This window comes from Shewanella sp. HL-SH2 (assembly GCF_051164935.1).
Lineage (GTDB): Bacteria > Pseudomonadota > Gammaproteobacteria > Enterobacterales > Shewanellaceae > Shewanella > Shewanella glacialimarina.
The window spans coordinates 173,014-215,000 of record NZ_CP195035.1; the positions used below are offsets into that span (position 1 = coordinate 173,014).

A 41,987-nucleotide genomic window follows, 5' to 3' on the forward strand; every position below is an offset into this window, starting at 1 on the left:
CTGGTTGGAATGGTACTGCGTGGCGTGCATCTAAGTTACTTAAACGCCATGACATTGCAGGTAAAACGGGAACAACCAACGAATCTCGTGACACTTGGTTTAGTGGATTTAACCCTACGTTAACTTCGACATTTTGGGTAGGATTTGATGACCACGGCCGTCAACTAGGGCGTGCCAGTTGGATGGCTAGCGGTGCTCCTGATCAAATATCAGGCGGAGAAGCCGGCGCAAAAACCGCTGGCCCTGGCTGGAATGACTTTATGAATAAAGCATTAAAAGGCACAACCGAAGTATCGGCTGAACCACCAAAAGGCATTGTCTCTGTTCGTATTGATTTAGAAACAGGTAAGCTCACAAGAAAGACTGATCACACAACCGCATTTGAATATTTTGTTGCTGGCACTGAGCCCAAAGAATATGCGATAGAAACTCAAAGCTCTGGTGAGACATTTATTGATAGCGTTGCGGAAGATTTATTCCAATAGCTAATTATGAAAATGATAAAGCCGTATTCAGTTAAAACTTAATACGGCTTTTTTATGTTCGTTTGAATATGAGAATCGATTAATTATGGCAATAGTCGTTGATGTAATTCGGTTAATGAGCCAACTTGGTAGTGAGGTGTAATATTACTATCAGCCATTACACCCGCAGAGTTTAACCAGCAAGTGTCAATTCCGGCATTAATACCGCCCAAAATATCTGACTGTAATGTGTCCCCAACCATTAACACTTGATGCTTTTCAGGATGGCCCATTCGTTCAAAAGCATGATCAAATATCGCTTTATCGGGTTTCGCTTTTCCCACTTGCTCAGAAATAATCACTTGAGAAAATGCCGTCTCCATACCGGTTTTTTGCAGGCGTATTTGTTGAAGCTGAGTAAAGCCATTGGTAATAATACCTAAATTAACTTTACCCACTAAAGCATCAATAAGCGTCCTAGCACCAGGTAAAGGTTCGCAAATGTCGGCCATTGCCGCCAAAAAACCATGATTTAACTGCTCAGGCTGAACGGTTAGCTTTATTCCCCACTCAACAAATCGCTGCGTCTGTAACGTTTTGGCGTCAATAACGCCATTTTGGTATTCAACCCAAAGAGGTTTATTTACCTTTTGATAATGGTCAAAATCTGCATGACTAAATTCAACATCATATTTTGAAAATAATAACTTCAGTCCAGCAAAAGCATCAAAATGAAACAAGGTTTCATCGGCATCAAATAAAATCCACTGATATTTTGAAATATGCATTAATTACATTCACCCATTAATTGATATGTTGAGTTAACTGATAATTACTCGAAAAGTGGTTTTAATTTGGCTTCTTGCCCCAGCAAACTTTTAAAAATCGTTAACTGGTTAGCTGCACGATCTAAATTATGATTAGGTCTGTGAATACTAAAATAAGCATCGCCATTGATATGATCGGCTAAAAAACGACTGCCCAACATCAATGCCATAACTTTTATACCTAGCCATAAACTCCGTTTTTCTATTGGAGTAATGATCCCTTCTAATGCTTTGATGTAGCTTTCACTGGCCGCAGCAATAATCTCTGGTCGTGCAATTACCTTATCTAATGCAGTGGAATCTTCTTCCTCTGGCGAACAAAAAGCACGCACCATGTCACCAAAGTCATACATCAAATACCCTTTCATGCAGGTATCCAAATCAATAATGGCCATACTTGACATATCACGCTCATCAAACAACATGTTGTTGATTTTGGTATCATTATGACAAACACGCAAAGGTAATAGCGATTCAACCTGCTCAAGCTCATCAAATAACGCATGTTGACTAAAAACCAAATCAACCCAATATTGGCATTCTGACAAACGTTGGCATTTATCATCACCTACCGCTTGCTGTAGCTGTTGTAGTCTAAAAGGAAAATTCAAAAAATCTTTAATAACATCATTAATGCAATCTGGGTTGAGTGAACTCAATGCCGCGACAAAATGACCAAAGGCTCCGGCAGCCATTTTTGCTTGTTCGGTGTTAGTAACCACTTCAATAGTATGACTATTTGGCAAGTAAGTTATCGCCCGCCAATAGCCGTCATCGCCAAGATTAATAGCATATTGTTTATCTTGCGCGCTAACAGGCTTAACAACTTGTAATTGATAATGGCCTTGTTCAACTTGCTGTTGAAGATGTTCACTGACATGTAATGCATTTTCAATCAGTAAATTTGGCTGAGTAAATACATCAGTATTTATTCTTTGTAAAACAAATTCGCCCTTGGGCCAACGTACTAAATATGTCTGATTAATGTGTCCATTTCCAAGCGTTGAGATGGTGACTTTATCTAAACCAATACCAAAATGAGGCAGCACTTGCTGCCTAATAAAATCACTCACTCATACGCTCCATATTCTTTTTAAGTTATATCGTATTAATTATATTCAGTTAATCTGTCGGTAGATAATCAGCAAACTCTTGATGCTGCATTAACGTAGCTTGACTGCCCTTTAAGCTAAAGTCATAGCCACAAAGCTTAAAACTACCACGCATTGCAATATGATTAATAATAGATTTGTTATCTAAAGGTGAAAAACGCGCTTCAGTGGCCTCATCGCTCATTAAATCAACACTAATAGGCCTATATTCACTGCCATCGTTAAAAACGAGCTCACTACAGGTTTTATCGCCTTGGGCGGTATCGAGTCGCCAGAGGTTTTTTGCCGTATCTGTATCACCGAGCCAGCGCACAATAAATATGCTGTCTTGCATGACTATCCAGAAACCATCAGGCAACTTAGCGCTGACTCTGTCGATTTTTTCTGATTGGGTAACGTTAACCTTGGCAATATCTTTTTCATCACTGTCACCGCTATTAGTAAGACTGACTAGCAACCATACGATTAAGCCCGATACCAGTAATACACCTAACACCTTAGCGCCCAGAATCACTGGAATATGATGCTCCTTTAAGCGATTTAACCAAGATTTGATTAACTCAGTCACCGAGCCGGTATCAAGCGCATCACGATCAACATCAAAACGATGAGATGCCTGCCAAGATTGCTTAAAAGCTGACATTGACTCGGGTGCTTGATCAATTGCAGAAAAACGCATTGATGCAACTAAAGGTTCGTCGGTAGTATCAATGTCGATATGTTTGCTGTTTGTATGTTCGGTTTCATTAACCTCAACTTCTGCATGATCAAATGAGGCATGATGCGCACCTATATATGAGACTTCATTTTGCCCCCGCTCATCATCAGCAACATGATGCACTTCAGCAGCCATCGGTTTAACATCCGCACGAGCAGCCTGGCCAAAAACCTGTGGTTCACGGCGTTTTCTCACGCCACCTAATTCCGACTTAACCTGTGCTTTAGGGCCATAATAACCTTCAACATAAGGCACTTTTTGACTAATGGCGGGAAAGAAGCTAATAAAAACACTACAAGCAATACCTAATAAACCTACTCCTGCAATAGCAGCAAAAGGCCAAAACAAATAACAACTCAATACAAATAATAAGTGTGGCAAGACAGCAAGTAACACCCAAAAAATGGGTCTACCTGCATCATGTAAACGTCTGAGCGCAGACAAGCTAATCACTGTCGTTGTTAGCAGTGCTGCAAATAAAATAATCATGCTTTGCGGGAAAACTATCCCGACTAAAAACAAAAAACTAAAACTGGCTAAAATGATGGCCAAAAAGCGGAAGGCATTGTCGCGGCCTTGATAACACCAAAGCGTGTTTAACTGCATGAAAAATCCTTGAATCGTAAGCAAGGCAACCCGTTTGGGTCGCGGGGGTATTTTAGTATGAATCTGTGTAAAAAGAGAGTACTGAATTTCAATCTCAATCGGCAGAGATTTTATGGCTATGTAGGCAGTTTTTGTTGAGTTATAATATTAAACTTTCTTAACCGTATTGTGAGAACAGCAAAACTATGAGTACTCTTGGAAATCTTTTTATTGTGTCAGCCCCTAGCGGTGCAGGAAAATCGTCTCTTATCTCCGCACTTTTAAAAGATAATCCCAGTGATATGCAAGTATCTGTATCTCATACCACTCGCCAACCACGACCAGGTGAAGTTAACGGTCAACACTATCATTTTGTTACAGTTGAACAATTTAAAGCGTTAATCGCTGAAAATGCCTTTTTTGAATGGGCTGAAGTATTTGGTAATTACTACGGCACGTCACGCACTGTTATCGGACAAACCTTAGCCAAAGGTGTAGATGTTTTTTTAGATATAGACTGGCAAGGTGGCGAGCAAGTTAAAAAGCTCATGCCTGAAGCCGTTGGGGTATTTATTTTACCGCCATCAAAAACCGAGCTTGCACGCCGTTTAACTGGTCGAGGCCAGGATAGTCAAGAGGTTATTGATAGCCGTATGGCTCAAGCTGTCTCAGAAATGTCACACTATACTCAATATGATTTTGTGATCATTAATGATAATTTCGACACTGCATTGGACAATTTAAAAGCCATCATTAGTAGTCAAAGATTAACCTGTGCTAGTCAGAGACACACTCACAATGATATGCTTGTCGATCTATTGGCAAACTAATTGTCTTAGTGTACAATTTTGCGTCATTTTTTCCCCATAGATAACACTGGAGTTTCCACACATGGCTCGCGTAACTGTAGAAGACGCTGTAAATAAAATCGGCAACCGTTTTGATATGATCCTGGTTGCAGCGCGTCGTGCACGCCAAATCGCTGTGCAAGGTAAAGATCCAATGGTTGAAGAGATGAATGATAAGCCAACGGTTATCGCTTTACGCGAAATCGAATTAGGTTTAGTCACCTCTAATACTTTAGATGCTGATGAGCGTCAAACTGTCCGTGAACGCGAAGCTGCTGAAATAGCTGCTGTTGCCGCCATTGCGGAAGGTCGTGTAATTTAAGGAGTAGCGCCACTTGTATCTGTTTGAAGGTCTCAAAGAATCAGCTTCCGCTTATTTAGAGCCGGAGCAAGTAGAATTACTCAAGCAGGCCTATTTGGTCGCGCGCGATGCCCATGAAGGGCAAATGCGCACAAGTGGCGAACCTTACATTACCCATCCGGTTGCGGTTGCTCGCATCCTGGCAGACATGCGTCTTGATTATGAGACGTTAATGGCTGCCCTGCTTCATGACACCATCGAAGACACCCCTGTCACCAAAGAAGAACTTGCTGAGTTATTTGGTGTTGATGTGGCGGAATTAGTCGAAGGTGTATCAAAGCTAGATAAGATCAAATTTCGCGATAAGAAAGAAGCGCAGGCGGAAAACTTTCGTAAAATGATGATGGCCATGACCCAAGATATTCGGGTTATTCTTATCAAACTGGCTGACCGAACCCATAACATGCGCACATTAGGCGCGCTTCGTCCTGATAAACGTCGTCGCATTGCCCGCGAAACCCTTGAAATATACGCACCTATCGCCAACCGTCTTGGTATTCATAATATCAAAATAGAGTTAGAGGATTTAGGCTTTCAAGCCTATTACCCAATGCGATATCGAGTGATCAAAGAAGTGGTTAAATCTGCACGAGGAAATCGTAAGGAATTAATCATTGGTATCGAAGGTGCCATTGAAACGCGATTAGAAGATGCTGGTATAGCAGGCAAGGTCAAAGGCCGAGAAAAAAATCTTTACTCCATTTACCGTAAAATGTGCAACAAAGAGCTGCAATTTGAAGAAGTAATGGACATTTACGCCTTCAGAGTCATCGTTGACAGCATTGACACCTGTTATAGAGTTCTCGGCGCCATGCATGGATTATACAAACCCCATCCAGGCCGCTTTAAAGATTATATCGCCATACCTAAAGCCAATGGTTATCAATCATTACACACCTCGTTATTTGGACCCCATGCTGTGCCAGTTGAAGTGCAAATACGCACCGAAGAAATGGACCAAATGGCTGATAAAGGGGTTGCTGCTCATTGGATGTATAAAAACAAAACCGATGCTAGCCAGCAAAATACCACCCAGGTAAGAGCCCGAAAATGGATGCAAAGCTTGCTTGAATTACAGCAAAGTGCGTCTAGCTCATTCGAATTTGTTGAAAACGTTAAAACTGAACTCTTCCCTGACGAAATTTATGTATTCACTCCTGAAGGCCGTATTTTAGAGTTGCCGGTTAATTCCACCGCTGTCGACTTCGCCTATGAAGTGCATACCGATGTGGGTAATACTTGCGTGGGCGCAAAAGTGAATCGCCAAGCTTACCCACTAAGCCAACCACTAATTTCAGGCCAAACGGTTGAAATTATTACTGCAAAAGGTGCACGCCCTAATGCTGCATGGCTTAACTTTGTGGTAACCGGAAAAGCTCGCGGTAAAATTCGTCAAGTATTGAAAAGTTTAAAGGGTGACAATGCCATCACACTTGGACGCCGCTTATTGAATCATGCATTGGGCGAAACTAAGTTTGACAGTATTCCTGCAGATTTGATCGAAAAAGTTATCAAAGAAACCAAACATACTAACTTAGATTCATTGCTAGCCGATATTGGTTTGGGCAATGCGATGAGCATAGTGATAGCACAGCGCTTACTCGGCCAAAAGCTAGAATCACACAACAATAAAGATGGTCATGCCATGCCAATACGTGGTGCTGAGGGCATGTTAGTTACCTATGCAAATTGTTGTCGTCCAATACCTGGTGATGCGGTTATTGCCCATGTTAGTCCTGGTAAAGGGTTGGTTGTGCACATGGAAAGCTGCGCTAACATCCGTGGTTATCAAGGCGAACCAGACAAGTATATCTCTGTCCATTGGGATAATACTGAAGGGGTTGAATATCATGCTAACTTGCGCGTTGAAATTGTCAATCATCAAGGTGCATTGGCAAAAATCACCTCGATTATTGCTTCAGCAGGGTCAAATATTCATAACTTGAGTACCGAAGAGCGCGATGGCCGAGTGTACTTAATTAATTTGCGTATTTCGGTCAATGATCGGGTACATTTAGCCAATGTGATGCGCCGTATCAGAGTACTTCCAGAAGTACTGCGTACCTCACGCAACAGATAACCCTTATATAAATTATTATAATAAACAACAAGAGAGCACAAGATGGCTGAAAAAATTATCATTGCTACTGACAAAGCACCGCAGGCGATTGGCACTTATTCTCAGGCTGTAAAGGTCGGCACTACTGTTTATCTATCTGGTCAAATTCCGTTAGACCCTAAAACCATGACCATGGTAAGCGATGAGTTTTCTGCACAGGTTGTGCAAGTATTTGAAAACTTAACCGCGGTGTGTGACGCTGCTGGCGGAAAAATGTCAGACATAGTGAAGTTAAATATCTTCTTAACCGACTTGTCACACTTTGCCACAGTGAATGACATTATGAGTCGCTACTTCCAACAGCCTTACCCAGCGCGTGCTGCTATTGGGGTAAAAGAGCTACCAAAAGGCTCATTGGTTGAAATGGACGGGATTATGGAGCTATAAGCTCCGTCATTAACGTCCAATATTACTCAGTATAAAGGGCGCTTATGCGCCCTTTTGTTTACTTGTTGTTAGCTAAAATTTTACCGAATATTTATTATGAGCCCTGAACGTTTCGCCCGTATTAATCAAATGCTAGACAACCGCCAGGTTGATCTCACTTTATGTTTAGATACCGTCCATAAAACCCAAAACATTGCTGCGGTTATTCGCACCGCAGATGCCGTGGGTATACATCAAGTTCATGCGGTATGGCCTGACGTTCAAATGCGAGTATCAGGCAATACAGCCTCTGGGAGTCAGCAATGGGTAAAAACCATAGTGCATGACAACATGAGCCAAGCGGCTTCTCAGTTTACTGCTCAGGGCATGCAAGTGCTGGCAACCAACTTCTCTGACACTGCCGTCGACTTTCGCGACATAGACTACACCAAACCAACGGTGATCATCATGGGCAACGAGCGTGACGGTGTCAGTGATGAAGGGCTAGCGATTGCTGACCAACATATTATTATTCCTATGCTTGGTATGGTGCAATCGCTGAATGTATCGGTCGCTTCTGCATTGATCATGTATGAAGCACAACGCCAGCGTGAACAGGCAGGCATGTATGGCACTCGTCATTTAGATGAAGCTTATTGCCAGAAAATGTTGTTCGAGCAAGGCCATCCAGTTTATGCAAAAGCCTGTCGACGTAAAAATATCCCTTATCCGAAAATTGATCAGCAAGGACAAATAGAAGCTAATGCTACCTGGTGGCAAAGAATGCGAGAACCTGATCCGAATGCTGATTTAGTTATTTGATCGTTAAATTTATAAAGTACCATTGCTGCTATCAATTGCCTACCACAGGCTTTGGCGCAAGCACTTCTGTGTCACGCTGCACTCTTTATATAGAATAAGTCCCTGTAAGCTCAACGATTTTAAACAACATCCTTGTGTAACTGCCAGTTCGGCATCCATGCCTCTCGCCCATAGCGTTTCCTATCATGAAAATTCGCCCTGCCATCGACGGTCACAGCCGCGCTTGCGCCTGATATTCTATCTCTTCGATTTAGCCTCATTTGTGATAAAGCGCTAAGTGTTTGATGAATGCCTAGATGATTATAATCACTCCGTCATCCCCGAGATCTTTTGTCGGGGATCTAGCTTTTGCTTTTGCTTTTGCTTTTGCTTTTGCTTTTGCTTTTGCTTTTGCTTTTGCTTTTAAGTGTAGCCACCAACAATGCCAAATCGAAGAAACAAAAATTTCAGGTGAAGATGAGCCAGCGAGTATCCAAAACAAGGCGAAGTTTCACTGCGTGAAACGTTTTGAGCGAGAGGCATGGATGCCGAACTGGCAGTTTAACAAGGATGTTATTGGTTTTGGTTAAGCCCACATGGAAGTGCTTGCGGCGTCTCGCTGGATTATCTGCACATAAGCCTGCGGCAGGCAATTGATTAAATTTAAGTATTGGAATTAGATAACCAAATAAATATCACTGATGTTTAGCTGGTGATATTTGATGTATAACAAAGTCCCTCGCAAAACGTCCTCCTAACCTACTGATTTTTTAGACCGTGGCCGTTTGATTATTTGATCGTTAAATTTATATAGTACCATTACTGTAATCAATTGCCTGCCGCAGGCTTTAGCGCAAGCACTTCTGTGACACGCTGCAAGTACGTCCCTGTAAGCTCAACGATGGCATCCCTGCCATCGACGGTCACAGCCGCGTTTGCACCCGGTATTCTATCTCTTCGATTTAACCTCACTTGAAGTAATGTTCAAACCGTCATTCCCGAGATCTTTTATCGGGGATCCAGCCTTTTGCTTTTAAATGTAGCAACCAACAAAGCTAAATCGAAGAAACAAAGCTAAATCGAAGAAACAAAAATTTCAGGTGTTGATGAGCCAGCGAGTATCCAAAACAAGGCGAAGTTTCACTGCGTGAAACGTTTTGAGCGAGAGGCATGGATGCCGAACTGGCAGTTTAACAAGGATGTTATTGGTTTTGGTTAAGCCCACATGGAAGCTGATTTATAAATCAAGAGCCGGCGTCTCGCTGGATAATCTGCACTTAAGGTCACTCTTTCACATCAATATGATCGTGGCATTCAGTTCATCCTGAACATCCCTGCGGCAGGCAATTGGTTAATTTTAAAACTCATAATATAAAGAGCTACCACTTCTAAAACTGGTATTAATTAACAATGAATGGCAAAGTAATTAATAATAATGACCTCAGGAAACACTCATGAAATACTTAGCTTTTTTAACCATTTTCATTTCTATTTCCATCCAGGCAAATGTAGATCGATGTCCGATTGCAACGGCTTCTAATATAACTGGTTTATGGCAAGCTTTTGATATGGATAAAAATGCCCTTTATATTCTCAAGTTTAACAAAGATGGGACTTCCAGCTTATCTGCGTCGACATTATATGGAAAAGTATGGTTCGGTGAGTCAACAAAATTATCCACGAATAACTCAGGGATCAGTTTGAGCTTTTATAATAGAACTAATATAAAGGAAAGTGTGGTCGTTAATGGTTTCGGGGTCAGTTGTGAAGAAAGTGGCATACTTAGTTTAGTGCTTGATGGACAACAAACTGGGCATATTTTTAGGTATCAAAATCTTAACTTCCACAAAGGAAGCCTAATCGAGAATATCACTAAAATTCAAAATAAAATTGATGCTGTTGATATTTATACTTTTCCGAATCTCAACTATGAAAAATAGAACCAAACAAAAATGCCAGCATTTCTGCTGGCATTTTTAGTTCAACGATTAACTAGTTCAAGCTTAAACCGCTGATTGGATAATCACGCTGCCGGCTTTCTTAGTATAAGAGTCGATTTGATCGAAGTTCAAATAACGGTAAGTATCAGCTGCTGTTGCATCTAATTCTTTAGCGTAAGTTTGATACTCTTCAACTGAAGGTAGGCGACCCAATAACGCGGCTACTGCTGCTAACTCAGCTGATGCTAAGTATACGTTTGCGCCAGTACCTAAACGGTTAGGGAAATTACGCGTAGAAGTTGATACTACTGTAGCACCTTCAGCAACACGTGCTTGGTTACCCATACATAGAGAACAACCAGGGATCTCGATACGAGCACCAACACGACCGAAGATTGAGTAATAACCTTCTTCGGTTAATTGATCGCGGTCCATCTTAGTTGGTGGTGCAATCCATAAACGTGTTGGCAGTGTTTTAGCAAACTTGTCTAACATCTTACCGGTAGCACGGAAGTGACCGATGTTAGTCATACAAGAACCCACAAACACTTCGTCAATCTTAGTTTGTGCCACGCTTGATAATAATACTGCATCATCAGGATCGTTTGGTGCACAAAGGATTGGCTCTTTGATGTCGTTTAAGTCAATTTCGATAATTTCAGCATATTCTGCGTCTTTATCAGCTTCCATTAACTCTGGGTTAGCAACCCACTCTTGCATAGCAGTAATACGGCGTTCAATAGTACGACGATCGCCATAACCTTCGCTGATCATCCACTTTAACATGATGATGTTAGAGTTAAGATACTCAATGATTGGCTCTTTACCTAGCTTGATAGTACAACCAGCAGCACTTCGCTCAGCTGATGCATCAGATAGTTCAAATGCTTGCTCAACTTTTAAGTGCTCAAGACCTTCGATTTCTAATACACGACCAGAGAAAGCATTAATTTTGCCTTTTTTCTCTACGGTCAATAAGCCAAGATCAATCGCTTTAAGCGGAATGGCATGTACAAGATCACGTAATGTGATGCCTGGTTGCATTTCACCTTTAAAGCGGACCAAAATTGACTCTGGCATATCAAGAGGCATAACACCCGTTGCTGCAGCAAATGCTACTAGACCAGAACCTGCTGGGAATGAAATACCAATTGGGAAACGTGTATGTGAATCACCACCAGTACCTACGGTATCTGGAAGTAACATACGGTTTAACCACGAGTGAATAACCCCGTCACCTGGACGTAAAGCTACGCCGCCACGGTTCATGATGAAATCAGGTAACGTGTGGTGAGTATCAACGTCAACAGGCTTTGGATAAGCCGCTGTATGACAGAATGACTGCATGGTTAAATCAGCACTGAAACCTAAACAAGCTAAATCTTTTAGTTCATCACGGGTCATTGGGCCTGTAGTGTCTTGCGACCCTACTGAAGTCATTTTAGGTTCACAGTATTGGCCTGGGCGAATACCTTTAACACCACATGCTTTACCGACCATTTTTTGTGCAAGGGTAAAGCCCTTGTTAGTCACAACAACATCTTGCGGACGCACGAATACGTCTGACGCTGGTAACCCTAAGGTTTCACGAGCACGGTCTGTTAAGCCACGACCAATAATTAATGGAATACGGCCACCAGCACGAACTTCGTCTAACAATACGTCTGTTTTTAGTTCGAACGTAGAGATAACTTCGTCAGTACCACCACGCTTAACTTCGCCAGTGTATGGATAAATGTCGATAACATCGCCCATTTCCATTTTATCAACGTTTAGTTCAATCGGTAACGCGCCTGCATCTTCCATAGTGTTGAAGAAAATTGGTGCGATTTTGTTACCTAAACAGAAACCACCAGCACGCTTGTTTGGTACATAAGGGATATCATCGCCCATGAACCATAACACTGAGTTAGTTGCTGATTTACGCGAAGAGCCGGTACCAACAACGTCGCCCACATAAACAAGTGGATGACCTTTGGTTTTAAGCGCTTCGATTTCTTTAATTGGACCCACTTCGCCAGACACATCAGGTACGATACCGTCACGGGCGTTTTTCAACATGGCTAATGCATGTAATGGGATGTCAGGACGTGACCATGCATCGGGTGCTGGTGACAAGTCATCAGTGTTGGTTTCACCCGCCACTTTAAATACCGTCAAGGTCACTTTGTCAGCAAGTTTAGGACGGTTCAAGAACCAATCGGCATTTGCCCAAGCTTCTACAACTTGTTTAGCTGATGCATTACCTGCTTGCATTTTTTCTACCACGTCGTGGTAAGAATCAAACATCAATAAGGTGTTTGATAATGCTTTAACTGATAATGGCGCTAATGCTGGGTTATCTAATTGAGCGATTAACGGCTCAATGTTGTAACCACCTTGCATAGTACCAAGTAACTCTACGGCACGTTCAGCAGATAATATAGGTGATTTTACAGTGCCTTTTGCCACAGCATCTAAGAATGCCGCTTTCACATAGGCAGCTTCATCAACACCTGGTGGAATACGGTTTTCTAATAAATCGAGAATGACAGCCTCTTCACCAGCTGGCGGGGTCTCAACTAATTTTACTAATTCAGCCACTTGTTGTGCATCTAATGGCTTAGGGACAATACCCTCTGCGGCACGCTCTGCGACGTGTTTACGATATGCTTCTAGCACGGCAACATTCCTCTTTGTTTGACGCCTTACGGCGAAACTCAACGTCAGTTTTAGTCACGCTGAAATTCCACAGGTTCGGGCTTGAAATCCGACCCCCAGTATACTACAGCTTTAAAAAAGTATGAATCTGCTCACACTGTTACTAAGATGAAATCTACGGGATTTTTTGGTACTACAGATAATGTAAAGCCTGATTTAAACAAATAAAATTAGACAATAGTTTGAAATAACAATAAAAATAATAAAATTCAATACGTTAAAATATATCTGTTGATTAAAATCATCTGTAAACAATCTCACACTTTAAAAATAAATATTTTTAATAATTTGTATTTTTAATGAACTCATTTAGGGAAAACGTTACGCTAATGGTTCTTTCTGACCAATATTGAGTTTTTTATGGCAAATGTGGATATCAAAGCGATCATTTTTGACATGGATGGTGTGCTTATCGATTCCGAACCCGCATGGCAACAAGCTGAAATGGCTATTTTGAACGCGCTCGGATTATCGTTAACCTTAGAAGATGTCGAAAGTACCACCGGGTTCCGCATCGATCAAGTGGTGCGTTATTGGTACCAACGCTACCCTTGGGACAACTATGATAATGCCAAAACGGCTAATGCTATCGTTGAAGAAGTGGTCAATATTATCCGCCAACAGGGTCAAGTTATGGACGGCATTATTGACACTCTTAGCTTTTGTCAGCAGCAAGGGCTAAAAATAGGCCTAGCAACCTCTTCCCCAAGCCTTATCATTGATGCTGTGCTTGATAAACTTGGTATTCGGCATTATTTTGAAGCCATCACCTCAGCGGAGTTTTTAGCCAGAGGAAAACCCCATCCTGAAGTATATTTGAATTGTGCTACAGCGCTGAACATTGATGCAGAAAACTGCCTAGCAATAGAGGATTCATTTAATGGCTTAGTTGCTGCAAGAGCCGCGTCGATGCAAACGATTGCTATTCCTGCGCCACAGTTGGCAACACAAGCTAAATGGATTGTTGGTCATCATCAAGTGGCTGATGCTCACGCTATCATCGACATACTTAAACAACACTATCGATAGGTGTATCTCACCAAAACAATCAAGGCAGCTGATGCTGCCTTGATTGAATAATGAGTTTAGAAGTTCTTACCAATGAATAAGTAAAACGCTCTGTCGCCTGTATCACTGTAACCAAAACCTAATGCAGCAGGTCCCCAGGAAGTATCTGTCCCTAAGTACAGACTGCCTGAAAAAATAAGGTCTTTAATATCAACATCCTCACGTAAATACCAGACGTTACCTGCCTCAAAACTAGTGCCTAAATATAAGGGGATATCGGTAATTAATACATCTCGGCCTAAATCATACTGGTAAATGACGGCACCAAAAACTTTATGCGCACCGGCAAGCGCACTTTTATGAAAGCCTGATAAATTTAAAAAACCGCCTAAGTTACTTAAGTGAATAGAAAAGTCGCCGTCACTTTCAACCGTAGATAAAGCCATCTTGCCCACTACCGCATGGTGACCTAAATTAAGTGCGCCTTTCCAATCAGCTTCAACTTGCCAAGTTCTATCACTGGCATCAGCAAAACTTCGCGACGAATAGCTTTCATTGCGATAGTAGCTCGCTAACGTAAAACGATTACCCTCTGTAGGGAAGCTAATACTGTTTAACGTGTCATAGGCTATTTTCAGATAAGCACCATAGGTGTCATAATCAAATTTCCCCGAGAGCACAGCGTTATTAGTAATATTGCCTAATTCACCAATTAAACCTAACTCGATAATACCCGAGGAAGAATAGTTATAGCCAATGCCCGTTGTCAGGGTCGACAAGTTGTTGTCTAATTTATAAATTAGCTGATTTTCATCATAAAGATCCCAGCTTTTCATCTCATATTGGTATCGAGCGATAGCATAGGTATCTTGATCTCTATCAAGTGGCTGATAAAACTCAGTCGCTACACGCTTTTGAAAACCAAGTTCTAATTCATTGCGCCACTCACCACCATTGTCAGTTAAATCAGTCATCGCAAAAGCTAAGTTTAATGTCACTGCCGAATCTAAGGTGAAATCATCTTCCCAATTAAAACCAGCATCAAAATAATTAGGTCCCCAAGATTTCGCTTTAGATTTCACCGTCAGAATACGTCCTAGCTCAGTATCATTAAATTCGATATCTACACTTTCAAATCGGTTTAATGAGTAAACACGTTTAACCGCTGCTTCTAACTCTTCTTTGGTAATAACCTGCCCCGGCTTTATCTGCAGACTATCGTGGATTAATTTATCATTCACTTTAGATTCATTATTTAACACAATTTGATAAATCGGTTGTTTAATTGGGTTATTCCAGCGTAACCGCTTTTGTTGTTTCGCATCAGCATAGGCTTGGTACTCTTCGTCAGAAATAGACAGCTTAATCAGTTGGTCATATTTCAGCTGTGCAGCCTGCTCACCTATCACTAATGCTTGGGGCATAATCGAAAAGTCTGTGGTGCTGAGATTATCAATCCAAGGTCTGATTAGAATATCGTTTTCTTTAAGCAGTTGCTTTTGACGCGCGGTGCTAGCTTGGGTCAAGATGGTTGATAATTGCTCAAGCACTGCAATAGTACTGTTTAGCTGACTTTGTTGAGTTAAAGGTGAGCCTATATCAACCGCAATAATGATGTCAGCCCCCATGCCTTGAACTACATCAATAGGCATATTATTCGCAATACCACCGTCGACTAATAGCATGCCGTCAATATTGGCCGGCTGCAGTGCACCTGGCACAGTCGCAGATGCTTGCATAGCTTTAGAAATACTGCCGCGATCTATCACAACAGCTTCACTGGTGGCTAAATTGGTCGCTACCGCACGAAAAGGAATAGCCAGGTCATCAAAGTCACCAAATTGCTCAACTAAATCAGTTGAGTGTCGTAACAACTGCGACATAGTTTGGCCTTGCAATAGTCCTGAAGGTGAGGTGATCTCGCCGTTGTTAAATCCTACACTGAGTGGGATATTATATTTATCTCGTAATTGTTTATTGCGATAAGATAAGTTTTCTCTAGGAATAGTGTCTGAATAGCCCGTATCCCAGGCACCTTCCAACATAATAGATTCAATTTCATTAGCACTAAAACCTAACGCGTACATGCCCGCAATATACGCACCAATACTGGTACCAGCGATATAATCAACAGGAATATTGTTCGCTTCCAGCACTTGCAGTACGCCAATGTGAGCTGCGCCTTTGGCGCCGCCACCACTGAGCACTAGGCCAATGGTTGGTCGTTCTTTAAATGTTGGCAGTTTATCTGCTGCAGCATGCGCATAGCCGGAAAAAAACAGCGTTATAATGACAGCGCTAAACAATCTAACATGTAGTATTGACCTAAAAATGACCAACTTAGTTATCCCAAATACAATTAAAATCGATCATATTCTAGCAAAGAATGGTCAACTCCCCCTAACTCAATTATGAAAAGTGATGGGTTTTTCTTTAGTGTCAATACCAAGAAAAGTATCCAAATCAGATCTTGGCATCGGCTTAGCAAAATAATAACCCTGGATAATGTAGCATCCACGACTAAATACTTGCTCTAATTGCTCCTTAGTTTCAATTCCTTCGGCAACAACTTGTAATTTAAGATTACGTGCTAACTCAATAATACTCGATACAATCGCTTGATCTGCTTGATTTTCAGCAATTTGAATTAAGAAAGAACGGTCAATTTTGAGTGTATTAACCTCAAATGATCTTAAATAAGCCAGTGATGAGTATCCGGTCCCAAAGTCATCAATCGCCACTTGTATGCCCAAAGCTTTTAATTGAGATAAATGCTCAGTCGCAACATGTATCTCTTTCATTAACACCCCTTCGGTAATCTCAAGGCATAAGTTTTTTGCTGGAAACCCTGTTTCAGTTAACGCACTTTTAACAGACTCAATAAAACCAATTTGTCTAAACTGCACCGCTGAAACATTGACTGATAGTTTAAATTCTTGACCATAATGTTGATACCAACGGGCTCCATCAAGGCAGGCTTGTTTGAGCACCCATGTATCAATATCAATAATTAATCCACACGATTCAGCCACTTGAATAAAAATATCAGGACGAACATAACCATCAATTGGATGTTTCCAACGAATTAATGCTTCCATGCCGATAAAGCGATCGTTATGCAGAATGTCAATCTGTGGCTGATAATGCAGTTCAAACTCATCTCGCTCAATCGCTTTACGCAAGTCAGATTCTAAGCGTAGGCGATATAATGCTTCTGCATTACGCTCAGCTGAATAATATTGAAAATTACCACGCCCCTCTTCTTTAGCGTGATACATGGCTAAGTCAGCATTTTTTATCAAGACTTCTGAATCTTGACAATCTTCAGGCCAACAACTAATTCCTATACTGGTTGAAATAAAAAATTCACGTCCATAAAGTTTAAATGGCTTTTCAATCTGCTCTAATAATAGACTTGCAAGGTGGTTAATATGATCAATGTCATCAGCATTGCGCAGTAAAATAACAAACTCATCACCGCCAAAACGGCATAACAGATGCTCCGAATTCAAACAGGATTGCAAACGGTTTGCTGCCTCAATTAATAATGCATCCCCCATGCTATGACCAAAAGAATCATTAACCGATTTAAAGCGATCTAAATCTAAAAACATAAGCGCTAACTTTTCATCACTTCGCACCGCATCTTCAATGACTTGATTAAGTAATACGACAAACTGAGTTCGGTTAGCTAAACCTGTAAGTAGATCGTTATTGGCTAATCGCTGTAATTTAAGTTCACTCTGTTTTCGCTCGGTCATGTCAGAAAACACCACCACATAATGTTGGGTAGTGCCGACAGAATTGAGCATTTTGGAGATATTTAACCACACAGGACAAGGCTTATTATCTGCACGCAATAAATCACGCTCGCCACTCCAAAATGTGTCTCGGCTAAACAGCTTATCGATATTTAAAGGGACTTGACTGGATAGCACTAAGTTGGAAAATTGGTTACCCAATAACTCTTCACCCCGCATAGCAAGAATTCGGTTAGCGGCAAGATTACTAATTTTGATACGCTTATCAGCATCAAGAATTAACATCCCTTCTGAGGTATTCTCAAATGCCTCAGCCAATAGGTTCACTTCACTTTCTAATTCGCGCTGTGAGGTAATATCGGAGTAAATGCCAGCAGCACGCTTTAGTCGACCGCTTTTAGCTTGCCACGATATAGCCCGTCCTTTTATTCTCAGCCATCGCCAGTCCTGTGACTCATGACGATAGCGAAAGTCCACATCTATCATATCCGCTGTCGACTTAAGCAACTCAAGCCATGCTTGGGTCACGCGGTCAACATCCTCTGGATGAATAGGAAGATCGACTAGTTTTGTCAAAATATTTAACTTATCGCCTAACATGCCACCACGATTATCTAAGGTTAGTATTTGGTTATCATCGCGCCATTCCCATAGATCAGAATCACTGCCACGAAGGGCTTGAGACAACCTGTCATCGCTTTCAACTAAAGCTTGATTGACCTTTTTAAAACGCATGACTTGGCGCTGACGATATATGGATAAAACAAAAGCAAAAAAGAGCACGCTGAAAATTAGTACACCTTTAAAGTATTGAGATTGCCACCAATACTCATCTACTAAAAAGCTAAACTGAAATGGATGAGCCGACCATACACTGTGTTTTTTATAGTTCAGTTCTAGGGTATATTTGCCAGCGTTTAAGCCTGAAATGTTAATTTGAGATTGGCCTTCCAATAACACAAAGCTAGACAAAGCTTTGCCATTTTTCAGTAAGCGATATTGTAAACTTATTGGGCTGTCATCAAGATAATCTAAATTTGAAATTTGAAAGCTAATTAAGCTTGCGCCTGGCTCTACCGTTTTTAATTGCTCAGGTAGCAAAAACAAATCGGTTTTTTTATCATAAAAAACCGAGACTGACTCAAGAAAAATATTATTATTAATAATTCGATTAGCTAATTTGTTGGGGTCAATTAACATGGCGCCGTCAGGCGTGCCGACATATAACCCCATTTGAGGCTGATATAACACCGCTGATTCATTAAGCTCATCAGAGATAAAGCCATCATGGTGAGTAAATGAAGAGTGAGTTTGTGTCCGTTTATTAATTTTTATAATAGAGCGAGAACATCCAATTAAGAAGTCCTCTGGGGTTTCTTCTAAAAAAAGCACCACATTACAGTCAATATTTAACTTATCATCGAAGTCAGTAATTTCCCCAGTGTTAATATGATATTCAAACACACCATTTTGCGATGTCCCCAGCCATAGCGTATCCGAACTAACCTGAAGAAGGTGGGTAATCTGCGGTTGCTTATCTAAATGAGAAAAAGCATTTTTTATTGGCGTAAATATTAAGTCGTCATCAAGGTAACCAAAACTTTTCTCTCCCCCTAACCATAAGCGATTATGGTTATCTCTGATAATTGCACTAAACCAGAATCTTCCTTGCTGTGACTCACGATCATCAAGCATCACTTGCTGCAGCTCAATGCCTCCATACTGCCAATAGTAGAGGCCTTGAGTCGTCGAAAACCAAATTCTATCTAATATAGGATCACGATAACTAGTAATCACCACATTTTTTCTTAGGGATAATTGCCCACCACTCCATTGACTAAAATCAGAGGAGGCATTGGTATATTTGTTAATAACAAATAAACCGTTAGTGGTAGATAACACAATATGATCATCATCAAGATCAGTAATGTTATAAATGCTGTCATTTGGTTCAAAACCATCGGGCACAACTAATGTCGAAGCTTTAGAAAGCGTATCAATCACCTCTAAACCACCATCAGTACCTAACCAAACTTTATTATTTTGTTGAAAAATAGACCATATCATTTCGTTATCGAGTTGATATTCTGAAGACTGAGAAAAATAATCAACAATATAATCAGGGGCGGTTGCCACTAAAGCCAAACCATCACCTGAGCCACCCACCCAGATCAAACCGTTTTCATCAATTGCAAGGGCATGAATATAATCAATATCTGCAAATGTTTTTAATGGCTGATGATAATTCTTCGAGTCATTAGTATTTACATCCCATGAAATCAATCCACTGCGACTGCCAAGCCAAAGTGTGCCTTTGCTGTCTTCAACCACTTTTTCAATATAAAAGGGCTTATCCATAATAGGAGTTATGGTGCGCTGGCTTAAGATTATTTTAAACAAACCTTTAGATGAAAATAGCCATATCTGTTGATGTGAGTCTTGCATTAACCCCTTAATTGACCCACGCTTTTTGTTCCATCCTAAATCGATTACTTTACCATCTAAAAGGTGCAGTTCAGCTTTATGGGGGGAAGTATAAATACGCTCTTGGTTGCTTAAGACTAATTGATGCCCCCAAGGGATAGTAGAAGATAGCGATCCTTTGGGGTCAGGGATCAAACTCATACTGGCAATGTCAAATAGGTAACGTTGGCCGTCATGTGACAGTAATTCAAATTGATTCGCGTGATTATCAACTATCGAGACTATGCCAAGGCTAGTATTGTCTTCATCCCCTCCCATCGCAGTAGGTTGAAATAGCTGGGTGAATTTGTGTTCCCGTATACTGTATAGGTACAGGGTGCTAATAGAGGTAATTAATAAATGCTCATCAGCAACTGGAACCACTCGGTAAAGCATCTCGTCGTCTAAAACAGACTCAGTGCCGACTTTATCAATGCGCCTAATTGAGTTATTACTAACTCGATAAAGCCCTTGTTCAGTTGCAAGCCAAGCATAACCATAACGGTCAAAACTGATATCGTTAATAGTGCTATTAGCTAAACCATCTTTAGCATTAAATACACGCTGAATGAAGTCGGCCCCTTTAGCAGGTGCAACGGATCCCAGCATAACCATAACGACTATTATAAAGGCGCAGAAGCGATACATTTAAGGTGAGATACTCCAATACCTAATGTTGTTTTATCTCAAATAAAACAACTAATGAACTGACTTTTATCCTATTTGATTTAGAAGTCCATTCTGGTATCAAAAACCGTCTATTTTCAATATACAGTAACAATCACAATCACAATCACAATCACAATCACAACTAAAAATAATAAAAAACATTTAAAACAGGCAAACTAATAGCGCAACTTTTCAAGGGACTTTAAGCAAAAAAACTTGAATTACTGACCACAATATTGCGCAATTAAGCCCGAATATGCGGCTCAATAGTGTACAAATGGAGGGTCAATTCAAAGCCAATAATAACCATATATGATAAATCACATAAAATTTAATAACAATAATATAACACTACCAACTAAGTGTAGACTAAAAAAAAGCACCCATTAAGGGTGCTTTAAATTATTTATTGATGCTGTTAATTACTTCTTTTTAACCGCTTTTGGGTTAGGTAAGTCAGTAATTGAACCTTCATAGATTTCAGCAGCAAGACCCACTGATTCATGTAAGGTTGGGTGAGCATGAATCGTTAATGCTAAATCTTCAGCATCACAACCCATTTCAATTGCTAGGCCAATTTCACCTAATAACTCACCGCCGTTAACACCCACAATAGCACCACCGATAACACGATGAGTCTCTTTGTCGAAAATTAACTTAGTCATACCTTCACTGCAATCTGAAGCGATTGCACGGCCACTTGCAGCCCAAGGGAAAGTCGCAGTTTCATAAGCAATACCTTGCTCTTTTGCTTCTTTCTCAGTTAAACCAACCCAAGCGACTTCCGGATTGGTATACGCTATTGAAGGAATAACTTTCGGGTCGAAGAAGTGCTTAAGACCAGAAATAACTTCAGCAGCAACATGACCTTCATGCACACCTTTATGCGCTAACATTGGTTGACCAACAATATCACCAATAGCAAAGATGTGTGGCACGTTGGTGCGCAGTTGTTTATCAACATTGATAAAGCCACGCTCATCAACATTAACACCGGCTTTTTCTGCAGCCAGTGATTTACCATTTGGTGCACGGCCAATAGCCACTAACACAGCATCATAACGCACTGGTTCTGTAGGGGCTTTTTTGCCTTCCATTGTCACATAGATACCATCATCTTTTGCTTCAACAGCAGTCACTTTGGTTTCAAGAATTAGATTAACCTTCTTCTTAATTTGCTTAGTGAACACGCGAATAATGTCTTTATCAGCAGCAGGAATGACTTGGTCGAACATTTCAACCACGTCAATTTCACTGCCTAGTGCCTCGTAAACCGTACCCATTTCTAGGCCAATAATACCGCCGCCCATAACAAGCAGTTTACCTGGTACTTCTTTCAATTCTAATGCATCAGTCGAATCCCAAATACGTGGGTCGTCATGAGGAATGAAAGGCAATTTAATTGGGCGCGAACCCGCAGCAATAATGGCGTGTTCAAACTGAACCACTTTAACGCTACCATCTTCAGCTTTAACTTCTAAAGTGTTTGGGCCGGTAAACGTACCAAAGCCATTAACCACATCAACTTTACGCATCTTAGACATTCCGCCTAAACCGCCTGTTAATTGGCCAATCACTTTCTCTTTAAAGCTACGTAATTTGTCTAAGTCGATTTTTGGCTCACCAAAAACAACACCGTGATCAGCAACCATTTTGGCTTCTTCAATCACTTTTGCTACGTGTAATAATGCTTTAGATGGAATACAGCCCACGTTTAAACACACACCACCTAAGGTGTTGAAGCGTTCAACGATAATAGTATCTAAACCTAAATCTGCTGCGCGAAAAGCCGCAGAATAACCTGCAGGACCAGCACCTAATACAACTACCTGAGTTTTAATTTCGTTACTCATGTTTTCCTCTATTCTTTTGCTTGAGTTGGCGGCAACACCGTCTTTACAATCATTGTGATCACATCATGTTAACTGGCCGCAGTTTACACTTTCTTGGATGACAATCACAATCCTAGGTTTTAGTAATTCTGTGTTCTATGACAGAGTATCGTTTAATCCGATCTTGACTTCAATTTAGTGGCTTAGGCTAAGTGCCCATCGTTGTGTAATCATGTCTTTACTGATTCAACCATTAAAGACAACACATTTCACTAACAAAATAGGCTGCTTGATGATTCAAGCAGCCTATTAATTACAACACTAAAGTACGAATATCTGATAAACAGCTATTCAGATAAGTAATAAATCGCGCACCATCTGCACCATCGATAACTCGATGATCATACGACAATGACAACGGCAACATTAACCGTGGCACGAACTCTTTGCCATTCCAAACAGGCTTAAAGTCTGACTTAGACACACCCAGAATGGCAACCTCTGGCGCATTAACAATAGGCGTAAACGCCGTACCACCAATACCACCTAAACTTGAGATAGTAAAACAACCACCTTGCATATCTGCAGCCGTTAGCTTACCGCCACGGGCTTTTTTAGACACTTCTTTAAGCTCGTCAGATAATTCATGGATACCTTTTTTGTTCACATCTTTGAACACAGGCACCACAAGCCCATTAGGCGTATCAACCGCAATACCAATATTGACAAACTTCTTCAAAATTAAGCTTTCGCCATCTTCTGATAATGAAGAGTTAAAGGTCGGGAATGCCTCAAGTGCTTTAGCAACCGCTTTCATGATAAACACTAATGGCGTGATCTTCATGCCTGAGTCTTTTTTAGCTTCTAGGGCATTTTGTGCCTTACGGAAATCTTCAAGTTCAGTAATATCGGCATCATCCCACTGAGTAACATGTGGAATTTTGACCCAGTTACGATGTAAGTTTGCACCAGAGATTTTTTGAATCCGCGATAATGGCTTAACTTCTGTTTCGCCAAACTTACTAAAATCAACTTTTGGCCATGCAAGTAAGTTTAACTCACCTCCTGCGCCACCAGCAGCAGATTTCACACTGCCTGACTCAACTTGCTTAACCGCCGCTTTCACGTAATTTTGAACATCGTCCTTCATTACGCGATTTTTACGGCCAGTGCCTTTAACATTTGCTAGGTTAACACCCAGTTCACGAGCCATACGGCGTATCACAGGTGATGCATGTGCATAAGCATTGTTTTCAACAAAGTCTTCTTTCGCCGCTGCAGCTGGGGTCGCTTGAGTAACTGCAGGTGCTGCAGGTGCTGCAGTTGAGACCGGAGCCGCCACAGGTGCTGATGTAGCAGGTGCACTGCCAGCAACTTCAAAGGTCATAATCAACGAACCCGTTGATACCTTATCGCCTTGCTTAATCGTAATAGCGGTCACTTTACCGGCAAAGGGTGCAGGAACTTCCATTGCTGCTTTATCACCCTCAACACTAATAAGTGCTTGCTCTTCAGTAACAGTGTCACCCACTTTTACCATGATTTCTGTGACTTCAACTTCGTCACCGCCAATATCAGGTACGTGGATATCTTGTACCGATGGCGCAGAAGAAACCGCTGGAGCGGCAACTTGGGCTGGAGCGGCTGTAGTGGTAGATGGTGCAGCAGAGCCTGCAACCTCAAATACCATTACAAACGATCCGGTAGAAACCTTGTCACCCACAGCCACTTTAATTTCTTTAAGCACACCCGCAAAAGGTGCAGGCACTTCCATCGCCGCTTTATCGCCTTCTACACTCAGCAGAGATTGATCTTCAGCAACATTGTCGCCAAGCTTAACCAAAATAGCGGTCACTTCGACTTCATCGTCACCAATATCAGGCACGTGCACTTCTTTCAATGCTGCGGCTGAAGGAGCTTCCGCAGCAGGAGCAGGCGCAGCAGCTGGAGCAGATTTTACTTCAGCAACTGAGTCCGACTCGAATATCATAATGGCTGAGCCTGTCGCGACTTTATCACCGACTTTGACTTTAATTTCTTTTACCACACCCGCAGCAGATGCCGGTACTTCCATTGCAGCTTTATCGCCTTCAACAGAGATCAGTGACTGTTCTAACTCAACCTTGTCGCCAACGCTAACAAGAATCTCAGTTACTTCAACCTCATCTGCACCTATGTCAGGTACACTAATTTCGATTGTCATGTTATTGCCTCTTACGCGTATAGCGGATTTGTCTTGTCAGCGTCAATATTGAACTTTGCAATGGCTTTAACCACTACAGACTTGTCAATATCTCCACGTTTTACCAGTTCACTTAATGCCGCCACAACCACATAGCCAGCATTGACCTCAAAGTGACGACGTAAGTTTTCGCGGCTATCAGAGCGACCAAAACCATCAGTACCTAATACTTTGTATGATACAGAAGGCATAAATGCACGCACTTGTTCTGCGTAGTTTTTCATATAGTCTGTTGCTGCAATTGCAGGCTCAGTGCCCAGTATGGTAGTGATATACGCTTGTTTTGGCTCAGCGTCAGGATGCAACATGTTATAACGTTCTGCATCTTGGCCTTGACGCGTTAATTCGTTAAACGACGTCACAGAGAACACGTCTGATCCAACATCGTATTCTTCGCTCAATATTTGCGCAGCTTTACGTACTTCGTTCATGATAGTACCAGAGCTCATTAATTGAACTTTGTTGCTACCTTTATGTGATTCAAGTTTATAAATACCTTTACGAATGCCTTCCTCGCTGCCTGCTGGCATTGCTGGCATGGCATAGTTTTCATTCATCAAGGTTAAATAGTAGAACACGTTCTCTTGATCGCCATACATACGGCGAATACCGTCTTGCAAAATCACCGCAAGTTCGTATGCAAACGTAGGGTCATAGGAAATACAGTTTGGAATCGTGCTGGCTTGAACATGGCTGTGACCATCTTCATGCTGCAAACCTTCACCATTTAATGTGGTACGACCCGCTGTAGCACCTAATAGGAAACCACGTGCTTGTTGATCGCCCGCCATCCATGCCATGTCACCAACGCGTTGGAATCCAAACATTGAATAGTAGATATAAAATGGGATCATAGGTAAATCGTTAGTGCTGTATGACGTTGCCGCAGCAACCCATGAAGACATAGCACCTAACTCATTAATACCTTCTTGCAATACCTGGCCTGATGTCGCTTCTTTATAATAAGACACTACACTGCGGTCTTCAGGGGTATAAGCTTGACCTTGGGGGTTATAAATACCGACTTGGCGGAATAAACCTTCCATACCAAAAGTACGTGCCTCATCAGCAATAATCGGCACAATATTTTTGCCAATGCCTTCGTGCTTAAGCAAAGTATTTAAGGCACGAACAAACGACATTGTGGTAGAAATTTCACGCTTTTGCTCAACAAGTAGTGCACCAAATTCTTCCACTGTTGGTAACGATAATTTCTCGGTGAAATTAGGTAAACGTTGCGGCGTATAACCATGTAAGGCTTTACGACGTGCATGTAAATACTCATATTCTGCTGAGCCAGGCTCAAGTTTCAAATAAGGCAGTTCTGATACTTGCTCGTCACTTAATAAATCATCAATACCAAGACGGTTACGCAATTGCAGTACGTGCGTCATGTCCATCTTTTTCACGCCATGTGCAATGTTCTTGCCTTCTGCAGCTTCACCCATGCCATAACCTTTTACGGTTTTAGCTAAAATAACCGTTGGTTTGCCTTTGGTATCTTGTGCATTTTTGAACGCGGCATATAACTTAGAAGAGTCATGACCGCCACGTTTAAGGGCAAAGACTTGCGCATCTGTCATGTCAGATACTAGGGCCGCAGTTTCAGGATACTTACCAAAGAAATGCTCACGCACGTAAGCACCATCTTTTGACTTAAAGGTCTGATAATCACCATCAACAGTCTCGTTCATCAACTGAAGTAATTTGCCACTGGTATCTTTCGCAATTAGCGAATCCCAGTTATTGCCCCAAATCACTTTAACCACGTTCCAGCCAGCGCCTCTAAACAAGCCTTCTAGCTCTTGAATAATACTGCCGTTACCCATTACAGGGCCGTCTAGACGTTGTAAGTTACAGTTAATTAAGAAACATAAATTATCGAGTTTTTCACGCGAGGCAAAAGAGATAGCACCACGAGATTCAGGCTCGTCCATCTCACCGTCACCTAAAAAGGCATAAACACGCTGAGCTGAGGTATTCTTTAAACCACGACCATCAAGATACTTCAAAAAGCGTGCTTGATAAATCGCCGACATTGGCCCTAAACCCATCGATACGGTAGGGAATTGCCAAAATTCAGGCATTAACTTTGGATGCGGATATGACGGTAAACCTTTACCACCGACTTCCTGACGGAAGTTATCAAGCTGCTCTTCAGTTAATCGGCCTTCAACAAACGCACGAGAATAGATACCAGGAGAGATATGACCTTGGTAATAAACTAAATCACCACCATCGACTTCGTTCGGGGCACGGAAAAAGTGGTTAAAACACACTTCGTAAAATGATGCAGCCGACTGGAAAGAAGCCATGTGGCCACCAAGGTCTAAATCTTTTTTCGATGCACGCAACACGATCATAATGGCGTTCCAACGAATAACCGAACGAATTCGACGTTCAATTGTGGTATCACCAGGGTACGCCGGCTCTTGGGTCGTAGGAATAGTGTTGATATAGTTAGTATTGATACCCGTTGCCATAGCGACACCGTCTAAACGGGCTTTATCTAGCACTTTCTCGAGTAAATACTGAGCGCGCTCTAGGCCCTCTTCACGAACCACTGATTCTAAAGCAGACAACCACTCATTCGTTTCTAGCGGGTCAATATCATTTAGCATATGTTCAGACATTGCAGTCTTTTCCTATACGTTATACCTAAGACACCATTGAGAGTGTTTAGTGTATGTTAATAATAAAAAATCTTGTTAGCGACAGGCTTTAGTCTTGTTTAACTCACCTATACGCCGCTCTTTAAACGGCGCAAGCTACGCTGCAACCGACTATCTTCTTCTCTTACTGACAACATGACTTCTTCGATATAGCTTAAATGCTCATTCGACGCTTCACGTGCCGCATCAGGGTCTCGGCGTACAATCGCCGCCAATAACGCGCGGCGGTGATCATTTGCCATGGTGGAAGCTTCTTCACGACGACTAAGAAGTTCCAAATTTTGCGCCACATTTTTATGCAGCACAGGGGTTAAACTTAATACTAAATGAAGCATTGCCACATTGTGTGACGCCTCGGCTACGGCGCGATAAAAACGCACAATCGCATCCGCTTGCTCTTCAATACTGGGGGCATTTTCCACATCTAAAATACTATTTTGAATATTTTTCATGTCGGCGTCAGTGCCGCGTAATGCAGCAAAATACGCCATCATGCCTTCGGTGGCATGACGAAATTCAAGTAAATCGTATTGGCTTTCAGAATCGTTATGCATCAACTCAACAATAGGATCAGCAAGGCTTTGCCAGAGTTGTTCTTTAACATAAGTGCCACCGCCTTGACGGCGCATTAATAAACCTTTTGCTTCGAGCTTTTGAATAGCTTCGCGCAATGAAGGGCGCGACACTTCAAACTGGACCGCAAGTTCACGTTCAGGAGGTAATTTCTGGCCAGGCTGTAAACTGCCCTCAAGGATCATGCGCTCAAGTTGCTCCATGATCACATCAGAAATTTTTGGCTGGTTAATCTTGCTGTAAGCCATAATTGCGCTCAAACTCCCTTGAAAGCCTTATTGTAAATTGGTCTTACCAATTTATGTGAGAGCGCGCACTTTATCAAATCATCCTATTGATGTCTAGTTTCTAGCATAGTCACCAATTGCACTCTCAGATTAAGCAGCATAAACGAAAAAAATCGTTAAGGGGTCAGACCATTTGACAAAAGCCCGAAAAACACAATATCTAGGCTAACTAATGATCCCAAATATGGTCAAAACAGACACAAAAGTAAGCAGCAAAGTAAAGTTGCGTTTGGTCAGCGCCAATAGGGCTAATGTTGGTTGCACGCTAACAGGAGCAGGCCCAGCCTCGGGCAAAGACTCAGCCGCTAACGCAGTTTCAGTGACGACTAATTTAGCGCTACTGCGGGTATCGAACGCCCGTTTTCGCCAGGCTGTTAGCCCTTGTGAAAATTGCCCACTTAACACATATCCGAAACTGAATATTCTGCTAGGCAACCAATCAAACAGTCGCTGTAGGTGATCGATTAAGGGTAAAGACAAATCTTGTTTAATGTTTAAATCATAATAAAATCGAATGCTGCAATATAACACCGCCCCTACTGGGCCAAAACACACCAGAAACAAGGCTACAGCACCATAGTAACGATAATTAATCCACGCGACACTTTGGCCGACTTTAATACCCAAGTCACGTTCATCGACCGCATCAATGCATTCACTGCAATCAAGCTCTGCGGCGTAGCGATAACACGCTTGCACATCACCTCGACATGCCGCTTGCACGTATTTTTTAAAAATGTCACGTAAGTCCTGATGGCTAAAACACACTAAAGTCACCACAACCCACAGCAATAAACTCAGTAAATCGAACACTAAGCCATTCACTAACAACCCAATAGCAAACACCACAAAAGACGGTAATACTACCGCTATCGCTACACCCAAATCGGTTGATAACGACTTTTTATCCCAAAACTGTTTGTGATAACGCAGCATCAAGGTGTCAAATTGTAGACTGACCGGGAGTAATTTTAGTCGCTCGACTAAAATAGCGACCAGTAGTGCAAATAAAGCCATCTTGTATCCTTAGGGTGTAATAAAAGCATTACGCTCAATCATATAAAATAAGTTTAACGGTAAGCCTTTAGCATTATGTTAGCGTTAATTATGTTAACCCATTGCCTAAACCAAGCGCTTGTCGATACCTTAGCCAGTCAAAACTATTGCCAGGGTCGGTTTTACGGCCAGGGGCAATATCACAATGGCCAACTATCCGTAGTGGGTTAATCATAGGGTATTGCGCCATAATCTCCAGTGTTAGTTGTTCAAGGTTAAGGTATTGCGCATCTGTATAGGCAATATCATCCGTGCCTTCTAGCTCAATACCAATGGCAAAATCATTACAATTGGTTCTCCCCTCAAACTCAGATACCCCAGCATGCCAAGCCCTATCATCACAACTAACATATTGAACAATTTCACCGTCGCGGCGAATTAAAAAATGCGCCGACACTTGTAAACCCGCTAAATCGACAAAAGAATCGTCGGCAGCGCTTGCTGCATCAGTCTCTAAGCAGCCCTGAAATAATGCATCAATATAAGGTAAACCAAAACGGCCTGCTGGCAGGCTAATATTGTGGATAACCAATAAACTCACCTCATTATTAGGTCGAGCATTAAAATGCGGCGAAATACAGCGGCGCGCCTGGGGCAACCAACCTAAAGACATACTTGTGTATGATTTCATATTATATTCTTGTCAATGTTAAGGCCTATTGCAGGCCTATCTGGGTTCAGTCTCATTCCAAACAAGCCACTTTTATAGCGTTGTAACTGGTAATGAATTGTGCAATACCTAACACAGGTTCCAGCAATGTGGTAAGCGAATAAATTAACAGTAAAATAGCCTTAATACCACGGTCACAGCACTCACAACCCATTCAAAGTTATGTTAATCTATTAGCTTATACAGTGTTTTGTGTGACCTTTTATTCAAAACCTCGTCACCCAATATTCGCAAGGATTTAGCTTATGTTTGAAAATGATATCCGCCATGCAGTGAAAACCGCATTAAATGAAGACCTAGGGTATAGCGAACATCAAAATGTTGAACAAATGCTCAAAGCCGATATTACCGCCCAGCTTATTCCCGCTGACAAACACGTAGAAGGCAGCTTAATCACCCGTGAAGAAGGCGTATTTTGCGGTAAAGCCTGGGCAGAACAAGTGTTTAATCAGCTAGGCGGTGAAGTTGCCTTGCATTGGCACGTAGACGATGGCGACTTAGTCGTACCCAACCAAGTGTTATGTGACTTATCCGGTCCAGCCCGCGTCATTTTAACCGGCGAGCGCACCGCCATGAACTTTATTCAAACCTTATCAGGCGTCGCAAGTTTAACTAAACTGTATGTTAATAAACTCGCCGGCACCCATACTCGTTTACTCGACACCCGTAAAACCATTCCAGGCCTGCGCACCGCACAAAAATATGCGGTAACCTGTGGTGGGGGTAAAAATCATCGCATAGGCTTGTTTGACGCCTTCTTAATTAAAGAAAATCACATCATGGCCTGCGGTGGCATTACCCAGGCGATACAAGCTGCCCGCAAACTACACAGTGACAAACCCGTAGAAGTAGAAGTGGAATCTATTGCCGAGCTCACTCAAGCATTAGACGGTGGAAGCGACATCATCATGCTAGACAACTTTGATATCACCATGATGTTTGAAGCTGTCGCCTTAAATCAAACTTACAAAGATGCAGGCAAAGGCGCAAAATTAGAAGTGTCTGGCAATGTTACCATTGACACCTTAGCTGACTTTGCTAAAACAGGCGTCGATTACATCTCTGTAGGCGCACTGACTAAACATGTAAAAGCGTTAGACTTGTCGTTACGACTAAAAGGATAAAACTACTACGATAGCTCACCGCTTCGCTTAAGTGAGAAGCGGTAAGCTGTGCTGAGAAGTAATGCCCTAAACTGAGAAACGGTGAGTTGTACTAAAAGTGGCGAGTTGTAATAAGAAGCGCTGAGCCAACATTAACATCCTAAGCGTAACAAACCCTTTACTCGCACTAAAACCTTGATGCCTAAATGTGCTAATACACCTACTGTCGGCAGCAAGTTTTAGCGTCAGTTTTATGACCTAACACTTGCGACTGTCAAAAATTAGCCCTTATAAGTCAATAGTCAAAAAACAGTTGCAATATTTCATCCTAAAAACTGCCAAGTACAGAATATTTAAACATTAATTTCACTTTTACTGGATAAAAGTATTCCATTTTAGGTCACTTTATACTAACGTTTGCATTAGGCGAGTGGCCTTTCGGCCAGAACTTGATTTATTAAGAGTGTGTTTTTCAAACAACAGCCTATTTTTGACAAAGTTTACTGATAAATGATGTTACAAAATTGTGTTTTTATGAAATACTTGCTCTAGAAATAAGCAAATCAGCCGAAAAGTCATGTGTAGTTAGTTATAAATACTTGTTGGCACTTTGTTAAAAAGTGACATAGGCTTAAAAAGCCCTACAAAATGTTTAAAGCCTAGCTAAACTGATTAAACGTTGACTAAACCAAAGTTGATTACAACAAAAACTGAATTCATTGTTATTCAATGACTTCAACACTAGCAAATAATATGTGCCCGTAAGGCTTCGGCAACGATGGATGCCACTGAATACTTTAACAAACGGCAATACGATTTCATGTATAGCCGCCCGATATACATTTCAGTACCTAGGATTGGATAGGCCCAAGCACATTTACGGAGAGAAAAAATGAAAAGCATCAATCAAATTAAAAACGCTAAGGGTTTCACCCTTATTGAATTAATGATAGTAGTCGCGATCATCGGTATTTTAGCAGCAATCGCATTGCCGGCTTACCGTGACTATGTTGGTTCCGCTCACGGCGGCGCAGCAATGAAAGCTGTTGCATCATATACAACGAAAGCTGTTACTTGCGTTCAATCAGGCATTTCTTGTAACACACTAGTGGCTGACGCTGCTGCAGCACCAGGAATGTCAATAACAGGTTTGACAGGAGAAGGGATTGAAGGAACTTTAGTTTTTGCTGAAGGTTCTTGTACCTTAACCGCTACTATAACAGGTGACGGCAGAGTGACTTACGGCATTGTCTCTGCTGGTGCAGGTGCTACTTTAGCCCAATGTCAAGCTGGTGCGGGTATCTAATACCTTAATAAGCCTGTTATTTTATTTAGACGCCAAGAATGATACCTTTTTATTCTTGGCGTTTTTAGTTAGAGTATCTAAACATTATCAATTAATTCCTTCACTAGGAAAGTTATGCCTAATAACGGTTTGCATCTTGGTTTATCCACTCTTTTTATTCGCAAAGGTTTACTTAGCGAAGAGCAAACTTCATCTGCGATTGCTGAGTCGAGAAAGTCTAAAAACTCCTTAGTTACCACCATCATCAAATTAAAACTCCTTTCAGCCAGAGAAATTGCAGAACTGTGTTACGAAGAATATGGCACGCCACTTCTTGATTTAAATGAATATGATATCGCTGCAATACCTGAAGAGTTGCTCAATAAAAAGCTTATTGATAAACACCGCTGCCTGCCACTATTTAAACGAGGCAACCGTTTATATATAGCGACCTCAGACCCAACGAACATAGCCGCTTTAGAAGACTTTCAATTTAGTTTAGGCCTGCATGCAGAAGCCATTTTAGTTGAAGATGACAAGTTACATATTATTTTAGAAAAACTTGCTGAGGATGACTTAAGCAGCCTTGACCTTACAGGTTTAGATGAAGAAGCCTTAGCTAATATTGATGTCTCAGATACCAATCAACAAGATGAACAACAAGCTGAAAGTAGTGACGATGCCCCTATTGTAATTTACATTAATAAAATACTCACAGATGCGATTCGTAAAGGAGCATCTGACTTACATTTTGAACCCTATGAAAAACGCTACCGGATTCGTTTTAGAATTGACGGCATCTTACATGAGGTGTCGCAACCGCCAGTTAATCTATCTGCGCGTATATCAGCCCGTTTAAAGGTCATGTCAAAGCTTGATATTGCCGAGCGCCGCGTGCCGCAAGATGGCCGGATTAAAATGAAACTGTCGCGAACTAAATCTATCGATTTTCGTGTCAGCAGCTTGCCCACTATTTGGGGCGAAAAAATTGTAATGCGTATTTTGGATTCATCTTCTGCGCAGCTGGGCATTGAAAAGCTCGGTTATGAAGATGACCAACGTTTGCTGTATGAAGAAATGCTTGCCAAACCCCAGGGGATGATTTTAGTTACTGGCCCGACGGGTTCGGGTAAAACCGTTTCCTTATACACTGGCTTAAATATTCTAAATACCGAAGAGCGCAACATCTCTACCGCAGAAGATCCGGTAGAAATTAACTTAGAAGGGGTTAACCAGGTTCACATTAACTTGAAAGCAGGTTTAACCTTCGCTTCAGCGCTACGTTCATTCTTACGTCAAGACCCCGATGTGGTCATGGTAGGTGAAATACGTGATTTAGAAACCGCTGAAATTGCCATTAAGGCCGCGCAAACCGGTCATTTAGTATTATCGACGCTACACACTAACTCGGCAGCGGAAACCCTTACCCGTTTAATCAATATGGGTGTGCCAGGCTATAACATCGCCAGCTCAGTGAATTTAATTATTGCCCAGCGTTTAGCAAGACGTTTATGCCCAGAATGTAAACAGCCTGAAGATGTACCCGCTGCAGAATTATTGCGCCTTGGTTTTAATCAACAAAACATAGATGACGGGTTTACGGTTTATAAACCCTGCGGCTGTGATTTATGTTCCGGCGGCTACAAAGGTCGTGTCGGCATTTATGAAGTAATGAAAATATCTGACGCCATTGCGCGGACTATTATGGAAAGTGGTAATTCTTTGCAGATTGCCCAACAGGCAAAAACCGAAGGCATGCGCGATTTGCGCCAGTCAGGATTACTAAAGGTAGTTCATGGTGTAACCAGTATTGCTGAAGTTAATCGAGTGACTAGCTTTAATTAGAGACTTAGATAAAAATATCATTTTAGATATTTGTTCACTATTCGCTTACAATTAAAATAAATAATCAATATGTAAGCCTAATTTCAAGGAATCGCTTTATGGCCACTGCTGCAGCGAAAAGAAAAACCTCTAACAAAAAAAGGAATGTAAAGCACCAGCCAAAAGTATTTACCTTCGAATGGAAAGGGGTCAATCGCGATGGACAAAAAACCTCAGGCGAACTACGTGGTTCAACCATTGCTGAGATTAGAGGAATTTTAAAAGCACAGGGAGTGTCTCCCAAGACTGTTAGAAAAAAATCAGCCCCACTGTTCAAACTAGGTGACCCTAAAATCACAGCTATGGATATGGCGATGATTACCCGTCAAATAGCCACAATGTTGGCTGCCGGAGTACCTTTAGTCACCACTATAGAACTACTGGGTCGAGGCCATGAAAAAGCTAAAATGCGTGAATTACTGGGCGGCATTTTATCTGATGTTCAATCGGGCATTCCGCTATCAGATGCACTTCGTCCCCACCGCAGATATTTTGATGAGCTCTATGTAGATTTAGTCGCTGCAGGTGAGCATTCAGGTGCTTTAGATATCGTATTTGACCGTATCGCAACTTACCGTGAAAAGTCAGAGCAACTAAAATCTAAAATTAAAAAAGCCATGTTCTATCCTGCTGCTGTTGTGGTAGTCGCCATTTTAGTCACAACAATGTTGTTATTATTCGTCGTACCACAATTTGAAGAAATTTTCAGAGGGTTCGGTGCAGAGTTGCCTGCATTTACTCAATTTGTATTAGGTATTTCGAGAGCCCTACAATCATCATGGTACGTTATTTTAGGGCTAGTCGTAGCAGCTGTTTTTCTATTTGTAAGGGCCCATCGAAATTCACAAATTGTCAGAGACCAAGTCGATACACTTATTCTGAAAATACCGGCAATAGGTGACATTTTACATAAAGGGGCAATGGCACGTTTTGCCCGCACACTAGCGACAACGTTTACCGCAGGTGTACCACTAATTGATGGTTTAGAATCAGCAGCTGGCGCTTCAGGTAATGCGGTATATCGCATTGCATTGCTAAAAGTGCGTCAAGAAGTGATGTCTGGTATGCAAATGAACGTGGCTATGCGTACTACAGAACTTTTCCCCGATATGCTTATTCAAATGGTGATGATTGGCGAAGAATCAGGCTCATTGGATAACATGCTAAATAAAGTTGCTAACATATATGAAATGCAAGTAGATGATGCTGTCGATGCATTATCGAGCTTAATTGAGCCAATAATGATGGTAGTGATTGGTACCCTTGTTGGTGGTTTAATTGTCGCTATGTATCTACCAATCTTCCAAATGGGTAAAATAGTTAGCTAACTCTTATCAAATATAATAAATAAGAATAATTAATGACTGAATTTATTTCAATTTTCGTTACCACAATGAGCCAATATCCTTTGGCTTTTGTGGTAATTAGCTTTATCTTTGCCGCCACTATTGGCAGCTTTCTCAATGTCGTTATCCACCGTTTACCGGTTATGATGAAGCGTGAATGGCAAAGTGAGTGTAACTTTTACTTAACTGAATATCATCCTGATATTGTCCAGCAAGTCGGTGAAAAACGCTTAGCTAAATCGATAGATGAGTTCCCAGTAAAGTATAACCTTATAGTGCCAGGCTCCGCTTGTCCGAAATGTAAGGCCAATATCAAACCCTGGCATAATTTACCCGTTTTAGGTTGGTTAATTTTAAAAGGTCAATGCGCCAGCTGTAAGACTGCTATTTCAGCTCGTTACCCTGTGATGGAATTGATTACCGGCGTAATGGTGGCCACCTTGGCATTTTATTTTGGCCCTACGACTCAATTTCTGTTTGCCGCGATACTGACGTTCTTTTTGGTAGCGTTAACCGGCATTGATTTAGATGAAATGCTATTACCCGATCAACTCACCTTACCCTTACTCTGGTTAGGGCTGCTGATTAACTTGCAAGGAGTGTTTACCAGTTCTAGCGATGCATTAATTGGCGCAGCTGCCGGATACTTAAGTCTTTGGTCGGTATTTTGGCTATTTAAACTAGTCACAGGCAAAGAAGGTATGGGTTATGGTGATTTTAAATTAATGGCGGTATTCGGTGCATGGCTAGGTTGGCAAATGCTACCACTGATCATTTTATTATCATCGTTAGTGGGCGCTATTGTGGGCATCACTATGATAGCGACCAAAAAACTGCATGCAGGTAAACCGATCCCATTTGGCCCATATATTGCGCTAGCCGGCTGGATAGCCCTTATTTGGGGCCAAGATATCATAAACTGGTATTTGAGCACGCTTATTTAATGCTAACTATTTTATCTAAACAATCACATGTCTAACTTTATTGTCGGTCTTACTGGCGGCATCGGCAGCGGCAAAACCACAGTTGCTAATTTATTTGCTGATTTAGGCATCACCTTAGTTGATGCCGACATTGTCGCCAGACAAGTAGTAGAGCCAAACTCAAGCGGTTTACAACAGATTATCCAACATTTCGGTGCGGATATATGTCTGGCCGATGGTTCGTTAAATCGCAGCAAGCTGAGAGATATTATTTTTAACCAACCAGAACAACGCGACTGGGTAAATAACTTATTACATCCAATGATCCGTAATGCTATGTTACAGCAGGTAAAAAATGCTGTATCTGACTATGTCATTTTGGTTGTTCCCTTGCTATTTGAGAATGGGTTAGATAAGTTAGTCAATACAACTTTAGTAGTGGACATTTCACCTGAGTTGCAAATTTCAAGGACGAGTAAACGTGATAACGTGGCTTCAACGCAAGTTGAACAAATTATTCAAAGCCAAATATCACGTCAACAACGGTTATCTAAAGCCGATGATATTGTTGATAATCAAGGAGAGTTAAACGTGCTACGGGACAAAGTAGCTTTGTTACATCACAAATATTTGAAATTGGCGAAAACACTTAACTCCGATGACTGAACTAATATACGAACAACCACTGAATGAAAAAATTCGTAGTTATTTACGGTTAGAATATCTGTCGACACAAATACAAGCTAATTTGATCCAAGATCATCAACATCGCTGTTTTTATCCGCTATTTTCGCTTTGTGAATTAACCGACCGTTGTGACTATCGTTCCGATGTATTAAAAGATATCGACCGCCATATAATAATGTTGTCAAAGTGGCTCGAATTACCCCATGTTGATAAAGTACAAATTAACGAATTAATTAACCGTTTAATACAATCAAAAGCGCAGTTACAAACCTCAGATAGAATTGGTGTTCATCTTAAAAAAGATAAATTTATTTCTGCATTACGACAGCGTTTTGGAATGCCCGGAGCTTGTTGTAACTTCGATTTGCCCCAATTACACTTTTGGTTAGCTAAGCCCTGGAAAGAACGTCAAATTGATCTTCAATGCTGGGTTGATCAATTTCAACCTCTGCTTACCCCAATCACCTTACTACTTGAACTTATCCGCAGTACTGCAGATTTTTGTCCTACTGAAGCAAAAGCAGGTTTTTATCAAGGTGATAGCGGACAACCACTTGCGTTAATTCGCGTTAAAGTAGACGTATCTCAAGGGTGCTACCCAACAATTAGTGGCCACCGTAACCGTTACGCCATTCACTTTGTTGATTTTGACCAACTTCGCCATACCGACAAAACAATTCAATTCTTGCTGGCTACTTGCAGCTAAACCTTTTAAGATCTTGCAGAATCTTACTTCTTCATTATTCAAGTATATAAATTATGCCATTGACTGTTAATTGCCCCATCTGTAAAACCCAAGTGGAATGGGTAGCTGAATCTAAATTTAAACCCTTTTGCAGTGAGCGCTGTAAATTGATCGACCTAGGTGACTGGGCTGATGAAAAACATGTTATTCCCGTTACTGCACCACTAGACCCTGATATGTATGATGACTTAGGTTATGACGAACTGGGATTAAACGAATCCTCTTTCTTTAAAGAAGACTAACTCTACCTAAGCGATATTGGAATACACATTATGCAAAAGCGAATTCATGTGGCCGTAGGTGTCATCATTAACCAAGATAATCATATTCTATTGGCTAAAAGGCACGGACACCTTCACCAAGGCGGTAAATGGGAATTCCCAGGCGGTAAGGTGGAAGTCAGTGAAACAGTCACAGAGGCATTAATTAGAGAGCTAAAAGAAGAAGTAAACTTAGATGTAACCACCTCTATACCCTTCATGGATATTATCCATGATTATCCAGATAAACATGTCAGATTAGATATTCATTTAGTCACTGATTTTTCAAATCAAGCAAAGGGTTTAGAAGGACAGCAGATACAATGGGTGCCAATCAATCAGCTTCAGCAATTTGATTTTCCAGAAGCGAATCAAGCAATAGTTGATAAAATTTTAGCTGAATTAGCCTAGCTCTATTCTGCAGTAATAGTTTCAATAGCCCAAACAGATTTGTGTGGGCTTTTTTGTATTCATCACTAAAAAAACCTCACTACATTTGATCAATATTTTCACATGGGTATATCGGCTATACAACTGCCATTAACTAATATCATTCCCTAATATCAAAGATTAGTTCAACACAAATCATAGACGTAAAAAGCCCGTTACTTCAGTAACGGGCATATCACTACTCTTGCGAGTAAATATATATAACGCCTGGAAATAACTTACTCTCACCTGGGCATATCGGCCACACTATGTTTAATGTAAATTGTATGACTCATGCTCAAGAATAGTTTTTCGTCGTAAACAAAAAGGCCACTCAATTAGAGTGGCCTTGCTGTTTTATTTAGCGCCTGGAAATGACCTACTCTCACATGGGGAGACCCCACACTACCATCGGCGATACTGTGTTTCACTTCTGAGTTCGGAATGGGATCAGGTGGTGCCACAGCTCTATAGTTTCCAGACAAATTCTACTAGGACAATACACTAGATTATTCGTGGTGCTGATACCCAGAATCGAACTGGGGACCTCATCCTTACCAAGGATGCGCTCTACCGACTGAGCCATATCAGCAAAACTTGCTTTATATTATTACTCATCATTATGACTAGTAATTTTATTTGGCGCCTGGAAATGACCTACTCTCACATGGGGAGACCCCACACTACCATCGGCGATACTGTGTTTCACTTCTGAGTTCGGAATGGGATCAGGTGGTGCCACAGCTCTATGGTTTCCAGACAAATTTGGTTTATCTAACACACTCATGTGCATTAAATAATAATTCGGAAAGCTGATTGCTTTATCTGAGTTTGAGTCTCGTTACACTATTTAAGCGTCCCATTCTAATACTAAGTCGTATCAGTAAAACCCATCTGGGTTGTATGGTTAAGCCTCACGGGTCATTAGTACAAGTTAGCTCAACGCCTCACAACGCTTACACACCTTGCCTATCAACGTAGTAGTCTCCTACGGCCCTTTAGAGAGCTTAAAGCTCTAGGGATGACTCATCTTGGGGCTCGCTTCCCGCTTAGATGCTTTCAGCGGTTATCGATTCCGAACGTAGCTACCGGGCAATGCCATTGGCATGACAACCCGAACACCAGCGGTTCGTCCACTCCGGTCCTCTCGTACTAGGAGCAGCTCCCCTCAATCATCCAACGCCCACGGCAGATAGGGACCGAACTGTCTCACGACGTTCTGAACCCAGCTCGCGTACCACTTTAAATGGCGAACAGCCATACCCTTGGGACCGACTTCAGCCCCAGGATGTGATGAGCCGACATCGAGGTGCCAAACACCGCCGTCGATATGAACTCTTGGGCGGTATCAGCCTGTTATCCCCGGAGTACCTTTTATCCGTTGAGCGATGGCCCTTCCATTCAGAACCACCGGATCACTATGACCTACTTTCGTACCTGCTCGACGTGTATGTCTCGCAGTTAAGCTGGCTTATGCCATTGCACTAACCGTACGATGTCCGACCGTACTTAGCCAACCTTCGTGCTCCTCCGTTACTCTTTGGGAGGAGACCGCCCCAGTCAAACTACCCACCAGGCACTGTCCTCAACCCCGATAAGGGGCCAGAGTTAGAACATCAAAACTACAAGGGTGGTATTTCAAGATTGACTCCACTCCATCTAGCGACGAAGCTTCAAAGTCTCCCACCTATCCTACACATGTAGGTTCAATGTTCAGTGCCAAGCTATAGTAAAGGTTCACGGGGTCTTTCCGTCTAGCCGCGGGTATACGGCATCTTCACCGCAATTTCAACTTCACTGAGTCTCGGCTGGAGACAGCGTGGCCATCATTACGCCATTCGTGCAGGTCGGAACTTACCCGACAAGGAATTTCGCTACCTTAGGACCGTTATAGTTACGGCCGCCGTTTACCGGGGCTTCGATCATGAGCTTCTCTTGCGATAACCCAATCAATTAACCTTCCGGCACCGGGCAGGCGTCACACCGTATACGTCATCTTGCGATTTTGCACAGTGCTGTGTTTTTGATAAACAGTTGCAGCCACCTGGTATCTGCGACTGCCGTCAGCTTAGGGAGCAAGTCCCATCACCAACAGCAGCGTACCTTCTCCCGAAGTTACGGTACCATTTTGCCTAGTTCCTTCAGCCGAGTTCTCTCAAGCGCCTTGGTATTCTCTACCCGACCACCTGTGTCGGTTTGGGGTACGATCCCTACTAACCTGAAGCTTAGAAGATTTTCCTGGAAGCATGGCATCAACTACTTCATCACCTTAGTGACTCGTCATCAGCTCTCAACGTGTACATTTAAGTACGTGTTCCCGGATTTGCCTAAGAACACCGCCTACTACCTTAAACGCGGACTACCAACGCCGCGCTAGCCTAGCCTTCTCCGTCTCTCCATCGCAGTTAGCAGAGGTACAGAAATATTAATCTGTTTTCCATCGATTACGCCTTTCGGCCTCACCTTAGGGGTCGACTCACCCTGCCCCGATTAACGTTGGACAGGAACCCTTGGTCTTTCGGCGAGGGAGTTTTTCACTCCCTTTATCGTTACTCATGTCAGCATTCGCACTTCTGATACGTCCAGTGTGGGTTACCCCTTCACCTTCAACCGCTTACAGAACGCTCCTCTACCGCTTGCAGTAAACTGCAAACCCGTAGCTTCGGTGGTATGTTTAGCCCCGTTAAATCTTCCGCGCAGGCCGACTCGACTAGTGAGCTATTACGCTTTCTTTAAATGATGGCTGCTTCTAAGCCAACATCCTAGCTGTCTAAGCCTTCCCACATCGTTTCCCACTTAACATACACTTTGGGACCTTAGCTGACGGTCTGGGTTGTTTCCCTTTTGACAACGGACGTTAGCACCCGCTGTCTGTCTCCCGAGTAGTACTCATTGGTATTCGGAGTTTGCAAAGGGTTGGTAAGTCGGGATGACCCCCTAGCCTTAACAGTGCTCTACCCCCAATGGTATTCGCTCGAGGCGCTACCTAAATAGCTTTCGAGGAGAACCAGATATCTCCGAGTTTGATTGGCCTTTCACCCCCAGCCACAAGTCATCCGCTCATTTTTCAACATAAGTCGGTTCGGTCCTCCAGTTGATGTTACTCAACCTTCAACCTGCCCATGGCTAGATCACTCGGTTTCGGGTCTACGCCTTGCAACTAAACGCGCAGTTAACACTCGGTTTCCCTACGGCTCCGCTATTCGCTTAACCTCGCTACAAAACGTAAGTCGCTGACCCATTATACAAAA

30 protein-coding genes, 1 tRNA gene and 3 rRNA genes (2 of these 34 only partly in view) are annotated in these 41,987 nt (G+C 41.9%); 18 read left to right on the forward strand and 16 right to left on the reverse strand.

Annotated elements, in window-relative coordinates; translation table 11 throughout:
* On the forward strand, window positions 1-485 hold the end of the coding sequence (locus ACRWP9_RS00630) for a penicillin-binding protein 1A (RefSeq protein ID WP_434927415.1). It extends 2,065 nt beyond the left edge of the window; only the last 485 of its 2,550 coding nucleotides appear in the window; its start codon lies off the left edge, out of view; the stop codon is at window positions 483-485.
* 83 nt (window positions 486-568) lie between these two features.
* On the opposite strand, the gene yjjG is transcribed toward ACRWP9_RS00630, so the two are convergent.
* The 3 genes from yjjG to ACRWP9_RS00645 are packed head-to-tail and all read right to left on the reverse strand — an operon-like array spanning window position 569 to window position 3,727.
* Window positions 569-1,252 carry a pyrimidine 5'-nucleotidase gene (gene yjjG / locus ACRWP9_RS00635; RefSeq protein WP_434927416.1) on the reverse strand — a complete coding sequence of 228 codons (684 nt, stop codon included), beginning with the start codon at window positions 1,250-1,252 and terminating at the stop codon, window positions 569-571.
* A 44-nt stretch (window positions 1,253-1,296) separates the two neighbouring features.
* Window positions 1,297-2,364: an aminoglycoside phosphotransferase family protein gene (locus ACRWP9_RS00640; protein ID WP_434927417.1), complete on the reverse strand. Its 1,068-nt coding sequence runs from the start codon at window positions 2,362-2,364 to the stop codon at window positions 1,297-1,299.
* Window positions 2,365-2,413: 49 nt separating this feature from the next.
* Entirely contained in the window at window positions 2,414-3,727 is a 1,314-nt protein-coding gene (locus ACRWP9_RS00645; protein WP_434927418.1) for a DUF805 domain-containing protein, read from the reverse strand.
* Window positions 3,728-3,912: 185 nt separating this feature from the next.
* On the opposite strand from ACRWP9_RS00645, the gene gmk reads away from it, so the two are divergent.
* The 7 genes from gmk (at window position 3,913) to ACRWP9_RS00680 (ending at window position 10,141) form a co-directional block, all read left to right on the forward strand.
* Window positions 3,913-4,536 carry a guanylate kinase gene (gmk, locus tag ACRWP9_RS00650; RefSeq protein ID WP_434927419.1) on the forward strand — a complete coding sequence of 208 codons (624 nt, stop codon included), beginning with the start codon at window positions 3,913-3,915 and terminating at the stop codon, window positions 4,534-4,536.
* 61 nt (window positions 4,537-4,597) lie between these two features.
* Entirely contained in the window at window positions 4,598-4,876 is a 279-nt protein-coding gene (rpoZ, locus tag ACRWP9_RS00655; RefSeq protein ID WP_188735731.1) for a DNA-directed RNA polymerase subunit omega, read from the forward strand.
* Window positions 4,877-4,889: 13 nt separating this feature from the next.
* Window positions 4,890-6,995 (forward strand): bifunctional GTP diphosphokinase/guanosine-3',5'-bis pyrophosphate 3'-pyrophosphohydrolase, encoded by a 2,106-nt coding sequence (gene spoT / locus ACRWP9_RS00660; protein WP_434927420.1) that lies wholly within the window; start codon window positions 4,890-4,892, stop codon window positions 6,993-6,995.
* A 42-nt stretch (window positions 6,996-7,037) separates the two neighbouring features.
* Window positions 7,038-7,421, forward strand: a complete 384-nt coding sequence (locus ACRWP9_RS00665) for a RidA family protein (RefSeq protein WP_226412795.1) — start codon at window positions 7,038-7,040, stop codon at window positions 7,419-7,421.
* Between the two features lie 96 nt (window positions 7,422-7,517).
* Entirely contained in the window at window positions 7,518-8,222 is a 705-nt protein-coding gene (gene trmH, locus ACRWP9_RS00670; protein ID WP_434927421.1) for a tRNA (guanosine(18)-2'-O)-methyltransferase TrmH, read from the forward strand.
* Between the two features lie 296 nt (window positions 8,223-8,518).
* Window positions 8,519-8,791, forward strand: a complete 273-nt coding sequence (locus ACRWP9_RS00675) for a hypothetical protein (RefSeq protein WP_434927422.1) — start codon at window positions 8,519-8,521, stop codon at window positions 8,789-8,791.
* 864 nt (window positions 8,792-9,655) lie between these two features.
* Window positions 9,656-10,141 carry a hypothetical protein gene (locus tag ACRWP9_RS00680; protein ID WP_434927423.1) on the forward strand — a complete coding sequence of 162 codons (486 nt, stop codon included), beginning with the start codon at window positions 9,656-9,658 and terminating at the stop codon, window positions 10,139-10,141.
* Window positions 10,142-10,204: 63 nt separating this feature from the next.
* Here the strand turns inward: ACRWP9_RS00680 and acnB are convergent, their stop codons facing one another.
* Window positions 10,205-12,802 (reverse strand): bifunctional aconitate hydratase 2/2-methylisocitrate dehydratase, encoded by a 2,598-nt coding sequence (gene acnB / locus ACRWP9_RS00685; protein WP_434927424.1) that lies wholly within the window; start codon window positions 12,800-12,802, stop codon window positions 10,205-10,207.
* Window positions 12,803-13,201: 399 nt separating this feature from the next.
* Between acnB and hxpB the strand changes: the two genes are divergently transcribed.
* A complete protein-coding gene (gene hxpB / locus ACRWP9_RS00690) occupies window positions 13,202-13,870 on the forward strand; it encodes a hexitol phosphatase HxpB (protein WP_434927425.1) in 669 nt (222 codons plus the stop codon).
* Window positions 13,871-13,926: 56 nt separating this feature from the next.
* On the opposite strand, the gene ACRWP9_RS00695 is transcribed toward hxpB, so the two are convergent.
* The 8 genes from ACRWP9_RS00695 to ampD all read right to left on the reverse strand — a co-directional run bounded on the left by ACRWP9_RS00695 (window position 13,927) and on the right by ampD (window position 30,035).
* Entirely contained in the window at window positions 13,927-16,131 is a 2,205-nt protein-coding gene (locus ACRWP9_RS00695; RefSeq protein ID WP_434928880.1) for a patatin-like phospholipase family protein, read from the reverse strand.
* Between the two features lie 123 nt (window positions 16,132-16,254).
* Window positions 16,255-20,688: an EAL domain-containing protein gene (locus ACRWP9_RS00700; protein WP_434927426.1), complete on the reverse strand. Its 4,434-nt coding sequence runs from the start codon at window positions 20,686-20,688 to the stop codon at window positions 16,255-16,257.
* A 476-nt stretch (window positions 20,689-21,164) separates the two neighbouring features.
* Window positions 21,165-22,595 (reverse strand): dihydrolipoyl dehydrogenase, encoded by a 1,431-nt coding sequence (gene lpdA, locus ACRWP9_RS00705; RefSeq protein ID WP_434927427.1) that lies wholly within the window; start codon window positions 22,593-22,595, stop codon window positions 21,165-21,167.
* 292 nt (window positions 22,596-22,887) lie between these two features.
* On the reverse strand, window positions 22,888-24,777 hold the full coding sequence (gene aceF, locus ACRWP9_RS00710; RefSeq protein WP_434927428.1) for a pyruvate dehydrogenase complex dihydrolipoyllysine-residue acetyltransferase: 1,890 nt from the start codon (window positions 24,775-24,777) through the stop codon (window positions 22,888-22,890).
* An 11-nt stretch (window positions 24,778-24,788) separates the two neighbouring features.
* A complete protein-coding gene (gene aceE, locus ACRWP9_RS00715) occupies window positions 24,789-27,449 on the reverse strand; it encodes a pyruvate dehydrogenase (acetyl-transferring), homodimeric type (protein ID WP_434927429.1) in 2,661 nt (886 codons plus the stop codon).
* A 107-nt stretch (window positions 27,450-27,556) separates the two neighbouring features.
* Window positions 27,557-28,309: a pyruvate dehydrogenase complex transcriptional repressor PdhR gene (gene pdhR, locus ACRWP9_RS00720; protein WP_226412775.1), complete on the reverse strand. Its 753-nt coding sequence runs from the start codon at window positions 28,307-28,309 to the stop codon at window positions 27,557-27,559.
* Between the two features lie 204 nt (window positions 28,310-28,513).
* Window positions 28,514-29,365 carry a beta-lactamase regulator AmpE gene (ampE, locus tag ACRWP9_RS00725; RefSeq protein ID WP_434927430.1) on the reverse strand — a complete coding sequence of 284 codons (852 nt, stop codon included), beginning with the start codon at window positions 29,363-29,365 and terminating at the stop codon, window positions 28,514-28,516.
* Window positions 29,366-29,453: 88 nt separating this feature from the next.
* Entirely contained in the window at window positions 29,454-30,035 is a 582-nt protein-coding gene (gene ampD / locus ACRWP9_RS00730) for a 1,6-anhydro-N-acetylmuramyl-L-alanine amidase AmpD (RefSeq protein ID WP_434927431.1), read from the reverse strand.
* Between the two features lie 284 nt (window positions 30,036-30,319).
* Here ampD and nadC point away from each other — a divergent pair, with 284 nt between their 5' ends.
* From nadC to mutT, 9 genes are all read left to right on the forward strand, one after another.
* A complete protein-coding gene (gene nadC, locus ACRWP9_RS00735; RefSeq protein ID WP_434927432.1) occupies window positions 30,320-31,198 on the forward strand; it encodes a carboxylating nicotinate-nucleotide diphosphorylase in 879 nt (292 codons plus the stop codon).
* 871 nt (window positions 31,199-32,069) lie between these two features.
* Complete coding sequence (locus ACRWP9_RS00740; protein WP_434927433.1) at window positions 32,070-32,483, forward strand: prepilin-type N-terminal cleavage/methylation domain-containing protein; 414 nt, start codon at window positions 32,070-32,072, stop codon at window positions 32,481-32,483.
* Window positions 32,484-32,597: 114 nt separating this feature from the next.
* A complete protein-coding gene (pilB, locus tag ACRWP9_RS00745; protein ID WP_434927434.1) occupies window positions 32,598-34,307 on the forward strand; it encodes a type IV-A pilus assembly ATPase PilB in 1,710 nt (569 codons plus the stop codon).
* 98 nt (window positions 34,308-34,405) lie between these two features.
* Window positions 34,406-35,674 carry a type II secretion system F family protein gene (locus tag ACRWP9_RS00750; RefSeq protein WP_434927435.1) on the forward strand — a complete coding sequence of 423 codons (1,269 nt, stop codon included), beginning with the start codon at window positions 34,406-34,408 and terminating at the stop codon, window positions 35,672-35,674.
* Window positions 35,675-35,706: 32 nt separating this feature from the next.
* Window positions 35,707-36,636, forward strand: coding sequence for a prepilin peptidase (locus tag ACRWP9_RS00755; protein ID WP_434927436.1), 930 nt, complete (start codon window positions 35,707-35,709; stop codon window positions 36,634-36,636).
* Between the two features lie 27 nt (window positions 36,637-36,663).
* Entirely contained in the window at window positions 36,664-37,281 is a 618-nt protein-coding gene (coaE, locus tag ACRWP9_RS00760; RefSeq protein WP_434927437.1) for a dephospho-CoA kinase, read from the forward strand.
* Window positions 37,274-38,008 carry a cell division protein ZapD gene (gene zapD / locus ACRWP9_RS00765; RefSeq protein ID WP_434927438.1) on the forward strand — a complete coding sequence of 245 codons (735 nt, stop codon included), beginning with the start codon at window positions 37,274-37,276 and terminating at the stop codon, window positions 38,006-38,008. Before coaE ends, zapD begins: the two co-directional genes overlap by 8 nt.
* Before the next feature lie 53 nt (window positions 38,009-38,061).
* The gene (yacG, locus tag ACRWP9_RS00770) at window positions 38,062-38,289 is read left to right on the forward strand and encodes a DNA gyrase inhibitor YacG (RefSeq protein ID WP_226412757.1); all 228 of its coding nucleotides are present in this window, start codon (window positions 38,062-38,064) and stop codon (window positions 38,287-38,289) included.
* Window positions 38,290-38,319: 30 nt separating this feature from the next.
* On the forward strand, window positions 38,320-38,718 hold the full coding sequence (gene mutT / locus ACRWP9_RS00775) for an 8-oxo-dGTP diphosphatase MutT (protein WP_434927439.1): 399 nt from the start codon (window positions 38,320-38,322) through the stop codon (window positions 38,716-38,718).
* Between the two features lie 384 nt (window positions 38,719-39,102).
* Here the strand turns inward: mutT and rrf (ACRWP9_RS00780) are convergent.
* From rrf (ACRWP9_RS00780) to ACRWP9_RS00795, 4 genes are all read right to left on the reverse strand, one after another.
* A 5S ribosomal RNA gene (gene rrf, locus ACRWP9_RS00780) occupies window positions 39,103-39,218 on the reverse strand.
* Window positions 39,219-39,252: 34 nt separating this feature from the next.
* Window positions 39,253-39,328, reverse strand: a tRNA-Thr gene (locus ACRWP9_RS00785).
* A 52-nt stretch (window positions 39,329-39,380) separates the two neighbouring features.
* A 5S ribosomal RNA gene (gene rrf, locus ACRWP9_RS00790) occupies window positions 39,381-39,496 on the reverse strand.
* A 143-nt stretch (window positions 39,497-39,639) separates the two neighbouring features.
* Window positions 39,640-41,987, reverse strand: a 23S ribosomal RNA gene (locus ACRWP9_RS00795) (it continues 555 nt past the right edge of the window).

Bases quoted from the DNA above. Each gene is read 5' to 3' on its own strand.
- yjjG (WP_434927416.1), bottom strand. From the start codon at position 1,252: ATGCATATTTCAAAATATCAGTGGATTTTATTTGATGCCGATGAAACC.
- ACRWP9_RS00645 (WP_434927418.1), bottom strand. From the start codon at position 3,727: ATGCAGTTAAACACGCTTTGGTGTTATCAAGGCCGCGACAATGCCTTC.
- gmk (WP_434927419.1), top strand. From the start codon at position 3,913: ATGAGTACTCTTGGAAATCTTTTTATTGTGTCAGCCCCTAGCGGTGCA.
- rpoZ (WP_188735731.1), top strand. From the start codon at position 4,598: ATGGCTCGCGTAACTGTAGAAGACGCTGTAAATAAAATCGGCAACCGT.
- ACRWP9_RS00665 (WP_226412795.1), top strand. From the start codon at position 7,038: ATGGCTGAAAAAATTATCATTGCTACTGACAAAGCACCGCAGGCGATT.
- trmH (WP_434927421.1), top strand. From the start codon at position 7,518: ATGAGCCCTGAACGTTTCGCCCGTATTAATCAAATGCTAGACAACCGC.
- ACRWP9_RS00675 (WP_434927422.1), top strand. From the start codon at position 8,519: ATGATTATAATCACTCCGTCATCCCCGAGATCTTTTGTCGGGGATCTA.
- ACRWP9_RS00680 (WP_434927423.1), top strand. From the start codon at position 9,656: ATGAAATACTTAGCTTTTTTAACCATTTTCATTTCTATTTCCATCCAG.
- hxpB (WP_434927425.1), top strand. From the start codon at position 13,202: ATGGCAAATGTGGATATCAAAGCGATCATTTTTGACATGGATGGTGTG.
- ACRWP9_RS00700 (WP_434927426.1), bottom strand. From the start codon at position 20,688: ATGGTTATGCTGGGATCCGTTGCACCTGCTAAAGGGGCCGACTTCATT.
- lpdA (WP_434927427.1), bottom strand. From the start codon at position 22,595: ATGAGTAACGAAATTAAAACTCAGGTAGTTGTATTAGGTGCTGGTCCT.
- aceF (WP_434927428.1), bottom strand. From the start codon at position 24,777: ATGACAATCGAAATTAGTGTACCTGACATAGGTGCAGATGAGGTTGAA.
- aceE (WP_434927429.1), bottom strand. From the start codon at position 27,449: ATGTCTGAACATATGCTAAATGATATTGACCCGCTAGAAACGAATGAG.
- pdhR (WP_226412775.1), bottom strand. From the start codon at position 28,309: ATGGCTTACAGCAAGATTAACCAGCCAAAAATTTCTGATGTGATCATG.
- ampE (WP_434927430.1), bottom strand. From the start codon at position 29,365: ATGGCTTTATTTGCACTACTGGTCGCTATTTTAGTCGAGCGACTAAAA.
- ampD (WP_434927431.1), bottom strand. From the start codon at position 30,035: ATGAAATCATACACAAGTATGTCTTTAGGTTGGTTGCCCCAGGCGCGC.
- nadC (WP_434927432.1), top strand. From the start codon at position 30,320: ATGTTTGAAAATGATATCCGCCATGCAGTGAAAACCGCATTAAATGAA.
- ACRWP9_RS00740 (WP_434927433.1), top strand. From the start codon at position 32,070: ATGAAAAGCATCAATCAAATTAAAAACGCTAAGGGTTTCACCCTTATT.
- pilB (WP_434927434.1), top strand. From the start codon at position 32,598: ATGCCTAATAACGGTTTGCATCTTGGTTTATCCACTCTTTTTATTCGC.
- ACRWP9_RS00750 (WP_434927435.1), top strand. From the start codon at position 34,406: ATGGCCACTGCTGCAGCGAAAAGAAAAACCTCTAACAAAAAAAGGAAT.
- ACRWP9_RS00755 (WP_434927436.1), top strand. From the start codon at position 35,707: ATGACTGAATTTATTTCAATTTTCGTTACCACAATGAGCCAATATCCT.
- coaE (WP_434927437.1), top strand. From the start codon at position 36,664: ATGTCTAACTTTATTGTCGGTCTTACTGGCGGCATCGGCAGCGGCAAA.
- zapD (WP_434927438.1), top strand. From the start codon at position 37,274: ATGACTGAACTAATATACGAACAACCACTGAATGAAAAAATTCGTAGT.
- yacG (WP_226412757.1), top strand. From the start codon at position 38,062: ATGCCATTGACTGTTAATTGCCCCATCTGTAAAACCCAAGTGGAATGG.
- mutT (WP_434927439.1), top strand. From the start codon at position 38,320: ATGCAAAAGCGAATTCATGTGGCCGTAGGTGTCATCATTAACCAAGAT.